The sequence below is a fragment of the Paraburkholderia haematera genome (genome assembly GCF_905220975.1).
Lineage (GTDB): Bacteria > Pseudomonadota > Gammaproteobacteria > Burkholderiales > Burkholderiaceae > Paraburkholderia > Paraburkholderia haematera.
Window position 1 is genome coordinate 1 of record NZ_CAJNBK010000039.1, and the last position, 42,943, is coordinate 42,943.

Below are 42,943 nucleotides of genomic sequence, written 5' to 3' on the forward strand. Positions count from 1 at the left end.
TCTGAAGCACGCCTATGGCTGAGAGCGCAACCATCGCGCCCACCATCAACACATCGCCGTGCGCGAAGTTGATGATGCCCAAGATGCCGTAAACCATCGTATAGCCCAGTGCGATGATGGCGTAAACGCTGCCAAGCACCAGCCCGTTGAGGACCTGCTGGATGAAGATATCCATTTAATGCTCCTTAGCCCGTGCGACTGGATTCGCGTTCTTCATCAGCCGGTGGGCGGTGATGCGGTACGCCAATCTCAACGGCACTGCGGGTACTGATGTAAAAGACCGGTAAGGGTTATCCGTTGCCCGGTTTGTCTTACGACTGGGATGCAGTCGGGGACGAACCGATGGCGGATGCAAAAACGGCACCGTTGGGTGGTTTCGGTGCCGTCAGGCGTAACATCCCGTCATCACATCTTCACGACGTCGAGAACCGCTTTTTTGCCGTCCTTGAAGTCGTAAAGCGTAATGGCGCCCTCTTTCAAATCACCCTTGTCGTCGAACGCGATGTGGCCGATTACCCCGTTGTAATCGGTGGACGGCATCGCAGCCAGCACCTTGGGCGCCTCGATCGAATTAGCGCGCTTCATTGCATCGACAATCACGTACACAGCGTCATACGTGAACGGCGCGTAAATCTGCACCGGCGTGTGGAAGCGGTCGACGTACTTCTTTTCGAAGTCCGCTCCCTTGTCCATTTTCGAAAGCGCGAGTCCCGCCTCCGAACAGACCAGGTTTTGCACGGCGGTTCCCGCCAGCTCACCCACCTTGTCGGTACACACACCGTCGCCGCCAAGGATTTTTGCCCTGATACCGAGCGCCGCCGCCTGTTTGGTGAACGGCCCGCCCGTTGCGTCCATGCCGCCGAACATGATCACGTCCGGCTGAACACGCTTGATCTTTCTAAGGACGGCCTGAAACTCCGTAGCCCTGTCATTCGTGGCTTCGCGCGCGACGATCTTCGCCCCGCTTGCCTGTACCGTCTTCGCGAACTCGTCGGCCAGGCCCTTGCCGTAGACCGTCGAGTCGTCAACGATCGCGATGCGTTTCGCGCCGAGCACTTTCGTCGCGTAATTGGCAAGCGCCGGCCCCTGCTGGGCGTCGGTCGCGACCACCCGATACGTTGTCTTGAAGCCTTGCTGCGTGTACCCCGGATTTGTCGACGATGGCGAGATCTGCACAATCCCGGCATCGCTATAGATCTTCGACGCGGGAATCGAAACACCGGAATTCAGGTGCCCGACCACGGCGACAACATGATCGTCGACGAATTTTTCGGCGACCGCCGTTCCCGTTTTCGGATCCGCGGCATCGTCTTGCGCGTCAAGCTCCAGCTGGATCTTGTGACCGTCGATGGTCAAACCCCGTGTATTGATTTCCTCGACCGCCAGACGCGCGCCGTTTTCATTGTCTTTACCGAGATGCGCAATGCCGCCCGTCAATGGGGCCGCATGACCGATTTTCACGACAATTGCCTCGCTCGCCGGTGCCGCTGCTGCCGTGACAGCCGATGCACCTGCTTCCGCCTCGCTATCCTGTTTTTTGCCGCACGCGGTCAACATCGCAACCGCGGTCACGACGGACACGGCGTAAGCAAACTCGACTCGCATTAAGTAGGTCTCCCGCGCCTTGCAAAATCCATTGTTCGGGACCCGGAGGCCTTGAGAACGCGCGCATTGTAACTCCAATTATGCGACGGGCAATATTGTTGAAACGGTGGGGTTTTCCTGCATTGCAACCTTATTTTGAGAGAGAAATCCGTCAAAAGGCGCAACCGGGTTGCGACTGTTTTCCGTGCATCAGTTGCACCACCGTTGCACCCAATGGCATCAAGTGTTGCAGCGAGTTGGCTCGATCCCTGATTGCACCGTGGTTCGCGTTATGTATTACGTTTTCATTGATATCAAGCCACACGCACTATTTTAGTGCGTCAAAAATCGCCGCAACGCGTTGAGTACGATTTAAACGGGGCCATATCATCGGAAATCGATTAAACGCCAAATCACAATTCAAAAGAATTTGTGTGGGAGCACACTTAAATCGGCTCGGTTCAGTGTTCTGGCACTTAATTTTCGACCGACCCGCGAATCGGCGGACGAAAAAAAAGCGCGCCCTCGGGCGCGCTTTTCTTTCAGAACTGTCGGCTGATTGTCAGGCAGGCAGACCCAGCCCACGCGGCAGCGGAAACGCGATGTTTTCCTCGATGCCTTCGAGTGCGCGCACGTTGCGCACACCGAGCTCACGCAACCGGGCAATCACCGCTTGCGCCAGCACTTCCGGCGCCGATGCGCCCGCCGTTACACCGATCCGGCGTTTGCCTTCAACCCAGACCGGATCGATCTGGTCCGGCGAGTCCACCATATAGGAAGGCACGCCGAGCTTTTCAGCCAGCTCGCGCAACCGGTTCGAGTTCGAACTATTCGGGCTGCCGACCACGATCACGACGTCGCATTGCGGCGCCATGAACTTGACGGCGTCCTGGCGGTTTTGCGTGGCGTAGCAGATGTCCTGCTTCTTGGGCTCGCGGATCGCAGGATACTTCGCCTTCAGGGCGGAGATGATCTCGGCCGCGTCGTCGACCGACAGCGTGGTTTGCGTAACGAACGCGATCCGCTCGGGATCGGCCAGCTGCAGGGCCTGCACGTCTTCGATGTCTTCCACCAGATGCATGCCTTCGCCCGCCTGCCCCATCGTGCCCTCGACCTCAGGGTGGCCCTTATGGCCGATCATGACGATGTCAAAGCCGTCCTGGCGCATTTTTGCGACTTCGATATGCACCTTGGTCACGAGCGGACAGGTGGCGTCGTACACCCGCAGGCCGCGTGACTCGGCTTCCGAGCGCACCGCTTTCGACACGCCATGCGCGCTGAAAATGACCGTATTGCCGGCCGGCACCTCTTCCAGCTGTTCGATGAAGATCGCACCCTTCTTGCGCAAATCTTCGACGACGTAGGCGTTATGGACGATTTCGTGGCGCACGTAGATCGGCGAGCCGTGCAGCTTGATGGCCCGCTCGACGATTTCAATGGCCCGATCGACGCCGGCACAGAACCCACGCGGCTGCGCCAGCAGGATCTCGGCTTCGGCAAGAGTCGTATCCGTGATGCTCATGATTACAGAATCCCGATGATTTTCACTTCAAACGCCAGCGCCTGGCCGGCAAGCGGATGGTTGAAATCGAACAACGCCGACGTTTCGCCAACTTCTTTCAGGACACCGGCGTAGCGGCCGCCACCCGGCGCGTTGAATTCGACCAGATCACCCGGCGAAAAATCCTCGCCGATCATGCTGTTTTCGCGCAGCGTGGCCAGCGAGACCCGCTGGATCAGCTCCGGATTGCGCGGACCGAACGCCTGATCCGGCGTTAGCTGAAAGGTCGAATGGTGGCCCACCTTCAAACCCAGCAGAATGTCTTCCAGCGGCGGCGCCAGTTGACCCGCACCGAGCAGCAGCGTGGCCGGCCTGTCAGTAAACGTATTGATGACTTCCGCGCCATCGGCAAGGGAAAGCCGGTAATGAAGCGTCACATGTGAACCGGGTTTCACTTCGGAAATGTCGATGATGCTCATGCAATGCTCGCTCAGTCGAAGCGCGCTGCACGCGTGCGCCGTGGACGCAGTCGACGCGTGTGGCAGTCCGTCAGGGTGCCGTGCGCAAAGCGTCTATTGTAAGCCACATAGCGGGCGGCGGCTTGCGTCCGTCGCGCACGTCGCGGCACGGCCGGGCAGCTCGCACCGCCCTCAACCCGAACTGGAGGATGCACACCTATATGGCTGACTACGCCTGCACGATGGACCCAGCGGCGCTCGAAGCGACCCTGCCGGAACCTGCCGCACCCTACGCCATCGCACCCGCCCAGGCGTCACCTGGCGCTTGTGCCGCAGCCGACAAGACCGCGGCGGTTAATAGCGTTTGCGCCAGGGTTAGCTCCGCCGAAGCCACCGCGAACGCCGGCACACCCACGCACGAGCCGCTTCTAAGGGGCAAATGGCTCAAAAACGATATGCCACGCGAACGTCTGATCGAGGAAGGGCCAGGCGTGCTGTCCGACACCGAAATGATCGTACTGGTGCTTGGCTCGGGCCTGCCCGGCCACGATGTGTTCAACGTCGCGCGCTCCCTGCTCGACCGGTTCGGCTCGCTACGGGCCATGCTCGACGCAACCTATTCGGACTTCGACGGCCTGCGCGGCATCGGCCCGGCAAAGAAGTCACAATTGCTCGCCATCATGGAGATGGCGCGGCGCTCGCTGGTCGATAAAATGCGTGGCCGTTCGCTGATGAACTCGCCCGAGGCCGTACAGGAGTATCTGCGCCTGCGCATAGGCGGCAAGACGCAGGAGGTCTTCGTGTCGCTCTTTCTCGACGCCCGCCACCGGTTGATCCGCTGTGAAGAAAGCGCGCGCGGCACGCTAACACGCATGGCTGTGTATCCGCGCGAAATCGTGCGGCGAGCGCTGACGCTGAATGCCGCCAGCCTGATCGTCGCGCATAATCACCCTTCCGGCGCCGTCCAGCCGAGCGCGAGCGACTGCCGGTTGACGCATACGCTGCGCGAAGCCCTTGCTCTGATCGACGTGCAGCTTATCGATCATCTTGTGATCGGCACCGACAATACTTACTCGTTCGCCCGCGCCGGCTGGCCGTGAGCTGGCGTGAATCTGGGCCGCGACAACGTCGCGCCGTGTCTGGCATCGCAAATAAGGTTTGATTTTGCGGCTTTTTTTCTGCTAGAATTCCGGTTTGCCTATTTCCAACCCCCTGTTCCGAAGCCACCAAGGCGTTCCGGAAAGGAAACGTGCCTCGAGTTTCAATAAACTCTCAGCGCGACTCTTTTCGGGAAACTTTCACGGCGTTCGAACTCAGAATTAGCGTATTAGGAGTGCTCTCATGGCACGCGTATGCCAAGTAACTGGGAAAGCGCCGATGAGCGGCAACAACGTTTCCCACGCGAACAACAAAACCAAGCGCCGGTTCCTGCCGAACCTGCAAAACCGCCGTATTTGGGTGGAAAGCGAAAACCGTTGGGTGCGTCTGCGCGTTTCGAACGCCGGCCTGCGCCTGATCGACAAGAACGGTATCGACGCTGTGCTCGCAGATCTGCGCGCACGCGGTGAAGCCTAAGGAGTAAATCATGGCGAAAGGCGCACGCGACAAGATCAAGCTGGAATCGACCGCAGGCACGGGTCACTTCTACACGACGACGAAGAACAAACGCAACATGCCGGAAAAGATGCTGATCAAGAAATTTGATCCGGTCGTCCGTAAGCACGTTGACTACAAGGAAACCAAGATTAAGTAAATCTTGGCTCCTGCCTGACGAAGGCAAAAAGTTTTGCAAAAAAGCCTCGCATTCGTGCGAGGCTTTTTTGTTTTCGGCGTTCCAATATCACACTGCTTAACTGCCCTTCCCCTACCAGGACAGTCTTATCCCGTTCGGCCAGCTTTCCCTCGACCGTCGCGACGCGTATCCTTTCTCGTTTTAGCGGCGTGCGAACGGCACGCCGTCACGGCAAAACGAAAGACGGAGACGCAGGCGATGGAATTCGATGTAGCGATTGTCGGTAGCGGTCTGGCAGGTTTGAGCGTCGCGCTCAACCTAGCGGAGACCCGGCGAGTTGCGGTGGTCGCCAAGCGATCGATGACCGAAGGCGCGAGCGATTGGGCCCAAGGCGGGATCGCCGCCGTGCTGGATTCGGCGGACAGCGTCGAAAACCATGTGCGCGACACACTGATCGCCGGCGGCGGCCTGTGCGACGAGGCCGCAACGCGCTTTATCGTCGAGCATGGGCGTGCCGCGATCGAATGGCTGATCGAGCAAGGCGTGCCATTCACCAAAGACGACGCCGCTGAGCTCGGTTTTCATCTGACACGTGAAGGCGGCCATAGCCATCGCCGGATCATTCATGCTGCGGATGCAACAGGCCATGCCGTGGTCGCCACGCTGAGCGAGCGCGTACGCCGTCATCCAAACATCACCCTGCTTGAGGACCACTACGCAATCGACCTGATCACGTCGGACCGACTCGGCCTGCCTGGCCGTCGCTGCCACGGATTGTATGCACTCGATCTGCAAAGCGGCCGCACCGTGACTATCGAAGCGCCGCACACGGTGCTCGCCACCGGCGGCGCCGGCAAGGTCTATCTGTACACCACCAACCCCGACACGGCGACCGGTGACGGCATCGCCATGGCCTGGCGCGCGGGCTGCCGCGTGTCGAACATGGAATTCATCCAGTTCCATCCGACCTGCCTGTTCCATCCTTATGCGAAGTCGTTCCTGATCTCGGAAGCGGTGCGCGGCGAAGGCGGCATTCTGAAGCTGCCCGACGGCACGCGCTTCATGCCGAACCACGACGAACGCGCCGAACTCGCACCACGCGACATCGTCGCGCGTGCGATCGACTTCGAGATCAAGAAGCGCGGTATTGATTGCGTGTATCTCGACATCAGCCATCAGTCGCCTGAATTCCTGCGCGAACACTTCCCGACGATTCTGGCCCGCTGCCTCGAATTCGGCATCGACATCACCAAAGAGCCCATTCCCGTTGTGCCTGCCGCGCACTACACGTGCGGCGGTGTCGTGACCGACCTGGCAGGCCGGACTGATCTCGCGGGCCTTTACGCGGTCGGTGAAACGTCATGCACAGGCCTGCACGGCGCGAACCGGCTTGCCAGTAACTCCTTGCTCGAATGCCTCGTGATCGGACGCTCCGCCGCGCAGGCCATCGAGGAAGAAGGCTTCTGCGCCGCGATCCATGCACCGCTGCCGGACTGGGACGAAAGCCGTGTATCCGATCCGGACGAAGAAGTGGTCGTCGCGCACAACTGGGATGAACTGCGCCGCCTGATGTGGAACTACGTCGGCATCGTGCGCACGGACAAGCGGCTCGCGCGCGCCAAGCATCGGCTTGCCTTGCTCCGTGACGAGATTCACGAGTATTACGCGAACTTCAAGGTGAGCCGCGATTTGCTTGAACTGCGCAATCTGGTCGACGTGGCGTCGCTTATTGTCGAAGGCGCTCGCTCACGGCGTGAAAGCCGCGGCCTGCACTTCAGCCGCGATTGGCCGGCCACGCTGCCGAAGGCACTGCCGACGGTGCTGTCGCCCGAGCATGTGCGCAACCGCAACGTGTGATTCCTAAGGCTGAAGTGAAAAAGCCATCGCCGGTTTCCCGTCGATGGCTTTTTCTTTAATGGCGAACGCTTAAGCGTGCAGTTCAGACGATCCGCATCGAGTAATCCGTTGCACGTACATCTTTGGTCAGCGCGCCGATCGACACGCGATCGACACCCGTTTCCGCGATGGTCCGCACCGTCTCGAAGTTCACCCCGCCGGACACCTCCAGCACCGCTCGCCCCGCCGTGATACGCACTGCGTCGCGCATGGCATCGAACGAAAAGTTGTCCAGCAGAATGGATTGCGCACGATGCGCCAGCGCGGTTTCCAATTGCGCCAGCGTTTCGACTTCGATCTGAATCGACACGCCCGCGTTCAGGGCGAGCGCCGCGTCCATTGCGGCACCGACGCCGCCTGCTGCGGCAATGTGGTTTTCCTTGATCAGAATGCCGTCGTACAAAGCGAGCCGCTGATTCGCCCCGCCGCCCACGCGCACTGCGTATTTTTGCGCGAGCCGCAAGCCCGGCAAGGTCTTGCGTGTATCGAGGATGCGCGTTTGCGTGTGGGCAATCGCGTCGACATAACGGCGCGTTGCGCTCGCCACGCCCGACAGCAGTTGCAGGAAATTCAGCGCATTGCGTTCAGCTGTCAACAGCGCTCGAACCGGGCCGCGCAACTCGCAGACCGGCGTATCCGCGGTCATCCGATCGCCCTCGCGATAACGCCACCGCACGTCGATTCGCGGATCGACCTGGCGCATCACCGCGTTGAACCAGGGCACGCCGCACAGCACGGCATCTTCGCGCACGATAATGCGCGCATCGCGCACGTCGTCTGCAGGGACCAGGCGGCCGGTCTGATCGCCTGCGCCGATATCTTCGGCCAGCGCGTCAGCGACGTTGCGTGCCAACGCAGCATCGAATGCGGCGCCGTACTGCGCATGAATCTCGGCGAATAGCGGCGACACCGCCTCGACCTGATTGCCTTCCACCGCCCCCATTACGCCGCCCCCACGTTCGAATACAGTTGCGCGTCGCGTGCGAGATCGCCGCTGGCTTGCACACGCTTCTTGTGACGCGCCGCGAAGTCGAGCATCCGGTCGATCGGCAGACGCGCCCGCTCGCCGATCGCTCGATCGACAAAGATTTCGTTGTGGCCGCGTTCGAGCACGTCGGCCAGATTGGCGAGGCCGTTCATGGCCATCCACGGGCAATGCGCGCAGCTCTTGCAGGTCGCGCTATTGCCGGCCGTGGGCGCGGCGATCAACGTCTTGCCCGGCGCGGCGAGCTGCATCTTGTGCAGAATGCCGAGATCGGTCGCCACGATGAAATGCGTCGCGTCGAGCTTTTGCGCCGCGTCGATCAACTGGGTTGTCGACCCCACCACGTCCGCTTGCGCGACCACGTTAGCCGGTGACTCAGGATGCACCAGCACTTTCGCGCCCGGATATTCGGCGCGCAGCAGATCGAGTTCGATGCCCTTGAATTCGTCGTGCACGAGACACGAGCCCTGCCACAGCAACATGTCCGCACCGGTCTTGCTCTGGATATAACTGCCGAGGTGCCGATCCGGCGCCCAGATGATCTTTTCGCCGCGGGCGTGCAGATCGGCAACAATTTCCAGCCCGATCGACGACGTCACCATCCAGTCCGCACGCGCTTTGACGGCAGCGCTGGTATTCGCGTACACGACTACCGTGCGATCCGGGTGAGCGTCACAGAAAGCCGAGAATTCATCGACCGGACAGCCCAGATCGAGCGAGCAGGTCGCGTCGAGATCGGGCATCAGAATGCGCTTGTCCGGACTCAGGATTTTCGCGGTCTCGCCCATGAAGCGCACGCCCGCCACCACCAGCGTTTGGGCCTCGTGATCGCGGCCGAAACGCGCCATCTCCAGTGAATCGGCCACGCAGCCACCGGTTTCGTCAGCGAGTTCCTGCAGTTCCGCGTCGACGTAATAGTGCGCGACGAGCACGGCTTTCTCGCGCTTAAGCAATGCGCGGATACGTTGCTTCAACGCCACCTTCTGCTCCGCCGACGGCGCGTCGGGCACCTTCGCCCACGCCTGCCCGATCCCGCAGGTCGTGCCCTGTGCTTGTGGCCGGTCGTATTCGACGGTCCTGATCGCCTGCTGATCCATGATCTCCTCTGCCTTCGCTCTGCCGCCGCGGACTGTCAATCGCGCGTCGTTGAAATTGCCGCGGCCCAAAAAGCAAAACCCCGCCAACGCGGGGTTTTGTGACGTAACGAAATTTTAATGGATTTCGCGCTCAGGCATACGGTCAAGCATAGCGGCGCAGACGCAGCGCGAATTCTTGCAGCGCTTTAATACCGCTCTGCTCAGCGCGATGACACCAGTCTTGCAACTGAATCAGCAGTTGGTCGCGCGACGCATTCGAGCGCTCCCACATTGCCGCCAGTTCATTGCGCATGTCGATATAAGTCTTGAGCTTCTGGCTGTTCGCGAAGATTTGCGGCAACTGGCGCTTCTGCGGCTCATCGAGACCCGCTTCTTCCTTGTGGAACCAGCTACGCGCACCACGCATGACCTGATACTTCTCGCGCGCGCCGGCTTCCTTCAGATGCGCCAACTCCTGGCGGTAGGCACGCTTGAGCGCCTTGCCGTAACGCGCCATCACTTCATAGCGGTTTGCCAGCACGGCTTGCAACGTGTCCTGATCGAGCACCAGCTTGCCGGTGGTCAGACGCGGCGTAGGCGCGACCTTCTTGACCTTGGCAAGACGGAACGCCGACATGATGCGGATATACATCCAGCCGATATCGAACTCGTACCACTTGTTCGACAGCTTGGCCGACGTCGCATACGTGTGGTGATTGTTATGCAGCTCTTCACCGCCGATGATGATGCCCCACGGGAAGATGTTGGTGCTGGCATCCGACGAGTTGAAGTTGCGGTAGCCCCACCAGTGCGCGAGGCCGTTCACCACACCCGCAGCCCAGAACGGAATCCACACCATCTGCACGGCCCAGATGGTCAGGCCGACGACGCCGAACAACGCGACGTTCAGCACCATCATCAGGCTCACGCCGAGGATCGGATACTTGGTGTAGACGTTGCGTTCCATCCAGTCATTCGGCGTGCCGTGACTGAATTTGCGCATCGTTTCTTCATTCTTGGCTTCGGAACGATACAGTTCCGCGCCTTCGAGCAGTACCTTCCAGATGCCGCGTGTTTGCGGGCTGTGCGGATCTTCTTCGGTTTCGCACTTGGCGTGGTGCTTACGGTGAATCGCGGCCCATTGGCCGGTCAGCATGCCGGTGGTCATCCACAGCCAGAAACGGAAAAAATGACTGACGATCGGATGCAGCTCCAGCGCGCGGTGCGCCTGACAGCGATGCAGATAGACCGTCACGCCAATGATCGTGATGTGCGTCGCGACGAGCGTGTACAGCACAAGTTGCCACCACGAGAAGTGCAGCAGACCGTGGGCAAGAAAATCGAGCAAGGAATTCAACAAGGCAATTTACCTGTGGAACAAGAGACGCCAGACACAAGCAAAATGCATGTGTCAAGAAAGTGAAAGCATACAGCGGGATTGGACGATATTCTACTTGAAGCGTTCCAAGTGTTTGTAACAAATAGGGATTTTTTGCGAGGTATCAAGAGGACGGAACACGCCAACTGTCGTTTTCAGATCCGCCGGCGGGTTCGAAGTGCCTGTCAGAGGGCGCTGTCGGCCTGATTGACCGCGGGAGCGGTCATTGTTACCGCTTGCGGCATTGCGTCGCTCACATTGCCGACGATTCGCACTTCGCGTTGAGCGAAAGGAATCGAGATGTCGTGTTCGGAGAAAAGGCGCCAGATGTTGCGATTCACGGCCGAGCGAACGCCGGCCGTGCCTGTGGCCGCATCTTCGATCCAGAAGCCCAGTTCGAGGTTGATGCCGTCGGCGCCAAAGCTTGCCAGATAGGGTGTAGGCGCCGGCTCCTGCAGCACCCGCGCAACGCCCTGAGCGGCCTCGGCGAGCAGCGCCATCGCCTGCTCGACGTCGGAGGAGTAGGCGACCTGCACGGCCACCTTGGAATAGCCGCGCGTCAGAAACGAGGACTGGTTCTGCACCACGTCCGTAATCAGCTTTTCGTTCGGGATCAGCGTTTCGATGCCGTCCAACCCACGCACCACCGTATAACGCGTGCGGATCTGCGTGACCATGCCCTGCAGGCCGCTCACGTTGATCGTGTCGCCGATGCGCAGCGAGCGGTCGATCAGGATGATGAAACCCGAGACGTAATTGCTCGCGATCTTCTGCAGCCCAAATCCAAGCCCCACACCCAGCGCGCCGCCAAACACACCGAGCACGGTAATGTCGATGCCGACCAGCGACAGGCTGATCAGCACCGCCGCCAGCATGAACGCAGCGCGCCCGACCCGCGACACCACCACTCTGAGGTTGGCGTCGAGCGTGTTTGAGCGCATCAGGCGGTCTTCGAACGTGGCACCCAGCCACATCGCGACGACCATCGTCACGCACACCCACAGGAGGCCCGTGGTGAGCGAGAGCAGCGTCATGTGCGCATTCGCGACCCTGAAGCGCACGCTGCCCATCCAGGCGATCACGTCGTCCTGAATGCCCATGACGGTGAGCACCATACCGATCCAGACGACCAGCGAGACGATCTTCTCGACCATGAATAGCCACGGATGCGTCGTGCCGTCCTGGCTGAAGACTCGCCGCGCGAAGAAAAACACGATATAGATCAGGCCTATACCGAACAACGGCACCAGCGCCAGATCGAGCAGCGCGGTGTGCATGAACTCGCCGGTGATCGCTTGCGCGAGCCAGACGAACCCCGCGCCGATCAGCGGAAAGAAAGCGCGATTCAGGCTTTCCGCGCCGAAACGGAGGGTCTGGTAACGCGTCTGGCGCCGCAGATCGAGCGTGCGGCGCAACAGGCGCGCGAGCAGCCACGCGACGGCGAGCGTGCCAAGCAGCACGCCGACCTGCCACAACATGACCGGCTGGCCGAAGTCGCGCGCCAGGTCACTGAACATGTGAGGGAAAATCCGGTTTTGCATGATGTCGCTAAAATCGCCGGCGCGCCGGGTTCAGGAACAGAACCCGGTCGCGTCGGCAGAAAGCCCGTTGCGTTTAGCTCTGGCGTTCCAGCACGGCTGCGAAAAAGCCGTCGGTAGCGTGACGGTGCGGCCACAGCGACAGGTAGTCGCCCATTTCCAGGTCGATGCGCTGCTCGGCGAGCACGTCGCGCGCCGGCACCAATGCGAAGTCCGGATGGTCGGCGAGGAACTGCTGCACGACGGCTTCGTTTTCCGCTTCCAGAATCGAGCAGGTTGCGTAGACGAGACGCCCGCCTTTCTTCACCAGACGCGAGGCGCTGGCCAGAATCGACGCCTGCTTCGGCGCCAGTTCGGCGACCGATTCCGGCGACTGGCGCCACTTCAGGTCCGGATTGCGGCGCAGCGTACCCAGGCCGCTGCACGGCGCGTCGACCAGCACGCGGTCGATCTTGCCGGCCAGACGCTTGATCTTGGCGTCGTGTTCGCTGTCGATCAGCACGGGATTCACGTTCGACAACCCGCTGCGCGCAAGGCGCGGCTTGAGCTTGGCCAAACGCCGCTCGGAGACGTCGAAGGCGTACAGCCGGCCGGTAGAGCGCATCGCCGCGCCCAACGCCAGCGTCTTGCCGCCCGCGCCCGCGCAGAAGTCCACGATCATTTCGCCTCGCTTGGGCGCGACCAGCGAACACAGCAACTGGCTGCCCTCGTCCTGGACTTCGACCCAGCCGTGCTGGAACGCGTCCAGCTTGGTGAGCGGCGGCTTGCCGACCACCCGCACGCCGAACGGCGCGAACGGCGTCGCGCCACCTTCGATGCCGGCCTTCGACAGCGCGTTCAGCACGTCGTCGCGGCTTGCCTTGATCGGGTTCGCGCGCAGGTCCAGCGGCGCCGGATAATTCAGCGCGGCGGCCAGTTGCGCCAGTTCCTCGGGCTCGAAACGCTTGGAGAGCGCCTGATGGATCCACTCGGGCAGATTCAGGCGAATTCGCAGCGGCAGGCTTTCAGGGTCGATCTTCGCGACGTGTTCAAGCCAGTGCGATTCCGTGTCCGACAAGAACGGCTTGAGGGCCGTGCGGCCCGCCGTCTGCATCAGTCCCAGCAAAGCCATGCGGCGTGCCGGACTGCCCGCGCCGCCTTCGGCCAGATGAGCGAATTCCATCCGGCGACGCAGCACGGCGAAGACTGCCTCGGCGATCACGCCGCGCTCGCCGTGCCCGAGCTTCGGATGCGCGCGGAAAAAGCGACTGGTGGTCGCGTCGGCCGGGCCGTTCAGTTTCAGGACTTCAGCCAGCAAAGTCTCGGTTTGTCCAATCAAAAAACCATGTAATCTCATGCGCCCTCTCCGGCGGTGTGACCGGCAAAGAGCCATTGCGGCTCCGGCGGCGTAAGCGTGACACGCAAGCCGTCTAGGGCAAGGCGCCCTTCGACGAACCAGCGCACCGCGCGTGGATAGATAATGTGTTCGGTTGCCAGCACGCGTTCGGCGAGCGTGGCGGGGGTGTCGCCAGCCTCAACGGGGACGGCCGCCTGCGCGACGATCGGCCCGTGATCCAGCTGCGACGTGACAAAATGCACCGACGCGCCATGCAGCCGCACGCCGGCGTCGAGTGCCTGTTGATGGGTTTTCAGGCCCGGAAAGCTCGGCAGCAGTGACGGATGCACATTCAGCATGCGCCCGGCGTAATGGTCGACGAAACCGGCCGTGAGCACTCGCATGAAGCCGGCGAGCACGACCAGATCGGGTGCGAAACTGTCGATTTCTTGCGCCAGCGCGGCGTCGAAGCTGTCGCGATCCGGAAACTGGCGGTGGTCGACCACCGCCGTGGCAATGCCGTGCGACGCCGCGAACGCAAGGCCCGCGGCGTCAGGACGGTTGGCAATCACGGCGGCGACTTGCGCCGCCCAACCCTCGTCCGCGCAGGCGCGAATGATAGCTTCCATGTTGCTTCCCCGTCCGGAAATCAGGATGACGAGTTTTTTCATCCGCGGATTTTATCATTCGGGGGACACTGAAACGGCGACGCGCCGCCGTCTCGTGCGCTGAGCGTTTATAATCGTTTGTTTTGCGGCACCTCGGCCGCCCTACCTCAAACCCGCTATCGTGAGAGTCTTCCGCGGTCTTCCCAATGCTGAAAGCCGTGCGCCCTGCGCACTGACCATCGGCAACTTCGACGGTGTCCACCGCGGCCATCAGGCTTTGCTCGCCCACGTCCGGGCCGCAGCCGATGCACGCGGCCTGCCCGTTTGCGTGATGACCTTCGAGCCGCACCCGCGCGAGTTCTTCAATCCGGCTGGCGCGCCGCCGCGAATCGCAATGCTGCGCGACAAGCTCGAGGCGCTGCGTACCAACGGTGTCGACCGGGTCGTGGTTGAGCATTTCAATCACACTTTCGCGAGCCAGTCGCCGGATACGTTTGTCGAACGGATCATCGTCAACGGGCTGCATGCACGCTGGGTGATGATCGGCGACGACTTCCGCTATGGCGCGAAGCGCGCGGGCGATTTCGCGTCGCTCAAGACGGCGGGTCAGCAGCACGGTTTCGAAGTCGAGCAGATGGGCACTGTGGCCGACCCGTCCGGCGCGCGCATTTCCAGCTCGGGCGTGCGCACGGCGCTGGTGGCGGGCGACCTCGACTCGGCGCGTGCTGCGCTGGGCCGCGATTACCTGATCAGCGGCCACGTCGTGCATGGCATGAAGCTCGGCCGCGATCTCGGTTTCCCCACGCTCAATCTGCCGATCGCGCACAAGCGTCCGGCGCTCGCCGGTATTTTCGTGGTTCGCGTGCATGGCGTGACGGACGAACCGCTGCCGGGCGTCGCCAGCCTCGGCCTGCGCCCCACCGTCGACGATTCCGGTCGCGTGCTGCTTGAAGTGCACCTGCTCGACTGGCACGGCGACGCGTATGGCAAACTCGTGCGCGTCGAATTCCTGAAAAAGCTGCGTGACGAGGAAAAATTCGTCGACCTCGAAACGCTGACCGCCGCCATTGCGCGCGACGTCGCCAATGCGCGCGCGTGGTTCGCGGCCGTCGGCGCCGGCACGCCGGGTAGCCGTTCCACCGGTTTCGCCACCTCGGCCACCGACCGAATTAGATAGCCGCCGCGGTACGTGCGAGCGCGCCAAGTGCTGCATGTACCCACCGCTGCGCGCATCGAAGGGCGTCCGTCAATCACGCGACATGCCTGCCGGGCGCGCCCAAAACGCCCTGCGCTTCATGCGCATACCGCAGCCTCGCTGCGCTTAGAAAGAATTCACCGCGACCTCATCATGAGCAACAAGAAAGCCGATTCGAAACCGCAGTCACGCTACCCGGTCAACCTGCTCGACACGCCGTTCCCGATGCGTGGCGACCTGCCCAAGCGCGAGCCGCAATGGGTCAAGGAATGGCAGGAACGCAAGGTCTACGAGACGATCCGCGCGGCCAGCAAAGGCCGCAAAAAATTCATCCTTCACGACGGCCCGCCGTATGCGAACGGCGACATCCACCTCGGCCACGCGGTGAACAAGATCCTCAAGGACATGATCGTCAAGGCGCGCAATCTGGCGGGCTTCGACGCGGTCTACGTGCCGGGCTGGGATTGCCACGGCATGCCGATCGAAATCCAGATCGAAAAGCAGTTCGGCAAGTCGCTGCCGGCCGCTGAAGTCATGCAGAAGGCGCGTGCTTACGCGACTGAACAGATCGAGAAGCAGAAGGTCGGCTTCCGCCGTCTGGGTGTGCTCGGCGACTGGGACAACCCGTACAAGACGATGAACTTCACGAACGAAGCCGGCGAAATCCGCGCGCTCGCGAAGATCATCGAAAAAGGCTACGTGTTCCGCGGCCTGAAGCCGGTCAACTGGTGTTTCGACTGCGGCTCGGCGTTGGCTGAAGCGGAAGTCGAGTACGCGGACAAGAGCGATCCGACCATCGACGTGCTGTTCAGCTTCGCCGAACCGGAAAAGACCGCGCATGCGTTCGGCCTGAAGGCGCTGCCGCGCAATGAAGGCGGCATCGTGATCTGGACCACCACGCCGTGGACCATCCCCGCCAACCAGGCATTGAACCTGCATCCGGAAATCGTCTACGCGCTGGTCGATACGCCGCGCGGCTTGCTGATCCTGGCCGAAGAACGCGTTGAAGCGTGTCTGAAGCTCTACGGCCTGGAAGGCACCGTTGTCGCGACCACACCCGGCGAAAAGCTGGTGAATCTGCGCTTCAATCATCCGCTCGCATCCGCGCATCCGGCCTACAAGCGCACGGCGCCGGTTTATCTCGGCGACTATGTGACGACCGAAACGGGCACGGGTGTGGTCCACTCGTCGCCGGCATACGGCGTGGAAGACTTCGTGTCCTGCAAGGCGCACGGCATGGCCGATTCGGACATCATCAACCCGGTGATGGGCGACGGCCGTTACATCGAATCGCTCGCGCTGTTCGGCGGCCTGTCGATCTGGGCAGCCAATCCGCAGATCGTCGAGGCCCTGCAGGCCGCCGGTTCGCTGCTGCGCACCGAGAAGTACACGCACAGCTACATGCACTGCTGGCGCCACAAGACGCCGATCATCTACCGCGCGACCTCGCAATGGTTCGCCGGCATGGATGTGAAGCCGAACGACACCGACAAGACGCTGCGCGAAACCGCGCTCGAAGGCATCGAGAACACCGCCTTCTATCCGTCGTGGGGCAAGCAGCGCCTGTTCAGCATGATCGCGAATCGCCCGGACTGGACGCTGTCGCGTCAGCGCCAATGGGGCGTGCCGATGGCGTTCTTCGTGCACAAGGAAACCGGCGAGCTGCATCCGCGCACGCTGGAACTGCTCGAAGAAGTCGCGCAACGCGTTGAGAAGGCCGGCATCGAAGCCTGGCAAACACTCGACCCGCGCGAACTGCTCGGCGACGACGCCAACATGTACGAAAAGAACCGCGACACGCTGGACGTCTGGTTCGATTCGGGCACCACGCACTGGCACGTGCTGCGCGGCTCGCACAAAGACGAACTGCAATTCCCGGCCGACCTCTATCTGGAAGGCTCGGACCAGCACCGCGGCTGGTTCCACTCGTCGCTACTGACCGCTTCGATGCTCGACGGCCGTCCGCCGTACAACGCGCTGCTCACGCACGGCTTCACTGTCGACGGCGAAGGCCGCAAGATGAGCAAGTCGCTCGGCAACGGTATCGACCCGCATGAAGTGGCGAACCGGCTCGGCGCGGAAATCATCCGTTTGTGGATCGCCTCGACCGACTACTCAGGCGAACTGGCGATCTCTGAAGAAATCCTGAAGCGCGTAACGGAAGGCTATCGCCGCATCCGCAACACGCTGCGCTTCCTGCTCGCGAACCTGTCGGACTTCGACTTCGCGCAACACGCGCGCCCGGTCGAAGACTGGCTCGAGATCGATCGTTACGCGGTGGCGCTGTCGGCGAATCTGCAGAACGACATCCTCTCGCACTACGACAAGTACGAGTTCCACCCGGTGGTCGCGAAGCTGCAGACGTTCTGCTCGGAAGACCTCGGCGGCTTCTATCTGGACGTGCTGAAAGACCGCCTGTACACCACGGCGGCCGACTCCGTTGCGCGCCGTTCGGCTCAGACCGCGCTGTATCACATCGCACACGGCCTGCTGCGCCTGATGGCGCCGTTCATGTCGTTCACCGCGGAAGAAGCGTGGAAGATCTTCTCGCCGAACAACGAAACGATCTTCACCGAGACTTATCACGCGTTCCCGGCGGTACCACAAGCCGGTGAGCTGCTCGACAAATGGACGCTGCTGCGCGCCGCGCGTAGCGACGTGACCAAGGCGCTGGAAGAAGCACGCGTTGCGAACCTGATCGGTTCGTCGCTGCAGGCCGAAGTCGAAATCCGCGCGAGCGGCGCCCGTTACGACGCGCTCACGAGCCTTAGCGACGACCTGAAGTTCGTGCTCATCACGTCGGCGGCGAACGTCGTGAAGGTCGACAGCGAAGCGGAAGAAGGCGTCGAAGTAATCGCCTCGAAGTATCTGAAATGCGAACGCTGCTGGCACTACCGCGCGGACGTCGGCGCCAACGCCGAGCACCCCACCCTGTGCGGCCGCTGCTTCAGCAATCTGTTCGGCAACGGCGAAACGAGGAGCGCGGCATAATGGCAAAAACCATGTCGAAACCGTCGGTCAGCAACAGTTCGTTGGCGCCGTGGCTTGGCGTCGCGCTGATCGTGATCCTGTTCGATCAGCTGACGAAAATCGCGGTCCAGAAGGTGTTTGCTTACGGTGTTCCGCATGAGGTCACGCCGTTTTTCAACCTGATCCTCGTGTACAACCGTGGCGCCGCCTTCAGCTTCCTCGCGATGGCGGGCGGCTGGCAGCGCTGGGCGTTCACTGCGCTCGGCGTGGTCGCGGCACTCGTGATCTGCTATCTGCTCAAGCGTCATGGCGGACAGAAAATGTTCTGCGCGGCGCTGTCGCTGATTCTCGGCGGCGCGCTCGGCAATGTGATCGACCGGCTGGCGTACGGCCATGTGATCGACTTTCTCGATTTCCACGTGCGCGCGTGGCACTGGCCGGCGTTCAATCTCGCCGACAGCGCGATCACGATAGGCGCGGTTCTGCTCGTGCTCGACGAGTTGCGGCGCGTGCGCGGCTCGCGCTAACGTCGCTTAGGCTGCCCAGCCCGCTTGAGCCACAGTTTATGTGCGCGTTTGCGTCCGGGCTTATGTTTGCGCTTGGGTGAGCGCTTACGCGCCGATTCGTAGGCGGCTAACGGTGCGGCATCCGCACCGCTGCCCGCCACCACGCTTTGTCGGAGGCTTTCGTTGGCAACCGCAGAACTCGCAGGAAAACACCTCGTCCTCGGCATGACGGGCGGCATTGCCTGCTACAAGATCGCCGAACTCACGCGCCTCCTGACCAAGGCCGGCGCGACCGTGCAGGTCGTGATGACCGAAGCGGCCACGCAGTTCATCACCCCCGTCACCATGCAGGCGCTGTCCGGCCGGCCGGTCTTCACGAGCCAGTGGGACGCGCGCGTGCCGAACAATATGGCGCACATCGATTTGTCGCGTGAAGCCGATGCGATCGTGATTGCGCCCGCCTCCACCGACTTCCTCGCCAAACTGGCGCACGGAATGGCCGACGACCTGCTCTCGACGCTGTGCGTGGCGCGCGATTGTCCGTTGCTCGTCGTGCCGGCGATGAACCGGCAGATGTGGCAAAACCCAGCGACCCAACGCAACGTCACGCAGCTACGCGCGGACGGCATTGACGTGCTCGGCCCCGATTCGGGTCCGCAGGCGTGCGGCGAAGTAGGCGACGGGCGCATGTTGGAAGCGGCCGCCACGTTCGAGGCGATCGCTTCGTTCTTCTCGCCCAAGATCCTGTCCGGCCGCCGCGTGTTGCTGACCGCCGGCCCGACCTTCGAGCCGCTGGATCCGGTGCGCGGCATCACCAATCGTTCGAGCGGCAAGATGGGCTTTGCGCTCGCGCGCGCCGCGCAGCAAGCGGGCGCCGAGGTGCACCTGGTCGCCGGCCCCGTCGCGCTGGAAACGCCGTGGGGCGTGTTCCGCGAAGACGTGCAAACCGCGCAGCAAATGCACGACGCGGTGATGCGCTCGGCCGCCCACGCCGACATCTTTATCGGTGTGGCCGCGGTGGCCGACTGGCGCGTCGATCACGCCAGCGAACAGAAGATCAAGAAGACTGCCGGGCGTGCACTGCCCACCTTCACGTTCGTCGAGAATCCGGACATTCTGGCGTCGGTAGCAAAGCTGCCACATCCGCCGTTTACAGTCGGTTTCGCGGCCGAGAGCGGTGACCTCGAAGTGCACGGTGAAGAAAAGCGCGTGCGCAAGAACGTGCCATTGTTGATCGGCAATCTCGGTCCACTGACCTTCGGCATGGACGATAACGAAGTCATCCTGTTCGAAGCGGCCGGTGTCACCAGGCTGCCGCGCGCCGACAAGCAGACGCTCGCGCGCGCCTTGATCGTGGAAATAGCCAGGCGTCTGCCCGACACAGATCCGATCCGCTAAGGCCGCGCGCGGCGGCACATGCTGCGTTCGCCGCGCGCGCTTCCGGCGCACCGAATCATCTGGAGCAGACTGACATGACGCTACTTTCCGTGCTCGATCAAACGCCCGTGATCGACGGGCACTCGGTGGCGGACGCCATCGCCGCCACCATCGAACTCGCGCAGCTAGCCGACGACCTCGGCTACACGCGCTATTGGTGCGCCGAGCATCACGGTTTGCGCGGCGTGTCGAACCCGTGCCCCGAGGTCATGCTGGCGCGCCTCGGCAGCGTCACCAAACGCATTCGCGTGGGCTCCGGCGGCGTGATGCTGCCGTACTACAGCCCGTTCAAGATCGCCGAGCAATTCATGATGCTCGAGGCGCTGTTTCCCAATCGCATCGACCTCGGCGTTGGACGCGCCCCGGGCGGCGACATGCACACGGCGCAGGCGGTCGCGGCCGGCGCCTACAATCGCGGCGATATTTTCCCGCAGCAGGTTGCCGATCTGGTCGGCCTGATGCACGGTACGTTGCCCGAAGATCACATCGCACACGGCGTGTTGCTGCAACCGCAGATCGCTACGCGCCCGCAACTCTGGATGCTCGGCTCGAGCGAATTCGGTGGCCTGCTGGCGGCACAAGTCGGTATCCGCTTTGCGTTCGCGCATTTCATCAACGCACATTTCGGGCACCAGGTGGCACTGGCCTATCGCGAGCGCTTCAAAGCCAGCCTGGAAGCGCAACAGCCCTATCTGGCCGCGGCCGTATTCGTGATCTGCGCGGACACCGAGCAGGAAGCCGCCGATCTGGAAAAAGCCGTCGACCTGCGTCGCGTGCAAATGGCTTATGGCATGAACGAGCCGATCCCGACGATCGAGCAAGGCGTCGCGCAGGAATACGGCGAGCGCGAGCGCCTCGTGATCGACCGCGAGAAGCCTCGCAGCATCATCGGCACGCCGGAAACCGTCACTGAGCGGCTTCATGCCTTGCAGGAGCAGTTCCAGGCCGATGAACTGATCGTGCTCACCGTAGCGGGCAGCTATCGCGCCCGGCTGCGCTCCTATGAACTTCTCGCCGACGCGTTCCAACTCGCACGCCCGGCCTCCACTCCTTAATCCTTCGAACCTGCATGAAACTCGACCTGAAAATTCTCGATGCGCGCATGCGCGACCAACTCCCGGCCTACGCAACCACCGGCAGCGCGGGTCTCGACCTGCGCGCCTGCCTCAACGAGCCGTTGACGCTGAAACCCGGCGAAACCGCGCTCGTGCCGACGGGTCTGGCGATTCACGTCGCCGATCCGGGTTATGCAGCGTTGATTCTGCCGCGTTCGGGTTTGGGCCATAAGCATGGCATCGTGCTGGGCAACCTGGTCGGCCTGATCGATTCGGATTACCAAGGTCAACTGATGATCTCGACGTGGAACCGCGGCGAGACCACATTCGTGCTGAATCCGATGGAACGCCTCGCGCAACTCGTGATCGTGCCGGTGGTCCAGGCCGAATTCAATATCGTCGACGACTTCGAAACCAGCGATCGCGGTGCGGGTGGATTCGGCAGCACGGGCAAGCACTAAGACACAGCCAGGCATTGAAGCGGCGCTTGCTTCCAGCAAACGCTTTGCACAACGCAAAAAGCAGAACGGCGCGGGGTTCAACCCGCGCCGTTCTGCTTTCAGAGGTACGACGAAAACTTGCTCGACTGACTTGCTCGACCGACTTACTCGACCTCGACCGCTTCCGGATTCGGATTGCGCGGCGCCGGATGCTCGTCGAAGGTCAACTGCACCTTGTCTTCCGCATCCACGTCGACCGTCACGCGGCCGCCGTTCATCAGCTTGCCGAACAGCAGTTCGTCGGCCAGCGCACGACGGATCGTGTCCTGAATCAGACGCTGCATCGGCCGCGCGCCCATCAACGGATCGAAACCGTGTTTCGCGAGGTGAGCACGCAGCGCATCGGTGAAGAGCGCATCGACCTTCTTCTCATGCAACTGATCTTCCAGCTGCATCAGGAACTTGTCGACCACACGCATGATGATTTCTTCATCGAGCGAGCGGAAGCTGATCGTCGCGTCCAGACGGTTACGGAACTCCGGCGTGAACATGCGCTTGATGTCGACCATTTCGTCGCCGGTTTCCCGGCGATTCGTGAAGCCGATCACCGACTTGCCCATTGCCTCGGCGCCCGCATTCGTCGTCATGATGATGATGACGTTGCGGAAGTCCGCCTTGCGGCCGTTGTTGTCCGTCAGCGTGCCGTGGTCCATCACCTGCAGCAGCACGTTGTAAATGTCCGGATGCGCCTTCTCGATTTCGTCGAGCAGCAGCACGCAATGCGGCTTCTTCGTGACGGCTTCGGTCAGCAGACCGCCCTGGTCGAAACCGACATAGCCCGGCGGCGCGCCGATCAAGCGGCTCACCGCATGACGCTCCATGTATTCCGACATGTCGAAGCGGATCAACTCGATCCCCAGCGTGAACGCCAGTTGCTTCGCCACTTCCGTCTTGCCGACGCCCGTGGGCCCGGAGAACAGGAATGCGCCGATCGGCTTGTCCAGCTTGCCGAGGCCCGCGCGCGCCATCTTGATTGCGGCCGACAGTGCGTCGATAGCCGGGTCTTGCCCGAACACCACGCTCTTCAGATCGCGATCCAGCGTTTGCAGTTTGCTGCGATCGTCTTGCGACACGCTTTGCGGCGGGACACGGGCAATCTTCGAGATGATTTCTTCGATCTCGTTCTTGCCGATGGTCTTCTTCTGCTTCGATTTCGGCAGGATGCGTTGCGCCGCGCCGGCTTCGTCGATCACGTCGATCGCCTTGTCCGGCAAATGACGATCGGTAATGAAGCGTGCCGACAACTCAGCCGCAGCCGACAGCGCACCCGACGAGTACTTCACGCCGTGATGCTCTTCGAAACGCGATTTCAGGCCACGCAGGATCGCCACTGTCTGTTCGACGGTCGGCTCGGTCACGTCGACCTTCTGGAAACGGCGCGACAACGCCGCGTCTTTTTCGAAGATGCCGCGATATTCCGTGAACGTGGTCGCACCGATGCACTTGAGCGTGCCCGACGACAGCGCCGGCTTCAGCAGATTCGAGGCATCCAGCGTGCCGCCCGACGCAGCACCCGCGCCGATCAGCGTATGAATTTCGTCAATGAACAGGATTGCGTGCGGACGTTCCTTCAATTCCTTAAGGACCGTCTTCAGGCGCTGTTCAAAGTCGCCACGATATTTGGTGCCGGCGAGCAGCGCGCCCATGTCGAGCGAGTAAACCTGCGCATCGGCCAGGATATCAGGCACTTCGCCGCGCGTAATGCGCCAGGCGAGCCCTTCGGCGATCGCCGTCTTGCCGACGCCGGCTTCACCGACCAGTAGCGGATTGTTCTTGCGGCGACGGCACAGCACCTGCACCACGCGCTCGACTTCCGACTCGCGCCCGATCAGCGGATCGATGCGGCCGTCTTTCGCCATCTGATTCAGGTTCTGCGTGAACTGGGCAAGCGGCGTTTCTTTCTGCGCGGCGGCTTCGTCGGACTCGGCATTCGCGTCGCTCGCTTTCGCGGCGTCCGTGCTGCTGGTCTTCGCGATGCCGTGCGAGATGAAATTCACCACGTCCAGACGCGTCACGCCCTGCTGTTGCAGGTAGTAGACCGCATGCGAATCCTTCTCGCCGAAGATCGCAACCAGCACATTCGCGCCGGTCACTTCCTTCTTGCCATTCGAGGTGGATTGCACATGCATGATCGCGCGCTGGATCACACGCTGGAAACCCAGCGTGGGCTGCGTGTCCACGTCGTCCGTGCCGGGCACGGTAGGCGTGTTGTCATGAATGAAGTTGCGCAGGTTCTGGCGCAGATCCTCGATATTGGCCGCGCATGCACGCAACACCTCCGCGGCCGTTGGATTGTCCAACAGTGCCAGCAAAAGATGTTCGACCGTGATGAACTCGTGCCTTGCCTGGCGTGCTTCCATGAACGCCATGTGCAGGCTGACTTCCAGTTCCTGGGCAATCATGCTTCCTCCATCACACACTGCAGCGGATGCCCGGCCTGCCGTGCGTGGGTAACGACTTGCTCGACTTTGGTCGACGCGATGTCCCGCGTATAGACCCCACAAACTCCCCTGCCCTCGCGATGCACCTTCAACATGACCTGCGTTGCGGTTTCACGATCTTTATTGAAATATTCCTGCACGATCATCACGACAAATTCCATTGGCGTGAAGTCGTCATTCAGCAGCACCACTTTGTACATGGAAGGCGGCTTCAGCTTCTTTTCCTGCCGCTCCAGTACGGTGCCGTCCTGCTTGTCCGGGATAATCGCCATACACCCATTCTAAACAACTAGGACAGGCCCGCAATCCTGTCAAAACCCGGCCGACCGGCCGGTGAGCCCGTTCGCTACCGCCTGATGGGTAACTACCCCAATGGCGTTGCGTCATTCGACGAGCCGATTGCGGAGCCGGCCCCCTATCCTGTCATGCGTCGCGGTCATGCTGCGCCGCAGTCGGATCGAGTATCGCACAACCTGCCAGCACTGGTTGGAGGCACTCGCCCGGTCAGCGCTGGCAGGTTGTACGACCCGCAGAACATCATGTGAGTCGATTATGCGACTTTTCAAGACGCCCCGCTTGGGCAACCGCACATAACAAAACAAAAGCGGGAAAAACCCTGGAAAACGCCTGTTTGCAACGCGACAACGACATCTCAAAATTTTCTTGACACTCGAATAAAGAGCCTCAACAATCAAGCTGGCACTTTTTTCACTGAGCCATAAATCGAAAAAATGCCGATGGTGAGCTTGTGAGGAGGGAGCGGCTGCATCGCGCGGTCGTCGAGCTTTTCGAGGGCTCGTGGTAGTGACATGAGTTACAGGGGAAGTTGGAATGGCAACTGGTACGGTCAAATGGTTCAATGACGCAAAAGGTTTCGGATTCATCACGCCTGACGAAGGTGGTGAGGATCTGTTTGCACACTTCTCGGCCATCCAGATGAATGGGTTCAAGACCCTCAAGGAAGGCCAGAAAGTAACCTTCGAGGTCGTGCAAGGCCCGAAAGGCAAACAGGCATCGAACATCCAGGCACCTGCCTGACACTGTTCGTGACCCGTCCTTTGAAACCCGGCTCCATGCCGGGTTTCTTTTTTTGGGGCTGATGCTCCTAAACCTTCCCGCGCTCACCGCGCGCGTCACACCACGTTCAGGGTGCCCATCATGCCAAGGTCCTCGTGTTCGAGGATGTGGCAGTGGAACATGCGCGCGCCCGCCATCCGCTGGACCGCAGCAATGCGCACGATCTGGTCCGGTTGCACGTTGACCATGTCACGCCAGGCACGGTACGGCTCCGGCGTGACCACGCCTCCCCGCTCACGTTCCACAACCTGAAATTGAGTGCCGTGCAGATGGAACGGATGATCCATGTCGGTGCGGTTTTCAATCGACCAGAGTTCGACCTCGTCGCGCCGGCTGGTCAGCGTGATGCGCGATGGGTCGAAAACCTGGCCGTTGATCATGAAAGACATACCGGCCGGTGTGGCGCCGCCATGCGCGCCCGCAGGTTTGGCGCCGTGCATGGCGGCCATGTCCATCTTTTCGGAGAAGACCACCGATTTCTTCGCGACCGGCGCGCCGAGTGGCGGCACCGGGCGCAATGCAGCAGGCAGCGTGCGCGCGGGGGCACCGGACACCGGCTTGAAACTGATGTCGGCAAGCACATGGGCCCGATCGGGCGGCAGGCTGCCACCTGCCATCGCCATCTTGCGGCGGTCGTAGACGTCAGCGCTCAGCACTGCCTCGGAGGCGGCCGCGCCCGCGTGGACGATCAGTTCTGCACGCTCACCTGGCGCCAGCAACAGCTCCGTCAGGCCCTCGCGAGGCTGCTCCAGCAAACCGCCGTCCGTGCCGACCTGGGCAAAGCGCTGGTCACTACCGAGCGAAAATCTCAAATAGCGGGCACTGCATCCATTCCACACGCGCCAACGCTCGTCGCCCGTCACCTCGATGCGCGGACGGCGCGCGCCGTTGACCAGCACGAACTGCCCTTCCCGGCCGTTCATCCAGTCCATCATGTCGTTCGACGGGATGGTGCCGTCGGCGGCAAGCTTCAGGTCCGAGATAAACAGGTGGCGCTCGGGCCAGCCGGCCAGCGGATCGTCCGCCGCGCGCACCACAATGGGTCCGGCCAGCCCGCGAAACACCTGTTCCGCCGTACTCATGTGCGGATGCGGGTGATACCAGTATGTGCCGGCGCTGCCCAGCGGCAACGTGAATCGGTACACGTGCGAGCCGCCGGGCGGCGTGGGCGCCGAAGGATTGCCATCCTGGTCGGGCGGCACCGGCAAGCCGTGCCAGTGAATCGTCGACGCTTGCGCGAGCCGGTTCACGAAGCGGATTTCGACGGTGTCGCCTTCGCGCACCTCGATCAGGGGGCCGATGACCGGGCCGTCCGTTTGCACGGCGCGCGCGGTTGCGCCGCCCTGGCCGCGACCCTGATCGTATTGCCAGAAGGTCGTGGACGGCTTGCCGGGCAGCAGCTTGCGTTTGACCGGTTGCGCGATCAGGGTCGCACGGAATACGCCGGGTTCACGGCTTTCGTTCGCTAGCGAGCGTAACGTGGCGAGCCGGGCGCCGGCTGGAAGCGCGTCAGGCGCGGCCAGCTCAGCGGCCGCTGGCTTAACCGCTTTGTGGGCCGACATCGACGGCATGTCGGACATGTCCATGCCGTCCATATCGTCCATGCCGGACATCTTGTGCATTGAATGGGCGTCGTGCTGTGCGAACGCGCTGCGTGCGAACAGCGACGTGACAGCCGCGCTCAACACGTGGGCGAGAAATTGCCTGCGAATCATGAATGATTTCCTCTGCATTGTTCAGATAGCGGGACAGGCGTCGGGGGCGAGTCCACGCGTGATCGTTCAAGGGTCGGCCGGCGGGAAGCGCGACCGTCGCCTTGTGGTGCGCGCGGCGTTGGCGCGCGCGACGATCAGCCTATCGGCGGCCGCAACAGGGGCGTGTGAATGACACCCGTGCGTTGCGGCTCGGCAAGCGGTTGCAGCAACGACGCGCCGGACGCGCGCGGCTCGAAAGCAAAGACGAAGAGCAACGCACTGCAATGCGCGCCGCAGGAGGTAGAACAACAGAAGGAATGATCGTGGTGACAGGACATGCCGGAATCGGCTATCCCGGCACAATGCGCCGTTTCGCCGACGATGGTGGACACGTCATCGACCGTTTGGACAGTCTGCATCGCGCGAGCGCCTTTCATCCGCGCGGTGGCGTGTTCGTGCGCGAACGCGCCTTGCGTCGCAAACAACGCAAGGGACAGCACGATAAGGATTCGCCACACAGAGGACATTGCAGAACGAGTAATTGCGACGCACGGAAAGCCGACGGTCGACGAATCATAGCGCAAGCTGCTTGCGCATCGGCGCTCACGCTCGTTGTCAACGCGCCGGCAGGTTTTAAACCAGGCCCCGGCATTTTCGCAGCGCCGGGGCAAACATGATCCGGTGCGTTTCTATCCGGCTGACGCCCGCGCCATCGAGCGCTGCATGTCCAGGCGGCGCGCCACATCTCCCTTGAAAACCGCAACGCCCTGGTGGACCAGATTTGACCGGGCATCGCCCCCAGGCGGGGGCAATTTTTCGGCGGGCGTAAGGTACCCGAGTTTGCGTTGCACGCATCTCAATATCGGTCTGCAGCGGCAAGTCGAAATGCCCCGACCAGAGCCGAATTTTTCGACAGGTCATTCGGGAATTCGTGGGTCGCGTGTCTCCCTGTTCCTGGCTGCACAAAGGAAAAACCCCGGCCGCCTCACAGCGCCGGGGTTTTGATTCATGCTGGGAAAAACCAGCGCGAATGAAGTCGCTTACATGTTTTCGATCAATACCTGACCGAAGCCCGAGCAGGACACCTGCGTCGCGCCTTCCATCAAGCGCGCGAAGTCATACGTGACGCGCTTTTGCAGGATCGATTTTTCCATCGACTTGATGATCAGATTTGCCGCTTCGGTCCAGCCGAGGTGGCGCAGCATCATTTCCGCCGAAAGAATTTCCGACCCCGGATTCACGTAGTCTTTACCGGCGTACTTCGGCGCCGTGCCGTGCGTGGCTTCGAACATGGCGACCGAATCCGACATGTTCGCGCCCGGTGCAATCCCAATTCCGCCGACTTGCGCGGCCAGCGCGTCTGAAACGTAGTCGCCATTCAGGTTCAGCGTGGCGATCACGTCATATTCCGCCGGACGCAGCAGGATCTGCTGCAGGAACGCGTCGGCGATCACGTCTTTCAGCACGACGTCGCCACCCGTTTTCGGGTTCTTGATCTTCATCCACGGACCGCCGTCGATCAGCTCCGCGGCGAATTCCTTCTGCGCCAGCGCATAACCGTAGTCGCGGAATGCGCCTTCCGTGAACTTCATGATGTTGCCCTTGTGCACGAGCGTAACCGAGCGGCGATTGTTGTCGATCGCATACTGGATCGCCTTGCGCACCAGACGCTCCGTGCCTTCGCGCGACACCGGCTTGATACCGATCCCCGAAGTTTCCGGGAAACGGATCTTCTTCACCCCCATTTCTTCGCGCAGGAACCTGATGACCTTCTTTGCCTGTTCGGACTCGGCAGGCCATTCGATGCCGGCGTAGATGTCTTCCGAGTTCTCGCGGAAGATCACCATGTTGGTCTTCTCAGGTTCACGCACCGGCGAAGGCACACCCTTGAAGTATTGCACCGGGCGCAGACAGACATACAGATCGAGTTCCTGACGCAGCGCGACGTTCAGCGAACGGATGCCGCCACCGACCGGGGTGGTGAGCGGGCCCTTGATCGAGACGACGTATTCCTTCAGCACCTGCAGCGTTTCTTCCGGCAGCCACACGTCCGGGCCGTACACCTTGGTCGATTTCTCGCCGGCGTAGATTTCCATCCAGTGGATTTTCTTCTTGCCTGCGTAGGCTTTTTCTACCGCGGCATCCACCACTTTCAACATCACCGGCGTGATGTCGAGACCCGTGCCGTCGCCTTCGATATACGGAATGATCGGCTGGTCGGAAACGTTGAGCGAGAAATCTGCGTTGACAGTGATCTTGTCACCGCCGGTCGGAACCTTGATGTGCTGATACGGCATGATCGGACTCCAGTGAAAGCTGTGCTGAAAGCTGATGGGAGACTGCGGAAACTGGGTGCTCCTCGCTACGCGCAATGCCGGACGGCCGCGGGCAGCCTGCCGCGAGCGGCCTGGTCGCTTATTCTAGCCCACGCCGACGCAGCAACGAGTCCGTAGCGGCTCGGTGTTTTCCAACATGGTCGGAAATCAAGAACCAGCAAGGCCGCTTATTCTTATCTATTCTTATATCTTATATAAGACAGATGACTTGCATTAGGTCATTATGCTTTATTATTCCGCCATTTACTACGGGGCTGACGCCTCTCCCGCCCCGCGTGGCGCCCCCTCAGCCGCAGCCAGCGCCGCTCGACCTTCATTGATTCCCTTATGCGACTTCTCGCCCTGAACAAACCGTTCGGCACCATCTGTCAGTTTTCGCCGCACGAAACGCGGGCGTCCCTGGCCGACTGGGTGAAAGTGCCCGGCGTCTATCCGGCGGGCCGGCTCGACTCCGATAGCGAAGGGCTGCTACTCCTCACCGACGACGGCGCGCTGCAAGCGCGCATCGCAGAACCGCGCCACAAACTTGTTAAACGTTATTGGGCGCAAGTGGAAGGCGCGGTCGATGATGCCACGCTGAAGAAGCTCGCCCGCGGCGTCGATCTCGGCGATTACGTGACGCGACCCTGCCGCGCCGAATTTGTCGAGCCGTCCGATTCGCTTTGGGTACGCACGCCGCCGATCCGTTTTCGCGCCGCGATTCCGACTACGTGGATCGAATTGTCGATCACCGAAGGCAAGAACCGTCAGGTGCGACGCATGACCGCGGCGGTCGGTTTTCCGACATTGCGCCTTGTACGCGCCGGTGTCGGCGCACTCGATATTTTTTCGCTCGGACTGCAGCCCGGAGAATCTGTTGAATTGCCGCTGAAGGCGCCATGGGAAGGCATCATCTGAGCGTGTTTGCCTGCGCGCCGCACTGGCATCAAGCCCGCCTTCCAACCCAGGAATAAAAAGCTAACTCGTTGTATCCGCAAACAAAATGACGCGTGAAACCAATATAAAAACCGCGTGAAACAATTGAGTCCGCGATCACTGCGCAGCCATTCATTTGCATCAGCACGCCGGCATATAAATTTTCCACAAAAATCACGTCAACCGGTGCGCGAGCTCACGCGTTATTCGACGCAGATGCCGCCCGAAGCTATCCGGCATTCAGCCTTAAGGGCCTTTGCACAAGCCGCACGTGCGGTGAGTACAGGGAGTCTGAGCGCTAAGCAGACGTGTCGAAAAAATGTTCGATGCGGCTGTCAACCGAAAGGTGGATGGCACGTTTACCGACATGACTCTACATATAACCGGGTCATTTGGTTAATTAACTCAAGCTGAGGATTTACAAAATGAACAAACTGATCGCCGCTCTGGTCGCTGGCCTCTTCGCAACGGCAGCATTCGCACAAGCTTCGGCACCGGCAGCTCCGGCAGCAGCTTCGGCAGCTCCGGCAGCAGCAGCTTCGTCGGCAAAGAAGACCACGAAGCACGCTCACAAGAAGTCGCACAAGAAGGCAGCAGCAGCAGCTGCAGCTTCGGGCGCTTCGGAGTAAGTTTGTTGTAAAAACGCAGTCAAGAACTAGCTTCATTGCCGTTCTTACGGCGTTGAAAGGCAGATCACCGCAAGGCGATCTGCCTTTTTGTTTTTGACGCGCTCGCGTAACATTCGCGGGTTAATTTCCAAGGAAGGAGTCAAGCCGTGCGATTTCCCCTGCGCTCGTTGATGGCGCGTTTCGCTGTTGCCGTTGCACTGCCGCTCGCCGCGATGTCGTTCGCCGCGACCACCGCTGCCCCCGCTCATGCGCAACAGATGCCGGCCGGCGCGAAACAGCCCGGCGACTTTCCGCGCGCGAAGCTGACGGCGGGCATGTTCGTGATCGACGCAGCCGTCGCCGCGAATGATGCCGACCGCGAACAAGGTCTGATGTATCGCACGAGCCTCGCACCGAATGAAGGCATGTTGTTCGTCTTCAACGAAAACGCTGGGCATTGCTTCTGGATGAAGAACACGCTGATCCCGCTGTCGATCGCTTTCATGCGCGCCGACGGCACGGTCACCGACGTCGACGAAATGCAGGCCGAAACCACCAACAATCACTGCCCGAAGAACAACGGCGTGTATGCGTTGGAGATGAGCAAGGGCTGGTTCTCGTCGAAAGGCATCAAACCGGGGATGAAAATCCAGGGCTTGCCGGCCGCGCAATAACAGCGCGCCGACCGCGACAACATCCCGCCGCGCCTTCAGCGGCCGCTTTTCAGAAAAAGCCGGTGCCTTTCAGGAGGCGCCGGCTTTTTTGCGTTCTGCGCGCGGCTAGCACTGTGCTGGCACTGCCCGGCACCGCGCGACGGAGGACCGCGCCGTCCGTTGAGCCCATGCCAGCAGGCCGTCACGCGCGGCTGGCAAGATTCCTGCAAAAGACAGGCCGACGCGCTATCCTAGTATTCTTAGCAAAGCAGCAAAGAGGCTCCCCGGGTAGCACAGACTGCCGCCCGGCAAGCGTTTCAGGCGCGCCATTTCAAGGAGGTTCACGTGCCCCGCAAGACTCCCATCGAGCGCTACCGGAATATCGGCATTAGCGCTCACATCGACGCCGGCAAAACCACCACCACCGAACGCATCCTGTTCTACACAGGCGTGACCCACAAGATCGGCGAGGTTCACGACGGTGCTGCGACGATGGACTGGATGGAACAGGAGCAGGAGCGCGGCATCACCATCACGTCGGCGGCCACCACCGCCTTCTGGAAGGGCATGGCCGGCAACTATCCCGAACATCGGATCAACATCATCGACACCCCGGGTCACGTCGACTTCACGATTGAAGTGGAACGCTCGATGCGCGTGCTCGACGGCGCCTGCATGGTGTACGACTCGGTCGGCGGCGTGCAGCCGCAGTCCGAAACCGTGTGGCGTCAGGCGAACAAGTACAAGGTGCCGCGCATTGCGTTCGTCAACAAGATGGACCGTGTAGGCGCGGACTTCTTCCGCGTGCAGCGGCAGATCGGCGATCGTCTGAAGGGTATCGCCGTGCCGATCCAGATTCCGGTCGGTGCGGAAGATCATTTCCAGGGCGTGGTCGACCTCGTCAAGATGAAGGCGATTTACTGGGACGAAGAGAACCAGGGGATCAAGTTCGAGTACCGCGATATCCCGGCGGAACTCGCGGCTACCGCGAAGGAATGGCACGACAAGATGGTCGAGGCTGCCGCTGAAGCGAGCGAGGAACTGCTCGACAAATATCTGCATGGCGGGACGCTGACCGAAGAGGAAATCAAGCACGGCATTCGTGTGCGTACGATCGCCAACGAGATCGTGCCGATGCTGTGCGGCAGCGCGTTCAAGAACAAGGGCGTGCAGGCCATGCTCGACGCCGTGATCGACTATCTGCCCTCGCCGGTCGACATTCCCGCTATCACGGGCCACGACGAACACGACAAGGAAATCGAGCGTCATCCGCGTGACGACGATCCGTTCTCCGCCCTCGCCTTCAAGATCATGACCGACCCGTTCGTCGGCCAGTTGATCTTCTTCCGCGTCTACTCGGGTGTGGTGAATTCGGGCGACACCGTCTACAACGCGGTCAAGGAGAAGAAGGAACGCCTCGGCCGGATCCTGCAGATGCATGCGAACGAGCGCAAGGAAATCAAGGAAGTCTACGCGGGCGACATCGCCGCGGCAGTCGGCCTGAAAGAAGCGACCACCGGCGACACGCTGTGCGATCCGCAGCACGTGATCATTCTCGAACGGATGATTTTCCCGGAGCCGGTGATTTCGCAGGCTGTCGAGCCGAAGACCAAGGTCGACCAGGAGAAGATGGGCATCGCGCTCAATCGTCTCGCGCAGGAAGACCCGTCGTTCCGCGTGCAAACGGATGAAGAATCCGGCCAGACGATCATCTCCGGGATGGGCGAGTTGCACCTGGAAATTCTGGTCGACCGGATGAAGCGCGAGTTCGGCGTCGAGGCGACAGTCGGCAAGCCGCAGGTGGCTTACCGCGAAACGGTGCGCAACAAGATCGAAGATGTCGAAGGCAAGTTCGTCAAGCAGTCGGGCGGCCGCGGCCAGTACGGCCACGCGGTGATCACGCTCGAACCGGCGGCGCAAGGCAAAGGCTACGAGTTCGTCGACGCCATCAAGGGCGGCGTGATTCCGCGCGAATACATTCCGGCGGTCGACAAGGGCATTCAGGAAACGCTGAAGGCCGGCGTGCTCGCGGGCTATCCGGTGGTCGACGTGAAAGTGACGCTGACCTTCGGCTCGTACCACGACGTCGACTCGAACGAAAACGCGTTCCGCATGGCCGGTTCAATGGCGTTCAAGGACGCGATGCGCAAGGCCAAGCCGGTGCTGCTCGAACCGATGATGGCCGTCGAAGTGGAAACGCCGGAAGACTTCATGGGCAACGTGATGGGCGACCTGTCGAGCCGTCGCGGCATGGTGCAGGGCATGGAAGACATCGCCGGCGGCGGCGGCAAGCTGGTGCGCGCCGAAGTGCCACTCGCGGAAATGTTCGGCTATTCGACGTCGCTGCGTTCGGCAACGCAAGGCCGCGCGACCTACACGATGGAGTTCAAGCACTACGCTGAAACGCCGAACAACGTCGCGGAAGCCGTGATCAACGCGAAGCAGAAGTAAGCGCCGCGGGTTGCAACACGCCATGTGCTGCGACCCGCGCTGCAATGAAGGCAAACAGCAAAAGGCCCGTCCCCCGTGGATGGGCTTTTTTTTCATCCGCGAAGCCGCCTGCAGTTGCACGACACGCTGCACGCAACACGCCCGTTTTTTTGATCGTGCAAAAATGCAGGAGGGCGCCGCGCCCAGCACCCGGACGTCCGCCCGCGAGGAGACACATCATGAGCCAGGATCACGAACACCCGCATTACAAGGACGAGCAAGCCCCGGCGCCGATCGACTGGCGCGAACACGGCGTCAAGGTCATCAAGGGCGACCAGCTCGACAGCAATACCGCGCAAACGCCCGGCATGAATCGCGCGGCGGCGATCAACGCGGCGCGCGTCGGCGCGCAGAAGATCTGGGCCGGCACCGTGACGATCCATCCAAACGCAAAGACCGGCGCGCATCATCACGGCGCGCTCGAAAGCGTGATCTACGTGGTGCGTGGCCAGGCACGCATGCGGTGGGGCGAGCATCTGGAGTTCACGGCCGAAGCCGGCCCGGGCGACTTCATCTTCGTGCCGCCCTATGTGCCGCATCAGGAAATCAACGCGAGCACCGACGATCCGCTCGAATGCGTGCTGGTGCGCAGCGACAATGAAGCGGTGGTGGTGAATCTGAACATCGACGCGGTGGAAGCACCGGAAACGGTGTTCTGGGTCGATCCGATTCACAAGCATCCGCACGATCACTAAACCTCTTTCACGCCACTCATGACGCCGACCGCTTCGCTGCGCCCTCGCCTCATCACGCTGTATGCCGTGCTGATCGCCGCCAATCTCGGCGCATGGGCGTGGGCGCTGATCGCGTTTCGCCACTATCCGCTGCTGCTCGGCACCGCGCTGCTCGCCTATGGCTTCGGTCTGCGCCACGCGGTGGACGCGGACCACATCGCCGCGATCGACGCCGTCACGCGCAAGCTGATGCAGGCGGGCAAGCGGCCGCTCGGCGTGGGTCTGTCGTTTTCGCTGGGCCATTCGACAATCGTGATCGTGGCGACGCTCGGCATCGCGTGGACCGCGCATTCGCTGCACGGCCGCTTCGACACCTTCAAGGCGATCGGCGGCCCGATCGGCACCGTCGTGTCAGCGGTGTTTCTGCTTGTGCTGGCATGCGTGAACCTCGTGATTTTGCGCGACGTATGGCGCCGCTATCGCCACGTCCAACGCGGCGGCGAACTCGCCGCTGAAACGACGGCCGGCAACGCGCCCGCCGGTCTGCTGTCGCGCGCCTTGCGGCCCATGTTCCGGCTCGTGACGAAAAGCTGGCACATGTACCCGGTTGGCGTCCTGTTCGGCCTTGGCTTCGACACCGCGACCGAGATCGGCCTGCTGGCGATTGCCGCGTCCGAAGCCGGCAAAGGTCTGCCGCTCTATTCGATCCTCGTGTTCCCGGCGCTGTTCACCGCCGGCATGACGCTGGTCGATTCGACCGACAACGTGCTGATGGTCCACGCCTACGGCTGGGCCATGGAGGATCCGAAGCGCAAGCTCTACTACAACGCGAGCATCACGTTCGTCTCGGCGGTGGTGGCGATCCTCATCGGTGGCGTCGAAGCGTTGGGACTGCTATCGGACAAACTCGGCCTGAACGGCGGCGTCTGGGACGCGGCGGCGAGCCTCAACGAGCACTTCGGCGTGCTGGGTTATGGCATCGTCGCGACGTTCATGGCGTGCTGGATCGGCTCGGTGCTGTTCCATCGCTGGCGCCGCCCGGGCGCGGCTGCGCGGTAAATCCAACTTCCCTTCGCGGCGGATCGGTAAGCTTTCCGTGGCGAGAGCGGCGATTTCCGCGCTGCGGCATCCTGCGCTTTGGCGCGGGCCATGCAAGGCGGCCGCCGAGCGTTGTGACGACGACACACGCCGGCCCTTTTATCCGCCAAACGTGGACCGGACCGCGCAGCGGGCGCGCCGAACCGGCGGGCAATCGCTTACACTGAAACCGCTTTTCGTCATTGCCATAAGTCGCCCTGTCGCGCATCCGGCGCGGCCCTTCAGAAACGACAGCAGAACGGACTGGACACTCCATCGATGAAGACTCCCGCGGACCGATTTCCCGAACTCGACCTGGCCCGCCGCACCGCGGACGCCTACGGCAACCACGCCATCGACGAATTCATCGCCGGCCGCATCACGCGCCGCGATCTGCTGCGCTACGCGAGCGTGATCGGTTTGTCGCTGGTTGGCGGCGGCGTGCTGAATGCGCCGCTGGCCCGTGCGCAAGGCGCGCCGAGCCCGTCTAACCAGACCATCCGCGTGGCCCACCTGACGCCGGCTGGCGCGGTCGACCCGCTCACCGTGACCGATGCCGCGAGTCTCGCGCTGCTGAACCAGACCGGCGAATTCCTGATCGACGACGACGGCGAAAAGCTCGTGCTGAAGCCGGCACTTGCCTTGTCGTGGAAGCCGAACGACAAGGGCGACGTGTGGACCTTCACGCTACGCCAGAACGTCAAATTCCACGACGGCCAGACCTTCACCGCCAAAGACGTCGTCGCCACCTTCGATCGCCTCGCCGATCCGGCGAGCGGTTCGGCGGCGCTCTCGGTGCTCAAGGGCGTGCTGTCGAAAGGCGGCGCGAAGGTTGTCGACGAGCACACGGTGGCCTTCCATCTCGACGCACCGAACGGCAATTTCCCTTACTACGTTTCTTCGGACAATTACAACGCCGTGATCCTGCCCGCGAACTATGCGGGTGGTTATGAAAAGAGCTTCATCGGCACCGGTCCGTTCAAGCTCGAAAAGTATCAGGCGAAGGTCGGCGCATCGTTCGTGCGCAATCCCGATTACTGGGGCGACAAAGCGTTACCGCAGCGCGTACAGTTCTCGTTCTATGCCGACGAACAGGCGCAAATGCTCGCCTTGCAAGGCCATCAGGCCGACGTGATGGGCACCTTCACCGTGCAGGGCGGCGCCGGCATTCTGAACAATCCGGACTACAAGGCGGTTGGCGTGAAGTCGAGCGCGCATCGCCAGATTCATATGCGCAACGACAATCCGCTGTTCAAGGACAAGCGCGTGCGCCAGGCGCTGGCGTTGTCGCTCGATCGCGACGTGCTGGTACGGGGTCTGTTCAAAGGCCGTGCGCAACTCGGCAACGACAGCCCGTTCGCACCGGTATTTCCGTCATCCGATGCAGGCGTCGCGCAACGCAGGATCGACATCGCGAAAGCAAAGCAACTGCTTGCGCAAGCCGGTGTGCCGAACGGTTTCGACGTCACGCTGACCACCGAAAAGTACATGGAGATTCCCGATCTCGCGGTGGTCGTGCAGAACGCTGCGAAGGCGATCGGCGTGCGCGTCAATCTGAAAGTGGAAAGCCAGTCGCTGTACTACGGCGCGGGCACGCCGGGCAAATCGGATTGGCTCGACTCGCCACTCGGCATCACCGATTACGGTCATCGCGGCGTGCCGAACGTGTTCCTGAACGCGCCGCTCACCAGCACCGGCACGTGGAACGCCGCGCACTTCAAGAATCCGCAATACGATCAACTGGTCGCGCAGTTCGTCGCGGCGGTCGATCTGGGCACGCAGCGGAAAATCTCCGGGCAGATCCAGACACTGCTGCTCGACGAAACGCCCGTGATCATCCCGTTCTTCTACGATCAGTTGATCGCCATGCGCAAGGGTGTGAACGGCGTGCGCTTCACCGCGCTCGCGCAACTCTATTTCGACCGCGCGGTGTTGAGCGCGTAATGTTGTTGTGTGCAAGAGTCGTTGAACGCATAGGCATTCGGCACTTCTTCGGCAGGAACTCACGATGTCGACTACGGTGACCCCTTCCGCTGCCCCGGTCTCGAACGGCAACGCCGGCCGCGTCGCGCGATTTCTCGCGACGCGGGTCGGTTTGTCCTTGATTACGCTGTGGCTGCTGTCGGTGATCGTATTCGCGGGCGGCCAGTTGCTGCCTGGCGATATCGGCCGCGCGGTGCTCGGGCCGCTCGCGGATGCGCGCGCGGTCGCCGCGCTCAATCATCAGCTCGGCGCGGACCGGCCGCTTATGACGCAATACGTCGAGTGGATCACGCATTTCGTGCGCGGCGATATGGGGCTCTCCTATGCGTACCGTGAGCCGGTCGGGCCGTTTATCGCCGACGCATTGGCGCATTCGGCCAGGCTCGGCGTGCTCGCGTTTATCGTCGTCGTGCCGCTCGGCATTGCGGGCGGTGTGTGGTCGGCCATGCATGCGGGCCGCTGGCTCGATCGCACCATCAGCATCGCCGGTTTGTCGGCGACCGTGGTGCCGGAATTCGTCTCGTCGATCGTGCTGATTCTGGTGTTCGGTGTGTGGCTTCGCTGGCTGCCAATCGAAGCGTCGTATCCGCCCGAAGCGAGCGCACTCGAACAGTTGCGGTATCTGATTCTGCCGGTGCTGCCGCTGGTGCTGGTGTTTTTCGGCTACATCGCAAGAATGGCCCGCGCGGGCACCGTCGAAGCGCTCGACGCGGACTACACCCGCACCGCGATCCTCAAAGGTTTGCCGCGCCGCACCGTGATCTGGCGGCACGTATTGCGCAACGCGCTACTGCCGACCATCACCGTCGCCGCGACACAGCTCGGCTATATGATCGGCGGTCTCGTGGTGGTCGAGACGCTGTTCCACTATCAAGGCATCGGCTCGCTGATCTACAACGCCGCCAAGGCGAAGGATTTTCCGATGCTCGAAGCGGGTGTGCTGACGATCGGCGTGGTCTACACCGTCGCCAATCTCGTTGCCGACGCGCTGCATGTCCTGCTCAATCCGCGGCTGCGAGTAAGGAGCGCCGAATGAGCACCCTCGTTCCGCCCGCCACGCCACCTGCGCCGCGTCAGGCGGCCGAACCGCGCTTCGACCAGTTGCGTGTGCTGTTGCGCTCGCCCACGTTCGTGGTCGGCGTATTGATCGTTGGATGGTGGATCGTCTGTGCGATCGCCGGGCCATGGATCGTCCGGATCGACCCGTATGCATCCGATCCGCTCAACTCGCTGACGCCGCCCGACGGCACACATTGGTTCGGCACAGATCAACTCGGCCGTGACGTGTTCTCGCGGGTGATCGTCGGGGCGCGCGACATTTTGACCATCGCGCCTTTGGCGACCCTGCTCGGCACGGTAGCGGGTACCGCCCTCGGCTTGATCGTCGGCTACTTCGAAGGCTGGGTCGACAACGTAGTGGGCCGCGCGATCGACGCCGTGCTCGCGCTGCCGCTCGTGATCGTCGCGTTGCTCGCGCTGGCCGCGGTCGGCGCATCGAACTTCACCGTGATCCTCGTGATCGGCATCACCTTTACACCGATCACCGCGCGTACCGTGCGCGCCGCCGTATTCGCCGAACGGCATCTGGACTACGTCGCGGCCGCACAATTGCGCGGCGAACGCGCGCCGTACATCATGTTCGCGGAGATTCTGCCGAACGTGCTGCCGCCGATCATCGTCGAGGCCACCGTGCGGCTCGGGTATGCCATCTTCGCGGTCGCGACGCTGTCGTTTCTCGGCTTCGGCATTCAGCCGCCCTCCGCCGACTGGGGGCTCGCGCTGTCCGAGTCGTACACGCTGATGGCAGGCGGTGCGTGGTGGACGGTCGTATTCGCGGCCGGCGCCATCGCCTCGCTCGTGGTCGGCGTGAATCTGATCGCCGATAGCGTGCAAGGAGTGCTCGACCGATGAACGGCCCGCCGCCCGCCTCGTTCCCCGCCTTCGACGTCTCGAAGAGCGATCGCACGGATGCGTTGACCATCGTGGGCCTGACGGTCACGTACCGGATGCGCGGACGCGATCGCGAAGTGCTACAGGACGTCTCGTTTCGCGTGCGGCGTGGCGAAGCGTATGGCCTCGTCGGCGAATCGGGGTGCGGGAAATCGACGGTCGCGATGGCGGCGCTGCGCTATCTGCCGCGCAACGGCAAGGTGAAGGCAGGCAAGATCATCATCGCCGGCCAGGACGTGCAGAAGCTCGACGCCGACGCGTTGCGCACAATGCGCGCAAACGCGATTTCGATGGTTTATCAGGACCCCGGGCGGGCGCTGAATCCGTCATTGACGATCGCCCGGCAAGTCACAGAAGCATTCGAAGCGGCCGGTGTCTCGCGTGACGAAGCCGTGCAGCGCACGATCGAGATGCTGCAGCGTGTACGCATCGCCTCACCCGAGCGCGTGATGGACAGTTATCCGCATCAGTTGTCGGGCGGCATGCAGCAGCGCGTGGTCATCGCGATGGCACTCGCGTCGAATCCGGCCCTGCTGATTCTCGACGAACCGACCACTGGGCTCGACGCTACCGTCGAAGCCGAAGTGCTCGATCTTGTCGCGCAACTGCGAGAAGAACTCGGCACGGCCGTTCTGTTCATCAGCCACAACCTCGCGGTGATCGGGCGGATGTGTGAGCGTGTCGGCGTGCTGTATGCCGGCAAGCTGGTCGAGGAAGGCGCCACCCAGGACGTGTTCGCGCGGCCACGTCATCCCTATACGGTTGGACTGCTGCGCTGTTTGCCGGGCGCGGGACGCAGCAAGGACACCGAACGGCTCGACACGATCGCGGGCCATCTGCCCTTGCCCGGCTCGGTGACGCAAGGCTGCATTTACGCGGACCGTTGCCGTCTCGCCGACGACCGCTGCCGCCGCGAAGCACCGCCGCCGTATCGGGTGAGCGCCGCGCACGGCGATCAGATGTCGCGCTGCCACTATCACGAACGCGCCATCGAACTGCCGCGCGCGGCCGCGGAAGCATTGCCCCGGAATGACGGCGTCTTGCGTGACGGCGAGCGCCCCGCTCTCGTGCTGCGCGCGGAAAAACTCTCGAAGACATTCCACGTATCCGGCGCCCCGCTGCGCGCCGTCGACGACGTGTCGATCGATCTCGCCAGTGGCGAAACGCTTGGCCTTGTCGGCGAATCCGGCAGCGGCAAGACGACGCTCGCGAAACTGATGCTCGGCCTGCTCACCCCGGACGCGGGCAGCGTGCTCGAACTCGACGGCACACCGCTCGCCGCACGTGTCACGCGACGCAACGACGAGCAGGTCAAGTCGCTGCAGATCGTGTTCCAGAATCCGGACTCGGCGCTCAATCGCGCGCATTCGGTGAAGCGGCTGATCGGCCGCGCATTGTCGCGCCTTACCGCGCTGCGTGGTGCCGCGATCGACGAACGGCTCGCCACCTTGACGGCGGCGGTGCGCCTGCCCGAGCGCTATCTCGGCTCGCGCACACGTCAATTGTCCGGCGGACTTAAACAGCGCGTGGCGATCGCGCGCGCGTTTGCCGGTGAGCCGCGTGTGGTGGTCTGCGATGAACCGACTTCCGCGCTGGACGTCTCCGTGCAGGCCGCGATTCTCAACCTGCTCGCCGATCTGCAACGCGAGCGCGGCGTGAGCTACGTGTTCATCTCGCACGATCTGCACGTCGTGCGCTATCTGTCGGATCGCATCGCAGTGCTGTACCTCGGCCGGCTGCTGGAGATCGGACCGGCCGCCGCGGTCTTCAGCGCACCGCATCATCCTTACACCGAAGCGCTGCTATCTTCTGTGCCAACGCTCGACACGCACGACAGCAAAGCTCGAATTCGCCTGTCCGGCGATCTGCCGAGCGCATCATCGCCGCCGTCCGGCTGCGTGTTTCATACGCGCTGCCCGCGCAAGCTCGGAGCGATCTGCGAGCAGCAGGACCCGCCCTTCCTCGGCGCCGGAAGCGGCGACCTTGCTGGGTCCTCCACTCATCGCATCCGCTGCCATATCCCCATCGAGGAACTGCGTGTACTGCAAGCGGTCTCGCGCGACAACACCGCCAATACCTCCGGCGACGGTTCTGAAAACGCGCCGGAAAACGCCGCGCGCAACGAATAACGCGCAATAACGCGGCTTTCCCGCCGTGCGTTTCATCGTCGAAACGTTTTCATGCGTTTTTTTCTCGCCGGCATCGCACCCCCCTATTCGACGCCCGTCACTGCAAGGCTTTGCGGGCAATGGCATGGATATCGCTAAGTACTGTCCAGACATTCGAAGCCAAAGAGATCGGGAGAACGTCGAAAAGCGCAGCTTGTGCGAATCGCCGTGACAAGAAGCGAGACGTGACGAAGCGCGCGGACGGTATCGCCTGAAGCGCTTGTCAGCGCACCGGCTACGGAGCCGGGAAGACAGTGATGGTGTTTGACTTGCATCCGCAAACCAAACTCGGGGGGGCGACGAGGCCCGCGTTCAGACAGGCCCGCCGTCGGCGAATCAGCGTGGGAGACAACGGCAGCGAGGTGTCGGCGTCCCTTCGGGAGAGACGTGATGAAAACCAGAAAATTCAATCAGTACTACTGCGGGGTTATTCGGAGTGCGGCGATCGTGGCCGGCGTGGCTTTGCTGGTAACCCAGGTTGCGTACTCGGAGTCTACGGCTGTCATCCCCAAATCGATGGTGCTTGCCGATGCGCCAATGCCTGCGAGCGGCGTGCACAGCGCGACGCAAATTGGGCAAGACGAGGGTTCGGCGACAGGCGCAACGGCCACCGGCACCGCGCCCGACGAACCGACCGCCGCCGACGACGCGGCCATTGTGTTCAGTCCGCGCGAGTGCACAAGCAACAGTGTCGGCGGATGCACGCAGCATCGCGGCGGTAACAGCAACGGCAACGGCGCGGCGAGCGCGAGCAACAGTGGCGCGGGCGCGAGCGGCAATGGTGCCGGCGGGGCCGGTGCGGCAGCGGGTTCTGGCGCGGCCGGCGGCGGCGGCAGGGGTAACGGTGGTGGCAGCAGCGGCGGCGGAAGCAGCGGTGGCGGCAGCAGCGGTGGCGGCAGCAGCGGTGGCGGCAGCAGTGGCGGTGGCAGCAGTGGCGGCGGAAGCAGCGGCGGTGGCAGCAGCGGCGGTGGCAGCAGCGGCGGCGGCAGCAGCGGCGGTGGCAGCAGCGGCGGTGGCAGCAGTGGCGGTGGCAGCAGCGGCGGCGGAAGCAGCGGCGGCGGAAGCAGCGGCGGCGGAAGCAGCGGCGGCGGAAGCAGCGGCGGCGGAAGCAGCGGCGGCGGAAGCAGCGGCGGCGGAAGCAGC

Annotated in this window: 37 protein-coding genes; 22 read left to right on the forward strand and 15 right to left on the reverse strand. The window is 62.2% G+C overall.

Features of this window, described 5'->3' with window-relative positions:
- From KHO23_RS32795 to KHO23_RS32810, 4 genes are all read right to left on the reverse strand, one after another.
- Nucleotides 1–175: ABC transporter permease subunit (locus KHO23_RS32795; RefSeq protein WP_407946089.1), on the reverse strand; the 175-nt coding region annotated here is incomplete at its 3' end.
- A gap of 230 nt (nucleotides 176–405) precedes the next feature.
- The gene (locus tag KHO23_RS32800) at nucleotides 406–1,605 is read right to left on the reverse strand and encodes a branched-chain amino acid ABC transporter substrate-binding protein (RefSeq protein WP_211616975.1); all 1,200 of its coding nucleotides are present in this window, start codon (nucleotides 1,603–1,605) and stop codon (nucleotides 406–408) included.
- Nucleotides 1,606–2,146: 541 nt separating this feature from the next.
- On the reverse strand, nucleotides 2,147–3,106 hold the full coding sequence (gene ispH / locus KHO23_RS32805; protein ID WP_211616977.1) for a 4-hydroxy-3-methylbut-2-enyl diphosphate reductase: 960 nt from the start codon (nucleotides 3,104–3,106) through the stop codon (nucleotides 2,147–2,149).
- A gap of 2 nt (nucleotides 3,107–3,108) precedes the next feature.
- Nucleotides 3,109–3,564, reverse strand: a complete 456-nt coding sequence (locus tag KHO23_RS32810) for an FKBP-type peptidyl-prolyl cis-trans isomerase (protein WP_063497119.1) — start codon at nucleotides 3,562–3,564, stop codon at nucleotides 3,109–3,111.
- Nucleotides 3,565–3,764: 200 nt separating this feature from the next.
- Here KHO23_RS32810 and radC point away from each other — a divergent pair, with 200 nt between their 5' ends.
- The 4 genes from radC (at nucleotide 3,765) to nadB (ending at nucleotide 7,132) form a co-directional block, all read left to right on the forward strand.
- Nucleotides 3,765–4,643 (forward strand): RadC family protein, encoded by an 879-nt coding sequence (gene radC / locus KHO23_RS32815; RefSeq protein ID WP_407946090.1) that lies wholly within the window; start codon nucleotides 3,765–3,767, stop codon nucleotides 4,641–4,643.
- Between the two features lie 241 nt (nucleotides 4,644–4,884).
- Nucleotides 4,885–5,118 (forward strand): 50S ribosomal protein L28, encoded by a 234-nt coding sequence (gene rpmB, locus KHO23_RS32820; RefSeq protein ID WP_007180631.1) that lies wholly within the window; start codon nucleotides 4,885–4,887, stop codon nucleotides 5,116–5,118.
- A 10-nt stretch (nucleotides 5,119–5,128) separates the two neighbouring features.
- Nucleotides 5,129–5,296 carry a 50S ribosomal protein L33 gene (gene rpmG, locus KHO23_RS32825; protein ID WP_006050116.1) on the forward strand — a complete coding sequence of 56 codons (168 nt, stop codon included), beginning with the start codon at nucleotides 5,129–5,131 and terminating at the stop codon, nucleotides 5,294–5,296.
- 237 nt (nucleotides 5,297–5,533) lie between these two features.
- On the forward strand, nucleotides 5,534–7,132 hold the full coding sequence (nadB, locus tag KHO23_RS32830; RefSeq protein ID WP_211616979.1) for an L-aspartate oxidase: 1,599 nt from the start codon (nucleotides 5,534–5,536) through the stop codon (nucleotides 7,130–7,132).
- An 82-nt stretch (nucleotides 7,133–7,214) separates the two neighbouring features.
- On the opposite strand, the gene nadC is transcribed toward nadB, so the two are convergent.
- From nadC to purN, 6 genes are all read right to left on the reverse strand, one after another.
- Complete coding sequence (gene nadC, locus KHO23_RS32835) at nucleotides 7,215–8,114, reverse strand: carboxylating nicotinate-nucleotide diphosphorylase (protein ID WP_211616981.1); 900 nt, start codon at nucleotides 8,112–8,114, stop codon at nucleotides 7,215–7,217.
- Nucleotides 8,114–9,253 (reverse strand): quinolinate synthase NadA, encoded by a 1,140-nt coding sequence (gene nadA, locus KHO23_RS32840; protein ID WP_211616982.1) that lies wholly within the window; start codon nucleotides 9,251–9,253, stop codon nucleotides 8,114–8,116. Before nadA ends, nadC begins: the two co-directional genes overlap by 1 nt.
- A gap of 142 nt (nucleotides 9,254–9,395) precedes the next feature.
- Nucleotides 9,396–10,592: a DesA family fatty acid desaturase gene (locus KHO23_RS32845; RefSeq protein ID WP_211616984.1), complete on the reverse strand. Its 1,197-nt coding sequence runs from the start codon at nucleotides 10,590–10,592 to the stop codon at nucleotides 9,396–9,398.
- A 203-nt stretch (nucleotides 10,593–10,795) separates the two neighbouring features.
- Nucleotides 10,796–12,151, reverse strand: a complete 1,356-nt coding sequence (locus KHO23_RS32850) for a mechanosensitive ion channel family protein (protein ID WP_211616986.1) — start codon at nucleotides 12,149–12,151, stop codon at nucleotides 10,796–10,798.
- Nucleotides 12,152–12,224: 73 nt separating this feature from the next.
- Nucleotides 12,225–13,484 (reverse strand): RsmB/NOP family class I SAM-dependent RNA methyltransferase, encoded by a 1,260-nt coding sequence (locus KHO23_RS32855; protein WP_211616989.1) that lies wholly within the window; start codon nucleotides 13,482–13,484, stop codon nucleotides 12,225–12,227.
- Nucleotides 13,481–14,134, reverse strand: coding sequence for a phosphoribosylglycinamide formyltransferase (purN, locus tag KHO23_RS32860; protein WP_093638893.1), 654 nt, complete (start codon nucleotides 14,132–14,134; stop codon nucleotides 13,481–13,483). Before purN ends, KHO23_RS32855 begins: the two co-directional genes overlap by 4 nt.
- Nucleotides 14,135–14,252: 118 nt before the next feature.
- On the opposite strand from purN, the gene KHO23_RS32865 reads away from it, so the two are divergent.
- The 6 genes from KHO23_RS32865 to dut all read left to right on the forward strand — a co-directional run bounded on the left by KHO23_RS32865 (nucleotide 14,253) and on the right by dut (nucleotide 21,695).
- Nucleotides 14,253–15,248, forward strand: a complete 996-nt coding sequence (locus tag KHO23_RS32865) for a bifunctional riboflavin kinase/FAD synthetase (protein ID WP_211616990.1) — start codon at nucleotides 14,253–14,255, stop codon at nucleotides 15,246–15,248.
- A 171-nt stretch (nucleotides 15,249–15,419) separates the two neighbouring features.
- Nucleotides 15,420–18,257, forward strand: a complete 2,838-nt coding sequence (gene ileS, locus KHO23_RS32870) for an isoleucine--tRNA ligase (protein WP_211616992.1) — start codon at nucleotides 15,420–15,422, stop codon at nucleotides 18,255–18,257.
- Entirely contained in the window at nucleotides 18,257–18,763 is a 507-nt protein-coding gene (gene lspA, locus KHO23_RS32875; RefSeq protein ID WP_211616994.1) for a signal peptidase II, read from the forward strand. The genes ileS and lspA overlap by 1 nt, the downstream gene beginning before the upstream one ends.
- Nucleotides 18,764–18,925: 162 nt before the next feature.
- Nucleotides 18,926–20,140: a bifunctional phosphopantothenoylcysteine decarboxylase/phosphopantothenate--cysteine ligase CoaBC gene (gene coaBC, locus KHO23_RS32880; protein ID WP_211616996.1), complete on the forward strand. Its 1,215-nt coding sequence runs from the start codon at nucleotides 18,926–18,928 to the stop codon at nucleotides 20,138–20,140.
- 74 nt (nucleotides 20,141–20,214) lie between these two features.
- Nucleotides 20,215–21,234, forward strand: a complete 1,020-nt coding sequence (locus KHO23_RS32885; RefSeq protein WP_211616998.1) for an LLM class flavin-dependent oxidoreductase — start codon at nucleotides 20,215–20,217, stop codon at nucleotides 21,232–21,234.
- Nucleotides 21,235–21,248: 14 nt separating this feature from the next.
- Nucleotides 21,249–21,695: a dUTP diphosphatase gene (gene dut / locus KHO23_RS32890; RefSeq protein WP_211617000.1), complete on the forward strand. Its 447-nt coding sequence runs from the start codon at nucleotides 21,249–21,251 to the stop codon at nucleotides 21,693–21,695.
- Nucleotides 21,696–21,838: 143 nt separating this feature from the next.
- On the opposite strand, the gene clpA is transcribed toward dut, so the two are convergent.
- Nucleotides 21,839–24,136 (reverse strand): ATP-dependent Clp protease ATP-binding subunit ClpA, encoded by a 2,298-nt coding sequence (clpA, locus tag KHO23_RS32895; protein ID WP_120289911.1) that lies wholly within the window; start codon nucleotides 24,134–24,136, stop codon nucleotides 21,839–21,841.
- Nucleotides 24,133–24,447 (reverse strand): ATP-dependent Clp protease adapter ClpS, encoded by a 315-nt coding sequence (gene clpS, locus KHO23_RS32900; RefSeq protein ID WP_006050100.1) that lies wholly within the window; start codon nucleotides 24,445–24,447, stop codon nucleotides 24,133–24,135. The genes clpA and clpS overlap by 4 nt, the downstream gene beginning before the upstream one ends.
- Nucleotides 24,448–25,006: 559 nt before the next feature.
- On the opposite strand from clpS, the gene KHO23_RS32905 reads away from it, so the two are divergent.
- The gene (locus tag KHO23_RS32905) at nucleotides 25,007–25,213 is read left to right on the forward strand and encodes a cold-shock protein (RefSeq protein ID WP_007180614.1); all 207 of its coding nucleotides are present in this window, start codon (nucleotides 25,007–25,009) and stop codon (nucleotides 25,211–25,213) included.
- 95 nt (nucleotides 25,214–25,308) lie between these two features.
- On the opposite strand, the gene KHO23_RS32910 is transcribed toward KHO23_RS32905, so the two are convergent.
- From KHO23_RS32910 to icd, 3 genes are all read right to left on the reverse strand, one after another.
- A complete protein-coding gene (locus KHO23_RS32910; RefSeq protein ID WP_211617002.1) occupies nucleotides 25,309–26,967 on the reverse strand; it encodes a multicopper oxidase family protein in 1,659 nt (552 codons plus the stop codon).
- 134 nt (nucleotides 26,968–27,101) lie between these two features.
- Entirely contained in the window at nucleotides 27,102–27,530 is a 429-nt protein-coding gene (locus KHO23_RS32915; RefSeq protein WP_211617004.1) for a hypothetical protein, read from the reverse strand.
- A 456-nt stretch (nucleotides 27,531–27,986) separates the two neighbouring features.
- Nucleotides 27,987–29,243 carry an NADP-dependent isocitrate dehydrogenase gene (gene icd, locus KHO23_RS32920; protein WP_211617006.1) on the reverse strand — a complete coding sequence of 419 codons (1,257 nt, stop codon included), beginning with the start codon at nucleotides 29,241–29,243 and terminating at the stop codon, nucleotides 27,987–27,989.
- 366 nt (nucleotides 29,244–29,609) lie between these two features.
- Here icd and KHO23_RS32925 point away from each other — a divergent pair, with 366 nt between their 5' ends.
- From KHO23_RS32925 to KHO23_RS32975, 11 genes are all read left to right on the forward strand, one after another.
- Nucleotides 29,610–30,179: a pseudouridine synthase gene (locus tag KHO23_RS32925; RefSeq protein ID WP_211617008.1), complete on the forward strand. Its 570-nt coding sequence runs from the start codon at nucleotides 29,610–29,612 to the stop codon at nucleotides 30,177–30,179.
- 443 nt (nucleotides 30,180–30,622) lie between these two features.
- Complete coding sequence (locus tag KHO23_RS32930) at nucleotides 30,623–30,826, forward strand: hypothetical protein (protein ID WP_075643538.1); 204 nt, start codon at nucleotides 30,623–30,625, stop codon at nucleotides 30,824–30,826.
- A gap of 146 nt (nucleotides 30,827–30,972) precedes the next feature.
- Nucleotides 30,973–31,479: a DUF192 domain-containing protein gene (locus KHO23_RS32935; protein ID WP_211617010.1), complete on the forward strand. Its 507-nt coding sequence runs from the start codon at nucleotides 30,973–30,975 to the stop codon at nucleotides 31,477–31,479.
- Nucleotides 31,480–31,803: 324 nt separating this feature from the next.
- A complete protein-coding gene (gene fusA / locus KHO23_RS32940) occupies nucleotides 31,804–33,909 on the forward strand; it encodes an elongation factor G (RefSeq protein ID WP_211617012.1) in 2,106 nt (701 codons plus the stop codon).
- A gap of 218 nt (nucleotides 33,910–34,127) precedes the next feature.
- Nucleotides 34,128–34,643: a cupin domain-containing protein gene (locus KHO23_RS32945; RefSeq protein WP_120289895.1), complete on the forward strand. Its 516-nt coding sequence runs from the start codon at nucleotides 34,128–34,130 to the stop codon at nucleotides 34,641–34,643.
- Between the two features lie 18 nt (nucleotides 34,644–34,661).
- On the forward strand, nucleotides 34,662–35,681 hold the full coding sequence (locus KHO23_RS32950) for a HoxN/HupN/NixA family nickel/cobalt transporter (protein ID WP_211617014.1): 1,020 nt from the start codon (nucleotides 34,662–34,664) through the stop codon (nucleotides 35,679–35,681).
- Nucleotides 35,682–35,978: 297 nt separating this feature from the next.
- Entirely contained in the window at nucleotides 35,979–37,643 is a 1,665-nt protein-coding gene (locus KHO23_RS32955; protein WP_211617016.1) for an ABC transporter substrate-binding protein, read from the forward strand.
- A 64-nt stretch (nucleotides 37,644–37,707) separates the two neighbouring features.
- Nucleotides 37,708–38,718 carry an ABC transporter permease gene (locus KHO23_RS32960; RefSeq protein ID WP_211617018.1) on the forward strand — a complete coding sequence of 337 codons (1,011 nt, stop codon included), beginning with the start codon at nucleotides 37,708–37,710 and terminating at the stop codon, nucleotides 38,716–38,718.
- On the forward strand, nucleotides 38,715–39,593 hold the full coding sequence (locus KHO23_RS32965; protein WP_211617020.1) for an ABC transporter permease: 879 nt from the start codon (nucleotides 38,715–38,717) through the stop codon (nucleotides 39,591–39,593). The genes KHO23_RS32960 and KHO23_RS32965 overlap by 4 nt, the downstream gene beginning before the upstream one ends.
- Nucleotides 39,590–41,761, forward strand: a complete 2,172-nt coding sequence (locus tag KHO23_RS32970) for an ABC transporter ATP-binding protein (RefSeq protein WP_211617022.1) — start codon at nucleotides 39,590–39,592, stop codon at nucleotides 41,759–41,761. Before KHO23_RS32965 ends, KHO23_RS32970 begins: the two co-directional genes overlap by 4 nt.
- A gap of 429 nt (nucleotides 41,762–42,190) precedes the next feature.
- Nucleotides 42,191–42,943, forward strand: a 753-nt coding sequence (locus KHO23_RS32975; RefSeq protein ID WP_211617024.1) for a hypothetical protein, incomplete at its 3' end; no start/stop codon positions are given.

Bases quoted from the DNA above. Each gene is read 5' to 3' on its own strand.
- KHO23_RS32800 (WP_211616975.1), bottom strand. From the start codon at position 1,605: ATGCGAGTCGAGTTTGCTTACGCCGTGTCCGTCGTGACCGCGGTTGCG.
- ispH (WP_211616977.1), bottom strand. From the start codon at position 3,106: ATGAGCATCACGGATACGACTCTTGCCGAAGCCGAGATCCTGCTGGCG.
- KHO23_RS32810 (WP_063497119.1), bottom strand. From the start codon at position 3,564: ATGAGCATCATCGACATTTCCGAAGTGAAACCCGGTTCACATGTGACG.
- radC (WP_407946090.1), top strand. From the start codon at position 3,765: ATGGCTGACTACGCCTGCACGATGGACCCAGCGGCGCTCGAAGCGACC.
- rpmB (WP_007180631.1), top strand. From the start codon at position 4,885: ATGGCACGCGTATGCCAAGTAACTGGGAAAGCGCCGATGAGCGGCAAC.
- rpmG (WP_006050116.1), top strand. From the start codon at position 5,129: ATGGCGAAAGGCGCACGCGACAAGATCAAGCTGGAATCGACCGCAGGC.
- nadB (WP_211616979.1), top strand. From the start codon at position 5,534: ATGGAATTCGATGTAGCGATTGTCGGTAGCGGTCTGGCAGGTTTGAGC.
- nadC (WP_211616981.1), bottom strand. From the start codon at position 8,114: ATGGGGGCGGTGGAAGGCAATCAGGTCGAGGCGGTGTCGCCGCTATTC.
- nadA (WP_211616982.1), bottom strand. From the start codon at position 9,253: ATGGATCAGCAGGCGATCAGGACCGTCGAATACGACCGGCCACAAGCA.
- KHO23_RS32850 (WP_211616986.1), bottom strand. From the start codon at position 12,151: ATGCAAAACCGGATTTTCCCTCACATGTTCAGTGACCTGGCGCGCGAC.
- KHO23_RS32855 (WP_211616989.1), bottom strand. From the start codon at position 13,484: ATGAGATTACATGGTTTTTTGATTGGACAAACCGAGACTTTGCTGGCT.
- purN (WP_093638893.1), bottom strand. From the start codon at position 14,134: ATGAAAAAACTCGTCATCCTGATTTCCGGACGGGGAAGCAACATGGAA.
- ileS (WP_211616992.1), top strand. From the start codon at position 15,420: ATGAGCAACAAGAAAGCCGATTCGAAACCGCAGTCACGCTACCCGGTC.
- lspA (WP_211616994.1), top strand. From the start codon at position 18,257: ATGGCAAAAACCATGTCGAAACCGTCGGTCAGCAACAGTTCGTTGGCG.
- KHO23_RS32885 (WP_211616998.1), top strand. From the start codon at position 20,215: ATGACGCTACTTTCCGTGCTCGATCAAACGCCCGTGATCGACGGGCAC.
- dut (WP_211617000.1), top strand. From the start codon at position 21,249: ATGAAACTCGACCTGAAAATTCTCGATGCGCGCATGCGCGACCAACTC.
- clpA (WP_120289911.1), bottom strand. From the start codon at position 24,136: ATGATTGCCCAGGAACTGGAAGTCAGCCTGCACATGGCGTTCATGGAA.
- clpS (WP_006050100.1), bottom strand. From the start codon at position 24,447: ATGGCGATTATCCCGGACAAGCAGGACGGCACCGTACTGGAGCGGCAG.
- KHO23_RS32905 (WP_007180614.1), top strand. From the start codon at position 25,007: ATGGCAACTGGTACGGTCAAATGGTTCAATGACGCAAAAGGTTTCGGA.
- KHO23_RS32910 (WP_211617002.1), bottom strand. From the start codon at position 26,967: ATGATTCGCAGGCAATTTCTCGCCCACGTGTTGAGCGCGGCTGTCACG.
- icd (WP_211617006.1), bottom strand. From the start codon at position 29,243: ATGCCGTATCAGCACATCAAGGTTCCGACCGGCGGTGACAAGATCACT.
- KHO23_RS32925 (WP_211617008.1), top strand. From the start codon at position 29,610: ATGCGACTTCTCGCCCTGAACAAACCGTTCGGCACCATCTGTCAGTTT.
- KHO23_RS32930 (WP_075643538.1), top strand. From the start codon at position 30,623: ATGAACAAACTGATCGCCGCTCTGGTCGCTGGCCTCTTCGCAACGGCA.
- KHO23_RS32945 (WP_120289895.1), top strand. From the start codon at position 34,128: ATGAGCCAGGATCACGAACACCCGCATTACAAGGACGAGCAAGCCCCG.
- KHO23_RS32950 (WP_211617014.1), top strand. From the start codon at position 34,662: ATGACGCCGACCGCTTCGCTGCGCCCTCGCCTCATCACGCTGTATGCC.
- KHO23_RS32955 (WP_211617016.1), top strand. From the start codon at position 35,979: ATGAAGACTCCCGCGGACCGATTTCCCGAACTCGACCTGGCCCGCCGC.
- KHO23_RS32960 (WP_211617018.1), top strand. From the start codon at position 37,708: ATGTCGACTACGGTGACCCCTTCCGCTGCCCCGGTCTCGAACGGCAAC.
- KHO23_RS32965 (WP_211617020.1), top strand. From the start codon at position 38,715: ATGAGCACCCTCGTTCCGCCCGCCACGCCACCTGCGCCGCGTCAGGCG.
- KHO23_RS32970 (WP_211617022.1), top strand. From the start codon at position 39,590: ATGAACGGCCCGCCGCCCGCCTCGTTCCCCGCCTTCGACGTCTCGAAG.